The organism is Catenulispora pinisilvae (genome assembly GCF_015356865.1).
GTDB lineage: Bacteria > Actinomycetota > Actinomycetes > Streptomycetales > Catenulisporaceae > Catenulispora > Catenulispora pinisilvae.
This window is the reverse complement of record NZ_JAAFZA010000046.1, coordinates 1-55,818: the sequence shown is the minus strand read 5'-3', so window position 1 is coordinate 55,818 and position 55,818 is coordinate 1. Positions and strand designations below refer to the sequence as shown.

The following is a 55,818-nucleotide window of genomic DNA, read 5'->3' as shown; positions in this document are numbered from 1 at the left end:
TCCGGAGACTGCGTAACCATGTCAAGAAGATCATCGGTAAGCCGTGTGCGGGAGAACCGCACGCACGGATTGAAAGGGGACAGAGGAAACGGGCTCTCACGAGCACCGCGCCTCTAACTACCAATGGAACTACGCCAGCTCGAGTACTTCGTCGCCGTGGCCGAGGAGCTGCACTTCGGCCGCGCCGCCGACCGCCTGCACATCGGCCAGCCGGCGGTCAGCCAGCAGCTGCGGCGGCTGGAGCGGGAGCTGGCGGCGGAGCTGTTCGACCGCTCGCCGCGCCACGTGCGGCTCACCCCGGCCGGCGAGGCGCTGCTGCCGCAGGCGCGCGACGTGCTGGCGGCGGTGGCGCGGGCCCGGGCGGCGGTGGCCGACGCGGCGGGTGCGCGGCCGGCGCCGCTGCGCATCGGCACCAGTTCCGGGCTGGGGGAGCGGCTGGAGCTGGTCCTGGACGAGTTGCTGCGGCTGGCCCCGGAGCTGCCCGTGGAGCTGGTGATGACCGGCCCCACCCACGAGCGGCTGGACCGGGTCGCCGACGGCGCCCTGGACGCCGCCTTCGTCCGTGGCCCCATAGCCGACCAGGGCCGGGGCCTGCGCACGGTGCAGCTGTGGCGGGACGAGCTCGTGGCCGCCGTGCCGGCCCGGCACCCGATCGCCCAGGAGCGGTACGCCACCTTCGCCGCCCTGGCCCCGCTGGGCCTGCGCCTGACCGCCCGCCGCAACAACCCGGCCCTGGTCGACCTGATCGTCGGCGCCTTCCACGCGGCCGGCCGCGAACCAGCGTCATCGAGCCCTTACACCCGCCTGGCCGACACCCTCGCGGCGATCGGGACCGACGGCGCCAGCTACACCGTCATGTACGCCGCGCACGCCGAGCAGATCCGCAACCGCCGCGTCGCCTTCCTGCCGTTCGAGCCTCCGGGCCTGGGGCTGATGACGCACCTGGTGGTCAGCCGGGCCCGGCCCACGCCGCATTTCAGCATCCTGATGCAGGCCTGCGATCCGGTGGTCGATGACGGCCCGGCAGCCGAAGACCGCCCGGCAGCCGATGACGGCCCGGTGCCCGTCGAAGGCCCGGGATCCGCCGACGATCAGGAATCGTGATCGCAGCCAGTCCCGGTCGCGTCTGGTTCGCGGCCCCGACCTGCGATGAACTTGATCTCGCAAGGGGAAAGCACAGCGAACCGAAGGAGCTCACCATGCCGAACATCACCATCCACCAGATGCCCAAGACCGTCGAGCAGAAGCGCGAGATGGCCGCCCGCATCACCGACGCGATGGTCGACGTCTACAAGGCCCCGGCCGAGACCGTCCACGTCTGGTTCCAGGAGGTCACCACCGAGGACTACGCCGCCGCCGGCCAGCTCCTCGCCGACAAGCTCGCGCAAAAGTAGTACCGCTGCTACAACGGTCCTTATGCGGATCTTCATCAGCGCGGACATGGAGGGGATCACCGGGCTCGTGGACGCCGAAGACGTCCAGCCCGGTGGCCGGGACTACGAGCGCGGACGGCTGGCGATGACCGAGGACGTCAACGCCGCCGTCCGCGGCGCGGTCCGGGCCGGCGCCACCGAGATCGTGGTGAACGACGCCCACGGCCCGATGCGCAACCTGCGCACCGAGATCCTGGACCCGGCCGCCCGCCTCATCCGCGGCAAGCCCAAGGCGATGGGCATGATCGAGGGCCTCACCGCCGACTTCGACGCCCTCATCTGCGTCGGCTACCACTCCCGCGCCGGCGCCCACGGCGTCCTGAGCCACAGCTTCATGGGCCACGAGATCGAGGACATGTGGCTCGATGACCGGCCGACCGGCGAGATCGGGCTGGTCCAGGCCAGCGCCGCGGCGCTCGGCGTGCCGCTGGTCGCGCTCACCGGCGACGACGCCGCGTGCCAGGAGGCCGCGGACTGGGCACCCGGCGTCGCGACCGTCCCGGTGAAGTACGTGCGCGGACGCTTCGCCGCCGAACTGCGCCCGGAGAACGAAGCGCACGCGGCCATCGAGGAGACCGTCACTACTTCCCTTGCCGCACCGCGAACCGCCAGCGCGCCCAGCGAGGAAACCGCGACCCTGGCCGTCCGCTGGCAGTCCTCGACCGTCGCCCACACCCTGCTCGGCATCCCGAACGTGACGGCGGTCGATCCCCGAACGGTCAAGGCGGTCAGCACGCCCCCGGATCTCTTCCGCCAGTTCGGCGTGTGGATGAGGGTCGCCTCCTCGCTGACTAATCAGGCCCCTTACTGCTGAGCGCCGTACTCCGCATCAGTGACGTGCTCGGCCCACGCGGTCTCGTCGCCCTCCCACAACGCCAGGTGCACCATGAACCGGTCCGGCGCGGCCCCGTGCCAGTGCTGCTCACCCGGCGGCGTGTACACCACATCACCCGGATGGGCTTGCACGATGTCCCCGCCCCGGGCCTGGATCAGCGCGACGCCCTCGACGATGTAGAGGGTCTGACCCAGGCTGTGCGTGTGCCACGCCGTACGCGCGCCCGGGGAGAACCGCACCGCGTTCAATCGCGCCCGCGACTCGTTCTCGCCCCGGTACAGCACGTCGGTCCACACGTCGCCGGTGAACCACTCGGCCGGCAGCTTCACCGTCCCGGACGGCTTCAAGATCTCCATGGTCGGTCTCTCCGATGTGATGGCTGTGATGGCTGTTGTGATGGCTGTGGTGGCTTCTCGCTTTGACGCTTCCATGCAACCCCGACTGTCACCGCCGGGGGAGATCCCGGCGTGACAGGTACTGCCAGGACCTGTCACACCGCACCTCTCAGGCCTAGCCTGGAGATCATGGACGGCCGAGACGAGTTCCGCGACTTCCTCACCTCCCGGCGGGCCCGGATCACTCCGGACCAGGCCGGGCTGCCCGCGTACGGCGGCAGCAACCGGCGGGTCCCGGGACTGCGGCGCGAGGAAGTGGCGCTGCTGGCCGGGGTGAGCGTGGAGTACTACACGCGGCTGGAACGCGGGAACGCGCGCGGGGTCTCGGAGAGCGTGCTCGACAACCTGGCCCGGGCCTTGCAGTTGGACGAAGCCGAGCGCGCGCACCTGTTCGACCTGGCGCGGGCCGCCAGCAGCAGCGGCTCCCGGACCCGTCGGCCGGCCAAGCAGCAGGTGCGGCCGATCGTGCAGCGGATCCTGGACGGGATGGAAGGCGTCCCGGCGCACGTGCGCAACGGTCGGTTCGAGTCACTGGCGGTCAACCGCTTGGGGCGCGCGCTGCTGGCGCCGGTGTACGAGGGACGCGAGTTGCCGGTGAGTCACGCGCGGTTCGCGTTCCTGGACCCACGGGCGCACGAGTTCTACGGCGACTGGGAGCGGACGGCCAACGACATAGTGGCCGCGCTGCGCTCGGAAGCCGGGCGCAACCCGTATGACAAGGCTCTGACAGACCTGATCGGCGAACTGTCCACGCGCAGCGAGTTCTTCCGGACCCGGTGGGCCGCGCACAATGTGCGGTTCCACAACACCGGCGTCAAGGTCTTCCACCACCCGGTGGTGGGGGAGCTGCGGATGGAGTACGAGTCGCTGGAGCTGACCGACGGGAGCGGCTTGGCGATGAGCGTCTACAGCCCCGAGCCCGGTTCGCCGTCCGAGGACGCCATGGCGCTGCTGGCCAGTTGGGCCGCGACGATGGATCGCGAGCAGGAGGACGCGCGGCAGGCCGATGCGCGGCAGGCGGATACGCGGCAGGGCTGATCGGCAGGGTTGGCAGCCAAGTCACAAGTCCTGATAACGTCACCACCGCAGCGACTACCTCTCGCGGGCATATCCCGCGAGCGGCCGGGCGGTTCCTGGGTTCGCAGACAGACGAGTTCTGTCGCACACGGGAACCTGTAGGGGTAGTCGTGCAATCTCATCTCATAGCGGCCGAAGTAGACGCGATCGTCGAGCGGGCCGTTGTCGAACACCGACTTGTCGGCGTCAGCGTTGTGGTCGGCGTGGGCGGCCGTGTCGTCTACCGGCGCAGCGCCGGGTCGGCGGATCGAAACACCGGACGGCCGCTTCGCGATGACGCGATCTTCCTGCTGGCCTCGGTCACCAAGCCGTTCGTGTCGGTGCTGGCCATGCAGCTCGCCGAGGCCGGACACCTCGATCTGGCGGCACCCGTCAGCCGATACCTACCGGACTTCCGCCCGGCGCTGCCCGACGGAAGCCGCCCCGATATCAGCGTCCTGCAACTGCTCACGCACACAGCCGGGCTGCCCTACGGGATGTCTCCCGGTGACTACACGGCTTTCCACGCCGCGGGAGCGAGCAATGGAATGGACGTACCGGGGCTGAGCTCCGCCGAAGCGGCGCACCGGCTGGCCGGGGTGCCGCTGCTGTTCGCTCCGGGTACCGACTGGGAGTACTCGACCGGAATGGACGTGGTGGGCTGGGTCATCGAAGCCGTGACCGGCCGCCGGCTGGGCGAGTCCGTCGCCGAACGGATCACGGGTCCGCTCGGCATCGCCGACACGGGTTTCACCGTGTCCGACGCGGCGCGGCTGGTGAGCTGCTACTCCGATGCCGCACCGGTACCACGGGCGGTGGGCGAGCAATCCGTGATCGTCACCGGCCCGAACCGGACCACCGTCACGCCGGGTCGCGTCCTGGACCCGGCGTCGTACCACTCCGGCGGCGCGGGCATGGTCGGCACCGCGTCGGGGGTGTGGACCTTCCTCGAAGCGGTCCGGACCGGCCGCCTGCTCACCGCCGAATCCCGCACCCGCATGCTGACCGGGCAAGCGGGGATGGACAAGATTCCCACCGGTCCCGGCGTCGGCTTCGGCATCGGGTGGGCGGTGCTCGATGACCCGGCGCGGAACGGGAGCCCGCAATCGAAGGGCACTCTCAACTGGGCGGGCACCTATGGACACAACTGGTTCATCGATCCCGTTCGGGAGATCACTGTGGTGTCGCTGAGCAACACCACGCCGGCGGGGATGTTCAGTGACTACACGTTGCAGCTGCGCGATGCTGTCTACCGCCGTTTGTAGTGGGCCCCGTGTCGTGAGCCGTGGCCTGTCGTGAGCCGCGTGTCGTCAGCCCCGTGCTTGGCATCGCGGGGCGGACGGCGGGCCGAAGCCTGAATGAACATCGCGGCCGAATGGGACATGGATCTTGATCATCTCGCCGGTGGCGGTCGAGGCTGTCGATGCTGCTACGTGGTGTAGCAGCGAGCCGCTGTGCTGACTGAATTCTTTCCGGGAGCCCCCACATGTCCTCTTCCGCATCGCGCCGTGCGCGACTCAGTGTTCTGGCCCTGACCGGCGCTGTGTCGGCTTTGGTGCCCGCGGTCTCGGCGCAGGCCGCGACGTCGGCCGCGGTTCCTGCCGCCGCCTCGACCGCCTCGGCCGCCTCCGCTGTAGCGCATCTGAAGCTGTTCGCCGCGGCCCCGGCCGGTCTGACCAACCCCGACGACATCACCCGCCTGGGCAATCTGGTCTTCGTCACCTACCAGAACAACGCAGGCCCGACCGGCACGCCGGCCGGCAGTAAGAGCGACGTCATCGCCTTCGATCTGGGTACCGGCCGCGTCGAGGGGCACTGGACCATCGCCGGCCGGGTCGACGGCCTCACCGGCGACCCGCGGCACCACCGGGTGATCGCCACTGTCAACGAGGACCTGAACTCGACCCTTTACACGATCACGCCGGGCCAGGGCGACAGCGGCCTCAAGCACTACACCTACTTCCCGAACCCGGCCCAGACCGGTTCGGACGGCACCAACGGCGGCACCGACTCGGTGGCGATCAGCCGCGACGGCACCATGTATGTCGCGCACTCCAACCCCGACGTCTCCCTGTCCGGCGCCGACAACGCCCCGGCGGTTTACACGATCAAGCTCAGCGGCACCGCCGCACAGCTGACCCCGGTGTTCGGCGTCGACGACCCGGCCACGGTCATCAATCCGGCCGCCGGCGCCCCGAAGAGCGCGCCGATGGGCCTGACCGACCCGGACTCCAACAAGTGGGTCCCCGGCCCCGACGGCGGCACGCTGATCCAGGACTCGCAGGCCGACAGCAAGCTGATATTCGCCTCCGACCTGGACGCCGCGCACCCGAGGCTGCGCGAGCTGAACCTCACCAACGCCACCGGCCCGGCCTCCGTCACGCCGCAGCTCGACGACATCACGCCGACCGGCGCCGCGGGCCGGCTGTTCATCGTCGACCAGCAGAGCGGGTCGATCTACACGCTGGACACCCGGGGCTTCGCCGGCGGCGAGCTGTTCGCCGCGCAGCCCGCGCCCGGCGACGGCGATCTGGCGAACACGCCGGGGCTGAAGCTGATCAACGAGAAGACCGGGGTCGCGACGCCGGTGGTGACGGACGTGAAGTTGGGGAGCCCGAAGGGGTTGTTGTTCGTGCACGGGCACGAGGGTCGGGGCGGCGGCGAGGGTTGGGGCGGCGGCTGGGGCCACGCGCCCGGCATCTCGTAGCGCCGCGTCCCTCCGATACCGTGCGGCCATGGCGAATTTCGTACTGGTCGCGGGCGCGCGGCTCGGGGCGTGGGCATGGGACGACGTCCTGCCCGAGCTGCGCGCGGCGGGCCACGGCGCGTACCCGCTGAGCCTGTCCGGCCTGGCCGAGAAACAGGGCGTGCCGGCCGGACAGCAGACGCACGTCCAGGACATCGTCGAGGAGATCGAGGGCCGGGACCTGCGCGACGTCATCCTGGTCGGCCACAGCTACTCGGGCATCCCGGTCGGCCAGGCCGCCGAGCGCATCGGCGAGCGGCTGACCCGCGCGGTCTTCGTCGACTCCGCGCTCCCGGTCGACGGCGAGGCGTTCATCTCCCTCATGCCGGACGGCGGCGCGAAGGTGAAGGAGTCGATCGCCGAGAACGCGGGATTCTGGCCGCCCGTCCCGGCGTCCCACTTCGCGGGCCACGGCCTGACGGACGATCAGATCGCCCGCATCATCTCCGTCTCGACGCCCCACCCCGGCGCCACACTCACCGAACCCGCCATTCTGAAGCGCCCCCTGGCCGAACTCCCGGCGACCTACATCAGCTGCTCCCTGGACGGAGCCGCACTCGACGCCGACCTCGCCGAGCTGATGACCAGCGACCACTGGCGCCTGGCCGAACTGACCACCGGCCACTGGCCGATGTTCTCCCGACCCCGCGAACTCGCGCGGATCCTGCTCGACGCGGCCGGACCGATCAGTGACGCCGCCGCCACAACAGATACCGAACGGCGTCGAACACCAGAAAGATCCCACTGAACCACGCGACCGACAGCGCACCGGCCACGATCAGCGGCCGGTGCTGTTTTTGCAACGCGTCGAGCGCCATCCCCAGTGCGCCGGACCCGACGACCCACACCACGCCGAATCGCAGGAACCGGCCCAGCGGCCGGTCCCACAGCCATCCCAGCGGCTTGAAGGGTTCCACGAGGTCAGCATCCTGAGAAGCCGCGCGGGCGTCAATGGCGGGTGCGGCGCGAGGAGAGCGGGGCACCGCGGCATGACCGCAAGCATCACCGCAGGGCCGTGCCGGATAACTCCAGCGCGCCGCCGCATCCTGCGCCGGCGCGGCACTGTGGCATCACGCCGCCGCATCCCCAAGTGTCAGCCCAACTGCCAGCGCCGGCGGCCGTCCTACTCAGCCACCAACCAAACCGCCACATCCACCCCCAACACCGCCCCTTCAACCGCCTCCGACCCGATCAGCACCCGATACCCCGCCGGCAGCGCCACCGGCGCCTCCGACAAGTTCGCGTAGTAGAGCACTTCCCCGCGCCGGAACGCCAGCACCCCGCTCGGCGCCGCGAGCCACTCCAGCGGCGTCCCGTCTCCGAGCCCGCGCCGCAGCCACTCGCGGCGGATGCGCAGCAGTGCGCGGTAGTGCGACAGTGTCGAGTGCGGGTCCTGCTCCTCCGCGGCGGCGGTGCGGTTCTTCCACTCCGCGGGCTGCGGGAGCCACGGTGCGGCGGTCGCCCCCGCCGGCGAGAAGCCGAACGGCGCCGCGTCCCCCGACCACGGCAGTGGCACGCGGCAGCCGTCGCGGACCGGGCCGTCGTGGCCGCCGTGGTGGCGGCTCGGGTCCTGCCACGCCTCCGGCGGCAGGTCCTCCACCTCCGGCAGTCCCAGCTCCTCGCCCTGGTACACGTACGTCCCGCCGGGCAGGGCGTTGATCAGCTGCATCGCCGCCCGCGCGCGGCGCTCGCCGAGGGCGTGGTCCACCGGCGTCCCGTACAGGCGGCGTGCGTCGGCCAGCGAGGTCTGTGCGCGGCCGTAGCGGGTCGCGTGCCGGAGCACGTCGTGGTTCGACAGCACCCACGTGGCCGGTGCCCCGACCGCCGCCAGCACCCCCAGCGTCGCCTCGATCTCGGTACGCAGCGCCGTCGCGTCCCACGGGCAGCTCAGCAAGCCGAAGTTGAACGCCGTGTGCAGCCGGGTCGGGGTCAGATACCGCGCCACCCGCGAGGCGTCCGCCACCCAGGCCTCGGCCACGAACACCCGCTCGCCCTCGTAGGAGTCCGCGACCCGCCGCCAGCCCTCGTAGATCGCCAGCGTCTCGTCGCGGTCGAAGTACGGGTGGTCCGCCGCCACACCGTCCAGCATCCCCGTGGAAGTAGACGCGACATCAGGGAACGCAGGGTCCTTCGTCAGCCCGTGCGCGACGTCGATCCGGAACCCGTCGACCCCCAGGTCCAGCCAGAACCGCAAGATGCTCTCGAACTCGGCCCGCACCTCGGGGTTCGTCCAGTTCAAGTCCGGCTGCTCCGGCGCGAACAGGTGCAGGAACCAGTCCCCGGGCTTCCCGTCGGCCTCGACGGTGCGGGTCCAGGCCGGCCCGCCGAAGATCGACGGCCAGTCCGTCGGCGGCTCCGAACCGTCCACGCCGCGCCCCGGCCGGAAGTGGTACCGCGACCGGGCGGGCGAACCCGGCGCGGCGGTCAGCGCCTCCTGGAACCAAGGATGCTGATCCGACGTGTGGTTCGGCACGATGTCCAGGATCAACCGCAACCCGTGCGCATGCGCGTCGGCTATCAGCGCCTTGGCATCCTCCAGCGTCCCGAACAGCGGATCCAGCCGCCGGTAGTCGCTCACGTCGTACCCGGCATCCACCTGCGGCGAGGCGTACCAGGGGTTCAACCACAACGCGTCCACCCCGAGCGCCGCCAGATACGGCAGCCGCGACCGCAGCCCGGCGACGTCGCCGACCCCGTCCCCGTTCCCGTCGGCGAAGCTGCGGATGTAGACCTGGTAAATGACGGCGTCACGCCACCAGCTGCTCATGTATTTCACTCCGAGACTTGATATAGGGGGAGAAGCCGTATAGGGGAGATGGCTCAGCCGCATAGAGGAGATGGCTCAGCCGCGCTCGACGCGCCACACGTGGAAGGCCGGACCGTCCGAGGGCAAGGGGGCTCCGGGGACCAGATCCGACCCGCCGAGCAAGTGCGAAGCGGCGAACGGCGCGGCCACCGGCTCGTGCGCGGCCCGGCTCACCTGAACCACCACCGTCTCCTCCGGCAGCGCGCGCTCGAACAGTACGAAGTCCTCACCCGCGTGCAGCCACCGCAACCCGCCGGATCGCAGCGCGCCATGCGAACGCCGCAGCGCGATCAGCGAGCGGTACACCTCGTACGTACCCTGATCCCACGCGCCCTCATCCCACGGGAACGGCCGGCGCCCGTCCTCCGTGTGCAGCGCCCCGGCCACCCCGACCTCGTCCCCGGCGAACACCATCGGCAGCCCCGGCAACGTCATCAACAATGCCACCCCGAGCGCCTGCCGTTCCGCGCCGACCACGGACCGGAAACGCGGCATGTCATGCGAATCCAGCAGGGTCATGTTGTGCGTGACCGCGCGCCACGGGATCAGCGCCGCGAACTGGCGCATCACCGCGGCCATCTCGCCGCCGCCGTGGACCGGCGGCCGCCCCGGCACGCCCCACAACTCCGGCGTGCCCGAACCCCCGAGCCAGCCCAGCACCGGCCGCGTGAACCCGGCGTAGGCCATCGTCCCGTGCCAGCCGTCGCCCCGCAGCGTCGCCGAGGCGTCGAACTGGTGCTCCGCCAGCAACAACGTCTCCGGCGCCACCGCCCGCAACGTCTCCCGCACCGACCGCGCCATCCGGGCATTGAGATCGATCGCCCCGTACCGCCCCGCCGACTGCGCGACATCCACGCGCCAGCCGTCCAACCCGAACTCGGCGGGATACCGCGCGATCACCGAATCCGGGCCCTCATACAGCCGCCGCCGCAGTTCCTCGGACCGGTGGTCCAGCTTGGGCAGCGACGGCACGCCGAAGAACGACGCGTACTGATCGCGATCCGCCCCGAAGTAGTAGAACCCTGCTTCGGCGCTCGCCGGGTCGGCCTGCCCGCGCCGGAACCAGGGATGCATGTCCCCGGTGTGGTTCAACGTGATGTCGCCGATGACCTTGATTCCGCGCAGGTGCGCCTGTGCGGTCAGCTCCTTGAGCGCTTCATCGCCGCCGAGCAGGGGGTCGACGAAGTCGAACGACGAGGCGTCGTATCGGTGGTTGGAGCGCGAAGGGAAGAACGGCGTCAGATACAACGCGTCGATCCCAAGCCTGCGAAGATAGTCCAGCTTCTCCGCGACACCCCACAAAGTTCCGCGATAGACCTGCTTCGTCCCGGCCGGCGTCCCGTATGCAACAGGATCATCCCATTCAGCCGGAACAGCCCAATCCGGCAAGGCGCCCACCGGATGCGCCGCCGACCGCGCGAACCGGTCGGGGAAGATCTCGTAGACCACCGCGCCCTCGGCCCACGCCGGTGGCGGGTCGTAGGTGGGCAGCTTGAAGTCGGCCGTGTCCGTGACGTCGACGTCGTGCAGCCCGGTGCCGTTCAGCCAGCGCCGCCGCCCCGGCGTCCCGGTCTCGATCAGGAACCGGTACCCGAGCTCGGCGTTCACCACCGGCACGCTCGCGCGCCACCAGAGCTCGTCGCCGGCTTCCCGGTCCACCAGCGCCTCGGTGTAGGCGGGCTCGCCGTCCGGCGTGCTGCGCACGTGCACACCGCGCGCCGCCATCGCCTTCGACGTCCGCACGAACACATCGACCTTCTGTCCGACCCGGGGCGCGGGATCGCTCACGTACAAAGGCGATCCGTCGTGGTGGGCCGAGGGGCCGAGGACGGGGGGATTCACGGGCATGGGCACGGCTCTCCAGTGGACACGGCATTGGCACGACCCGGCAGACGCTAGGCAAACGGATCGTGATCCGTAAGGGGTTGCCGATGTTTGCCGCTGTGTTTCACTCTTCTGCTTCCATGTTTCGCAACGAAACACCTATAGTGCGGCGCATGTCTTCTCGACTCGACGACATAGCCCGCCAGGCCGGGGTCAGCAAGGCCACGGTCTCCCGCGTGCTCAACGAACGCCCCGGCGTCAGCCCGCAACTGCGCAAAGCGGTGCTCACGGCGCTGGACGTCCTGGGCTACGAACGTCCGTCCCGGCTGCGGCCCCGCAGCGCCGGCCTGGTCGGCCTGCTGCTGCCGGAGCTGGAGAGCCCGATCTATCCGTTGTGTGCCCAGGTGATCGAGACCAACCTTTCGCGTCAGGGGTTCACCCCGGTGCTGTGTTCCCAGACGCCGGAGGGCGCCGGGGAGGACGAGTACGTCGGCATGCTGCTGGACCGCGGGGTCTCCGGCGTCATCTTCGTCTCCGGGATGCACGCCGACACCGGCCAGGACCACTCCCGCTACCGCGATCTGGTGGCGCAGCGGCTGCCGTTGGTGTTCGTCAACGGGTTCATCCCGAACCTGGAGGCGCCGTTCATCTCCTGCGACGACCGGGCCGCCGGGGAGTTGGCGGTGGCGCACCTGGCCGAACTCGGGCACCGCCGGATCGGGCTGCTGCTGTCCTCCGACCGGCACGTCCCGGCCCGCCGGCAGCTGTCCGGCTACCGCACCGCGATGGAGACCCGGTTCGGGGCCGGCGGCTACGAACCGGACCTGGTGGACATCTCGTTCCCCGGGGTCGAGGGCGGGTACGCCGGGGCTTCCAGGCTGTTGCAGCGCAACGTCACGGCCATCGTCTGCGGCTCGGACATGATGGCGCTCGGTGCGATCCGGGCTCTGAAGCAACATCACAAGCGGGTCCCCGAGGACGTTTCCGTGATCGGTTACGACGATTCGGTCCTCATGGGCTACACCGATCCACCGCTGACCACGGTGCGCCAGCCGGTGCTCTCGATGGGCGTCGCCGCAGCCCGGACGCTGATCGACCAGATCCGCGGGGTGACCATCCGCAAGACCGAGTCGCTGTTCTTCCCCGAGTTGGTCGTGCGGGCCTCCACCGGGCCTCTTGCAGAAACGTAGAAACAGAAGTGCACGGATCTGAAACAGCGACGCAAGAAGCTGCAACGGATTGTCCGGTCCGAGTTTCCAGTTAGGGTCTGCGGTGTTAACGGCGAGTCACGGCCGGACCCCGCCGACATCAACGCTCTGACCTGTCTTCTTCAGGTCGCACGCAGAGCGAAACTCCTTTCTCCCGACAACTGACCAAAGGGGTCATGGTGAGATACCGTCCCTCCTTGACGACCGCCGCTGTCGCGGTCGTAGCGGCAGCTCTTTCCCTGACCGGCTGCTCCAGCTCGTCCTCGAAGTCCGCTGCGGGCTCGTCCTCCTCGACGAGTTCGGCCTCCTCGCCATCGGCGTCCGGCTCATCGGCCGCTGCCGCGGCCTCGACAGCTTCTTCCTCGGCCAGCGCGCCGCCGGTCCGCGACCCCAACACCGACCTGGTGATCTGGGCCGACGCCCAGCGGGCCCCGGTGTTGCAGCAGTTCGCCCAGAGCTTCGCCACCGCGAACGGCATCTCGGTGAGCGTGCAGCCGGTGTCCACCGACCTTCAGTCGGCGTACGTCACCGCCACCGCGGCCGGCAAGGGCCCGGACATCGTGGTCGGCGCCACCGACTGGATCGGCAACATGGTGCAGAACGGCGCCATCTCGCCGCTGCCGCTGACCGCGGCCCAGAAGGGCGCCTTCGAGACCACCGCGCTGAACGCCGTCACCTACAACGGCCAGGTCTACGGCATCCCCTACGCGACCGAGAACCTGGCGCTGATCACCAACACCGGTGAGGCGGCGGCGAACCCGGCCACGTTCGAGGCCATGGTGGCCAACGGCCAGGCCGCGGTGAAGTCCGGCAAGGCCTCCGAGGCGCTGGCGATGCAGATCGGCCAGCAGGGCGACCCCTACACCGCGCAGCCGCTGCTCGGCTCGGCCGGCGGCGACATCTTCGGTACCAAGCCCGACGGCAGCTACGACCCCTCGCAGGTCGGCGTGGACAACGCCGGATCCAAGGCGTTCGCCGCGCAGCTGGCCAAGTACGGCGAGAAGGGCCAGAACGTCTTCAAGCGCTCCATCGACGCCGACAACGCGGTGTCGCTGTTCACCTCCGGCAAGACCCCGTACCTGATCTCCGGCCCGTGGTCGCTGGAGCAGATCCGCAAGTCGGGCCTGAAGTACGCGATCAGCCCGGTCCCCGGCTTCGCCGGCCTGGGCCCGGCCCAGCCGTTCGTCGGCGTGCAGGCGTTCTACGTCTCGGCGAAGGCCAAGAACACCGCGCTGGCGCAGGAGTTCACGCTGAACTACCTGACCCGCAAGGACGTCGAGGAGGCGCTGTACAAGGTCGACCCGCGGGCCCCGGCCCTGACCGAGGCGTACAACGACGTGTCCAAGACCGACCCGGACATCACCGCCTTCCAGGCCGCGGCCGCGCACGGCGTCGTGCTCCCGCAGATCCCGGCGATGTCCGCGGTGTGGGGCCCGCTCGGGATCGCCGAGGCGGCGATCGTCGGCGGCGCCGACCCGAACACCTCGATGACGAACGCCGCCAACCAGATCCGCGCGGCGATCGCCAAGGGTTAGCCGGCCAACCGTTGGCAGACCACCATCTCTTCCGTCCTTGAAACCGCAAGCCTCCGCACGGTGCGGCGACTCGAATTGCCCCCGGGCCGTCGCACCGTACGGAGCCGAAAGAAAGCAGGGGAGCGGCCGTGACCGCCTTGCCCTCTGAGCGTCTGGCACGCTTGTCGTGGCCACGGGTCGTCTTCGTCGGCCTGGTCGTCCTCTTCGCGGTGCTCACCGTCCCGACGCTGGTCGACAAGCACTCGTGGACCGGCGTGACGGTCACCGTCGCGGTGACGGCGATCCTCGCCTACGTCTACCTGACCCCGAAGCGGATCGCGGCTCGGTTCCTGGTCCCCGGCACGATCCTGCTGCTGGCTTTCCAGGTCTACCCGATCGGCTACACGATCGACACCGCGTTCACCAACTACGGCGACGGGCACCGGCTCAGCCAGTCCCAGGCCGTGGCGCAGATCGAGGCCGACTCCGTGCTGGAGCAGCCCGGCGCGCAGCGCTACGAGTTGTCGGTGGCGACCAAGACCGCCGACATCTCCGGTGCGTTCGTGTTCTTCCTCACCGACCCGAACGGGAAGGTCGAGCGCGGCGACGCCGCCGGGCTCACGCCGGTCCCGGACTCCGAGGTGACCAAGGACCAGTTCACCGGCAAGGTGATCACCGCGGCCGGCTGGCACATCCTGACCGGGATCCAGGTCAACGGCCTGGGCCAGCGGCTGGCCGCGTTCGAGGTGCCGACCGGCGGCGGCTTCATCAAGTCGGTGGGCCTGTCCGAGGCGTACGTCGGCCAGTTCACGATGAAGTACGACGCCGCCGCGAAGACCATGACCGACACCCGGACCGGCACCGTGTACAAGGCCTCTGATGGTGAGTTCAAGGCCGTCGACGGCTCCGGCAAGACGCTGCCGATCGGCTGGAAGGTCGGCGTCGGGTTCAAGAACTTCACCTCGGTGCTCACCAACGCCGCCATCCGCGGCCCGTTCCTGCGGGTCCTGGTCTGGACGATCGCGTTCGCCGTCCTGTCGGTGCTGAGCACGTTCGGCCTGGGCCTGCTGCTCGCGGTGGTCATGGACCATCCCCGGATGCGTGGCCGAAGGCTTTACAGCTCCCTGCTACTCCTGCCCTACGCGATGCCCGCGTTCATCTCGACCCTCGTCTGGGCGAGCATGTACAACAAGGACTTCGGCCTGCTGAACAAGCTCTTCGGCACCCACATCGACTGGCTCGGCAGCCCCTGGTCGGCGCGCGGGTCGGTGTTGCTGACGAACCTGTGGCTCGGCTTCCCCTACATGTTCCTGGTCTGCGCGGGCCTGTTGCAGGCGGTGCCGCAGGAGCTGAAGGAGGTCGCGAGGGTCGACGGCGCCTCGCCGTTCCGGGTGTTCCGCTCGGTGACGATGCCCACGGTGCTGATCGGCGCGATGCCGCTGCTGATCGCCTCGTTCGGCTACAACTTCAACAACTTCAACGTGATCCGGCTGCTGACCGACGGTGCCCCGTACCCCTCCGGCAGCTCCACGGCCGGTGACACGGACATCCTGATCAGCTACACCTACCGTCTGTCGTTCGGCGGCCAGGGCGCGCAGTACGGCCTGGCCTCGGCGATCTCGTTCCTGCTCTTCGTGTTGGTCGGCCTGATCTCCTACGCCGGCTTCCGGCAGACCCGACAGCTGGAGGAGGTGTACGCCCGATGAAGGACCGTCTGTGGTGGCGCCACCTGATAGGCATCGCCTCCCTGGTGTTCGCGCTCGTCCCGATCCTCTTCCTGGTCTCGGCCGCGCTGAACCCGGTCGGCACGCTGTCCACGACCTCGCTGATCCCGAGCGGTGCGAGTTTCGCCAACTTCAGCAAGCTGTTCCACGACCCGAACTCGCCATATGTCCGCTGGTACGTCAATACCCTGGTGATCTGCGGCGTCTCGTCGGTTCTCAACGTTCTGATCGGCGTCAGCGGGGCGTACGCCTTCTCCCGGCTGCGCTTCCGCGGCCGGCGGCCCGGGCTCACCGGCATCCTGCTGGTGCAGATGTTCCCGAACTTCTTGGCGCTGACCGCGCTGTACCTGCTGTTCATCAACATCGGCAGCGTCCTGCCGGCGTTCGGCCTGAACACCTCGCTCGGCCTGATCGTCGTCTACCTCGGCGGCGCGATGGGCGTGAACACCTGGCTGCTCAAGGGCTACCTGGACACCATCCCGGTGGAGCTGGACGAGTCGGCGCGGATCGACGGCGCCACCGAGGCGCAGGTGTTCTTCCGCATCATCTTGCCGCTGGCCCGGCCGATGCTGGTGGTGGTCGGGCTGTTCTCGTTCGTGTCCTTCCTGAACGAGATCATCCTGGCCGGCGTGTTCCTGACCGGCAGCGCGCACAAGACGCTGGCGGTCGGCCTGTACGGCCTGGTCTCCGGCAACCACAACACCGACTACGGCGAGTTCGCCGCCGGCTCGCTGCTCGCCGGCATCCCGGTGGTCCTGATCTACCTCTACCTCCAGAAGTATCTCGTCAAGGGCTTGACGGCGGGCGCCGTCAAGGGCTGATCCGCATCATTCGTATAGGAGAGGCAACCATGCAACGACGCCGCAGACTCGCGTTGGCCGGCACGGCCGTGAGCCTGGCCGCGGCCACCGTGGTGACCGCCGCGGCGGCCCCCAGCTCGGCCGCCCCGGTCCGGTCCGCCAAAACCGCCGCCACCGCCACCGCCGCGGTGAGCTCCACCCCGGTCAGCACTGGCGACATGACCAACGACGTCATCTACCAACTGCTCACCGACCGCTTCTCCAACGGCGACACCAGCAACGACAACCCGTCGTCCGCGCCGAACCTGAACGACCCCACCCACAACAACTGGCAGGAGTACTGGGGCGGCGACTTCGCCGGGGTCACCGCCAAGATGCAGTACCTGTCCGACCTCGGCGTGGGCGCGATCTGGATCTCGCCGCCGGTGCAGAACGTCAACGTGCCGGTCCCCGACAGCAACGGCAACACCACCGCCGGCTATCACGGTTACTGGGGAATGGACTTCTACACCCCCGAGCCGCACTTCGGGCAGTGGGCGGACTTCGACGCCATGGTCGCCGCGGCGCATGCCAAGGGCATCAAGGTGATCATGGACTGGGCGGTCAACGACTCCAACCCCGAGGACACGAGCAACCCGAACTACGGCGCCGGCGGCGCGCTGAAGCAGAACGGGACCACGCTCGCGACCTACGATAACGACCCGAACGGCTACTTCCACCACAACGGCGGCGTCGCGGACTACAACAACCTGTACGACGTCGAGTACCAGAACCTGTTCAACCTGGCCGACCTCGCGCAGGAGAACCCGGCCGTCACGAACTACGTGGAAGGCGCGGTCAACACCTGGCTCGGGCACGGCGTGGACGGCATCCGCATGGACGCTGTGAAGCACATGCCCGGCGGCTGGCTCAAGAGCTACGTCGACAACATCGAGGGCTCGCACAGCGTCTTCATGTACGGCGAGTGGGCCGACCCGAGCAGCGCGCCGCTGTGGCCGAACGAGGTGAAGTTCGCCAACACCGACGGCCAGTCGCTGGAGAACTTCGACCTGAACACCGCGGTCCGCGACGTGTTCGCCAACAACGCGAACATGTCGGAGCTGGACTCGGAACTGAGCCGCCAGCAGAGCTCCTTCAACTGGTCCAACGACCTGGTGGACTTCGTCGACAGCCAGGACGAGAACCGCTTCTTGTCGGTCGACAACAACACCACGCTGCTGGACCAGGCGACCGTGGTGGACATGACGGTGCCTGGCATCCCGTCCATCTACTACGGCGACGAGCAGTACCTGCACAACGACACCACCAACTCCTTCGGCCAGGTCGGCGGCGACCCCTACAACCGGCCGATGATGAGTTCGTTCGCTGAGAACACCCGCAGCTTCGGCGACATCCAGAAGCTGGCCGCGTTGCGCAAGAGCAACCCCGCGCTGCGCTACGGCACCTCGACTCAGCGCTGGATCAACAACGACGTGTACGTCTACGAGCGCAAGTTCTACAACGACACGGTCCTGGTCGCGGTGAACAAGAGCACGTCGGCCGGCTACCCGCTGACCAGCCTGAACACCGCCCTGCCCGCCGGCAGCTACAACGACGTGCTCGGCGGCGCCCTGGGCGGCGGCACGCTGACCGTCGGCGCCGGCACCGGCGGCAACAACCCCGTCGGCTCCTACACCCTGAACCCGGGCCAGGCCGCGGTGTGGTCCTACGTCGCCCCGACGCAGTCCGCCCCGCAGGTCGGCAACATCGGCCCGACCATCGGCCACAGCGGCGACGTGGTCGCCGTGACCGGCACCGACTTCGGCTCCGCCGCCGGCACCGCCACGGTCGGCGGCGTCCCGGCGACCGTCGACTCCTGGTCCAACGGCGAGGCGGACATCACCATCCCCTCGGGCGTCACCCCGGGCCTGGCCTCGGTGGTGCTGAAGTCCTCCGGCGGCGTGGCGGGCAACGCCATCTCCTACCACGTGGAGACCGGGACTCAGGTCCCGGTGACGTTCAACGTCACCGGCACATCGACCCAGCCGGGCGACGAGCTCTATCTGGCCGGCGACCAGGACGAACTCGGCAACTGGAGCACCGACACCTCGGTCGCGATCGGCCCGATGCTCGACCCGAACTATCCGACGTGGTTCAGCCTGGCCAGCGTCCCGGCCGGGGCGAACATCCAGTTCAAGTTCTTCATCAAGCACTCGGACGGGACGGTCACGTGGGAGAGCGGTTCGAACCACACGTACACCGTGCCGACATCCGGGACGGGAAACGTGACCGTCGCCTGGTGAGGTGTATCTGATTCCTGATGAACAGGCGGCGACCGGGTTGAGGGGCCCGGTCGCCGCCGGCCGTCAGAGGACCGAAGGGCGCTTCAGGCTCGACCAGAGCGGATGGTCCTGCTCGGCGAAGCGTCGTGCCAACTCGCCCCGGGCGTTCTCGTCGCCGATGGTGTTGTTCACGCAGAAGCGGCCCTCGGCGACGGTCAGCAGCTTCACATTGACCAGGCCGATGGGTGACAGTGGGCCGGGTACGGAGGCGGGTACCTCCGCGTCGGTCAGCCCGAGCATCACCACCGGCGCATCGTCGTCATCGAGATAGTCGCCGGCGGCGTCGGGAAGTTCCAAGCCGGGCAAGGCGAGGGTGATCAGACCGTAGGTGTCGAGCATCTGGGGCACCCGGAACCCGAAGTGCGCCACCTGATTCGACACCGCCTGCACCAGTTCGCCCAGCCAGGACACGGCGACATCAGTCGTGCCGAGCCCGACCGGGACATCGGGGGAGATGCCGTACACCTCGATCCCGAACCCGTTGGTCGGCTCCGCGTCGTCCCACGCGGTGGGGTCGGCCAGGCCGCTGCTGGCCACCAACAGGGCGTCGTCGCGGCGGGTGATCGTGTGGGCCTGGCGCAGGGCGGGCCACGCCGGTCCGCCTAGGAACGCCGGGTTGATCAGGTGGGCGATCACGTCGGAGTCGAGGCGCCCCCACGAGTTCCACGCCGAGGCGATGGCCTCGTAGGTCTCGCTGGTGAGTGATTCGTCGAGTTCTTCGGCTGGCATGGCGATCACCATACTGACCGACACCCGCAGACGTGCCGCCCGAGATCGAGTGGCACGCCTGCCGGCTGTCAGCTCACCGCGGCAGTCCGCGCGTCGTCGCCGACGGGTCGATCACGCCTCCGTCCATCGACGCCGGCAGCATCGCGCGCACCTCGTTCGTGGCCGCCGTCTTCGACGCGGTCGTCGTCACGGCCGGGATCGTCACGGTCGGGGCTGCCGTCGCGGCGGCCGTCGTCGGACTCCCGCGCCAGCCGGAGGTGTCCGTCCCGGTCGGTGCCTTCGAAGCGATGTAGGCCGCGTATACGCCGAACCACTGCGCGTCCGTGTACGGCGACCATCCGTGCTGCTTCTCGCGGCCGTAGGTGAACGTGGCGTCGGCCGGCGGCGTGGTCTGCGAGTCAAGGTTCTGCTGGAGCAGCTCCACGGCGTCGTTCAGGAAGTACGTGTCCGTGTCGCCGACGTACATGTGGATCTCGCCTTGCAGCTGTGGGCCGAGCGTGGACCACTGGGCGGCCAGCTTCGCGTCCAGGTCCTTCGGCTTCCACTGCGCGGCCACGGTGTGGTCGATCGCGCCGGTTCGCTTGTCCCAGACCAGCGCCGGGTAGCCGTCCTTGCCCTGCGGCCCGTACACCGCCTCCCAGATCGCCCACGCGCCGCCGCTGCGGTCGTGGTCGCCCAGGGCCAGTTCCCACAGGTTCTCCTGGGCCATGTCGTAGATGGTGTCGCCGGCGGTGTTGCGGTCGTCGGGGCGCTGCGTCGGATAGTCGAACTGGCGCAGGGTGTTGTAGGCGTTGGCGTCGTCGTAGATGTCGACGATCTGGTGCCGGTGGAAGTCCACCGGGTCGGGGTAGCCGGCGAAGGTGCCGCCGAACACGTCCGGGTTGAACACCAGCGAGGCCAGCGCTTCCCAGCCGCCTGTCGAGCCGCCGGCCGTGACGCGGGCCCAGGGTGCGGCGATCGTCCGGAACTGCGCGTCCAGCGCCGGGATCAGCTCCTTGGTGGTGGCGGTGCCGTAGGGGCCGACGTTGGGGGAGTCGACCACGTAGGAGGAGTCATAGAACGGGTTCTCCTCGCGGACCTCCACGCTGATGAACTTCGGCGAACTCGGATTCAGCCAGAACTGGGAGAAGGAGTTGCTGCCGTCCTCCTTGAAACCGTGTGGCGCGGCCTCCGTGAAGTGCGCGAAGTGGTATTCGACCGGGTAGTGCACGTTGGCGTTCTTCGGGTCGTCGTAGCCCTGCGGCAGCAGGACGTTGGCACCGATGTAGATCGGAGTGCCCCAGAACTTGGTCAGCGCCGGGCTCAGGATCTTGATGTGCTTCACGTGCTGGCTGTCGGCCGGGTTCCCCTGCTGGCAGGTGCCGCCGGCCGGGATCGGGTCGGCCGGCGTGATGACGTGGTCCAGCGCCAGCTTGACCGGCCGGTCCTGGTCGCCGGTGATGGTGATCCACTGCGGGGTGCTGTACATGTTCCGCGGCGAGTTGAACATGTCCTGGCCGTCGCCGCAGGGCATGTGCATCTGGACGGTCGAGCCGTCGCCGCGGTGGAAGGTGTCGTAGACGGTGAAGAACGCCTGGACGTAGTACCGGCCTGGCGGCAGCTGGTTCAGTGTGGACAGCGGGTAGCCGTAGGTCGAGGCACCGGAATCCAGGGTCACCGAGCGCCCGGGCTTGAGCCCGTTCACGTCCTTCCCCCAGTACGGCGCGCCGTTGATGATGTTGATCTGCTCGCGCGGATCGGAGTCCGCGTTGGTGGACACGATCACGAACGCCCGGCCGTCGGCGGGCGTGGCGCGGGTGGCGGCGGGGAACGAGACGTCGAACTTCAGCTCGTGCCGCGGCCGGGCGGCGGCAGCGGTGGCGCCCACCAACGCCAACACCAGGGTGAGCAACACGGCGGTACGTTTCCGCAAAGACAACCGACGAGACATGCGGCACCTCCAGGGCGCGCTGTCGGGGGAAAAGGGACGGTGCGATCCTTACCCGGCGCTCACCAGTCAGAATCCTGATCGCAGCTGAACACCGGTCGACGCCGAACCGTCCGCCGCCGCCTCCAGCGCTGCCTGCTCGACACCCCAGGCCAGCTCCTCGGCCACCTCCGACGCGATGGCGTAAGTGTCAAAGTGCACTGACACGGCGAGCGCACCGTCGGCGTCGTCTATCGTCACCGACAGCGGTTCGGCCTGGTCCGGCCGGCGGTCCAGCCAGCCGAACGTCGACGTCGACCCGCCGCGCGTCCGCCGCGGTTCGCGCGGACGCGGCGCGGCCGTCGTGGTGTAGTCGACCCCCGATTCGGTGGCGTGCCGGTCGTTGAAGAACATCTCGACCCCCGGCCCGCGACCGTGGTCGGCGGCGAACCGGTCGAGCATCGCCGTCAGCGCCTCGGGAGCGAAGTAGGCGTTCTTCACCGCGGCCATCGACGCGCCGCGCGCCCGGTCCAATGCCTCATCGAAGGTGGTGTCGCCCAGCTCCAGCACCAGCAGTCCGCTCTGGGCCGCGAAGCAGACCACGTCGGCCAGCGCCGACCGGAAGCGGTTGCCGACCCGGGGCCGGATCAGCACGCGGTCGGTGTCGGCCAACCGGGTGAAGGCGATCGCCGTTACCGCGGTGAGTACGGCCGATTCGTCCACCGCGCGCCGGGCGGCGATCGTCGCGACCGCGTCGGCGAGCGCGGGGGAGACCAGGCGTCCGGACCAGTGCCGCGGCCGGTCCGGGCCGGGACGCAGTGCCGGCGGCGGTCCGGCGGCCAGCCGGTCCAACGACTTCGCGAAGTACCGCAGTGTTCTGTCTTGGTGCCGCAGCCCGGCTTCTGACGCCTGCCAGCGCGCCTGTTCCAACGGCTGCATGCCTGTGGGCTCCCGGCCTTCGCGGGCGGCGACCTCGCGGATCATCACTGCCGCACCACCGGCATCGAGGGCCAAGTGGTGCATGAGGACGACCAGATGCCGGCACACTCCGCCGCTTCGGACTACCGCCATCCGGACCGGCCACTCGCTGCGCAGGTCGTACGGGCGGCGCCGGTAGACGGCTTCCACGCGCGCGGCGAGTGCGTCAGGGTCCTGACCGGGTGGGGTGTCGTAGACGTCGAGGAAGGTCGCACCGGCCGAGGCCACCGACTGGCGGACCTTGCTGCCCGACGCGTGATAGTGGACGGGGTCATCATGGACCGGGTCATCGTGGACGCCGTCGAACACGAGCCGGGTCCGCATGGACTGGTAGCGGCTGTGCAGATATGCCAGCTCCGCCGCGACATCTTCGACGCGCGTCCCGGGAGCCAGCGGCCGACGCCCGCCCTGCGGCAGCCAGTTCCGCTGTCGGATCATGGTGGCCCAGATATCACGCTGGCCCCAGGTCAGGGCGGCACGGCCGGACTCGGCCCCGGCGAACGTCACCCGAATCCGTTGGGAGGGCAACGGCTCCGGCCTCGACCCCGGCCCGAGCCCCGGCAGCCAGGCCCCGGCCAGGAAGTCACGGTGCCGCTGCCGGGTCGCTTCGACGTCGAGGCGTCCGCCGAAGTCCCGGACCAGCCACTCGTCGGCGACCACCCGGACCTCGTCGGTGACCACCCGGACCTCGGCCGCCGACACCACGGCGCGGACGACTTCGTCCCACGCGGCGTTCGGATCGGCATCGGCCCGCAGCGTGAGCAGGAGGTCGCAGCGCTCGCCCCTGATCGGCACGGCTATACAGACGGCGATGTCGGGGAAGGCGGCCAGCACGGCGGACTCCACGGCCGTGCCTTCTGCCACGTCGTCGCCGGTCCGCACCTGGCCCCCCCCGTCGTACTTCGGCGAAAGGGCCAGGATAGGGATATACGGGTTCTGTGATCCACCACCCGCGATCCGGCTACCGGGCCGCGTCCTCCAGATCGGCCGCCGCCCCCAGCACGATCGGCGTCCCGGCCGACTCGATCACGGCCCAGTCGTAGTGCATCGGCACCAGCCGCGCGGCGTACCACTCGTCGGTCTGCTCCGGCACCACCCAGCCGCTGGCCTCCCAGTCGCCGAGGTCGAAGACGTAGCGGGCGACCGAGCCGGAGCTGGCGGTGGTGGTCTCGATGCCGTGCAGGCCGGCGGCGCGCACGGTCTCGTTGTCGCCGGGGACCGGGCGTCCGGCCACCGCCGGGACGCCGGGGAGCAGCGCGGTGAAGCGGCACTGGTGCAGGCGGCCCCAGGTCCAGTCCGCCAGGTCCGGGCCGATCTCCTCCGTCAGCCGTTCGGCCGCCCGGTCCAGCGCCTGGCCGACCGCGTCCGACCAGGCCCCGAACATGGACTCGTCGCCGGCGCGGGCTCCGGCCAGCAGCGCCTGGAACGACAGCCACAGCGTGCCGGTGCGCTGCTGGGGCGACAGGAGTCGGGCGTGCGAGGCGTCGGATCCGGGCAGCGGCACGGTGGTCAGCAGCTCGCGGCGGGCCTCGGTGTAGACGGTGGCGGCGACCGAGCCCAGGCCCATCGTGCCGTCCCAGCCCCGCAGCAACTCAAGGAGCTGTGAAACTCGGCTGCCTTCCGCCGCCTTCACGTGCTCTAGCGAGGCCACGAACTCCCGCGCCGTCAGCGACGACACGTCCGCGTGGATCCGCTCCATCGCCGCCCGGTCCAGGGCCTGCGGCGCCGCCACGCCCTCGCGCAGCAGCTGCAAGATCCGCGTGGCCCGCGCCGGTCCGGCGAAGTCGTGCGCCACATACGGCGTGGGGTCGGCGCTCGGCCGGTTGTTCGCCGAGACCAGCAGCCCCTCTTCGGGGTCGCGGGCCGCCGGCATCTGGTCGAACGGCACCCAGCCCCGCCAGGCGTACGCCGGGTCCCAGCCCGGTACCGCGGCCCACGAATTCGCCTGGTCCCGGCTCGGGACCCGGCCGCGCAGCCGGTAGCCGATCGCGCCGTGCACGTCGGCCATCATCAGGTGGTCCACCGGCACCGACCAGCCGCGCATCACGTCGTCGAGCTCTGCGACCGAGGCGGTCTTGAGCATCGGCAGCAGGCAGTCCAGGGTGCGGTCCGGCTCGGCGGTGCCGGTCCAGCGCAGCGCCAGCCCGGTGTTCGCGGTGTCGTCCTGGACCACCACGCCGCCGCGCGCGCTGGTGTGCACGGTGATCCGCACCGGCTCGGCGTCCCGGACCGTGATCAGCTCGGTGCGGGTGTCCAGCCGGTCCAGGTTCTCCACGAACAGGTCCTGGTCGTCGGCCATCCCGTGGGTGATGCCCCAGGCCACGTGCGCGTTGTGGCCGAAGTGCGGGAAGCCCGGGACGCCGGGGAACGACAGGCCGATGGCGTCGAAGGCGTCGCAGGACACGTGGTTCTGCCAGTACGGGCCCGGCGTCTCGAACGGCCGGTGCGGGTCCCCGGCCAGCAGCGGACGACCCGAGGCGGTGTGCGCGCCGGAGACCACCCAGTTGTTGCTCCCGGCCGCCGGGTCCGCCGAGGCGGCCACGGTCTCGACCTCCGCGAGCCCGTTGAGCCAGCCGCGTACCTTCTCGCCGTGCCCCGGCGGCGGCCCCGCGGTGTCGACCCGTGCCACGGCCCCGGTCGGCAGCACCATCAGCTCCTCCCGGGCGTTGGAGCGCACCCGCCAGACCACGTCGGCCGGGGCCACCGGTAATAACGCGGTACGGAACAGCTTGTGCGCCATGCTTCCCATACCGACGTGCCGGCCGAGGTAGACCGCGACACTGTGCCAGGGCTCCCACTTGCGCGGCGGCTCCGGCAGGTCGCACCCGGCCAGACTCCCGCCCAGCGCGTCGTTCACCCCTTCGGCGTACGCGGTGAACACCGCCTTCGTCTCGTCCGCCAGCCCTTCATACGAACGGCGGGCCGCCGCCGCGAGGCCGACCCGCCGGGAGAACATGTCGTCGGTGAGCGCCCGCGATCCGACGACCTCCGCCCACGTTCCCAGGGCTTTGCGACGGACGTACTCCATTTGCAGGCCCCGGTCCAAGGCCGCGAGGTGGCCCTGGGCGCGGAACGCCGCCTCGACGGACGCCGCGCGGGCGTGGGGGATGCCGTGCTGATCGCGATAAGCCTGCATGGTCAGCCATTGTGCATGGCCGTCCTGGCGATCGGCAGCAGGGCCTACTCCCAGAGCACAGTCAGACCGTCCCGTCGCCCGACCCGCTCCAGCGTCCGGGTCAACGCCTCTTGCAGGGCCCTGAGCTGCTCCTCGTCGGCGGCGTCGGCGCGCAGTATGAGCTCGGTCGGACCCGCGGTCAGCTCGCACCGGGCGGTGCCCAGGGTGATACGGCCGGTGGTGTCGGACGTGGCCTCGGCACCCGGGCCGGCGTGGCCGCGGCCCGGCCGCAGGCCATGGCCGGGGCCGTGGCGCAGACGCGAGGCGTGGGAGCAGAGCTGTCGCAGATAGCGGACGGCGCGGTCGGTGGTGACGTGGGCTTCGGCGGTGGGCATGGTCAGGACTCCTCTTGATCGCGGGTGCAGGTGGCCAGCCATGCGGCGACGCCGTCGGGGGCCAGGTTCGACAGGCATCTCGCCTCGCGGATCCCGTCCACGGTCCAGCCGTCGGCGAACGCCTCGCGGAGATCGGCGCGCGAGACTTGGTGTGGCGGGTTCGGCGGGCCCACGTGCAGGTCGCTATAGCCGAGGACGTGTAGCCGTCCTCCTGGCCGTAGTACCGAACGCAGCCCCGCGACGTACTCCTTGCGCGCCGGGCCCTTGAAAGCGTGGAACACCAGCGAATCCAGGACGGTGTCGAAGGTCTCGCCGAGTTCGGCCAGGTTCCGGACGTCGAACCGGATGAACCTCGTTCGGCCGTCCAGCGATCGCTCCCGCGACAGCCGCGTGGCCCGCTGTAATCCCTCGTCGTCGTGATCGAGGCCTGTCACATGCAGCCCCGAGGCCGCTATGAGCAGCGCGTTCTCCCCGTAGCCGCACCCCACGTCCAACACCCGGCCGGCGAACTCTGCGGCCTCGACCAGCGCTCGAACCGCGGGCTGCGGTTCGCCGACGTCCCAAGGCGAGTGAGAATTCATGTCTTCAGTTTTTCGATACAGACTGTCTCTGTCAATACAGACTGTCGCCGGAAATGGCACTATGTCTCGATCATCGACAGAGTGGATAGCATGGATACCGTGCCGAAGATCTGGAGCGACACCCTCGCCGACCACCGCGACGCCGTCCGCGAGGCGATCCTGGACGCCACCGCCGCCCAGGTCGGCGAGCACGGCCTGACCGGCGTCACGATGTCCGGTATCGCCCAGGCCAGCGGCATCGGCCGCGCGACGCTCTACAAGTACTTCCCGGACGTCGCGTCGATCCTGGCCGCCTGGCACGACCGGCAGGTCGTCACACACCTGGCGGAGCTGATGGAGGCGGCGGCCATGGCCTCGGACGCGGACCGGCTGGCGGTCGTGCTTCGTTCCTATGCGCAGCGGAACCGCCGCGGCCGGGGCGACCACCACAGCCCGGACCTCGCGGCTTCCCTGCACGGTTCAGCCGGAGTCGAGCAGGCGCACCGGCACTTGGAACACTTCGTCAGTGAACTGATCGCCCAGGCCGCTGCTCGCGGCGAAGTGCGTACCGACGTGCCGCCGCCCGAACTAGCGGTGTACTGCGTGAACGCGCTGAACGGTGCCGGCAGCCTGCCGTCGAAGGCGGCGGTGGACCGGTTGGTGGCCGTCACACTGGCCGGGCTGCGGCCGTGAAGTCCAAGTTCAGGCGCCCGTTTCGCGCATCAGCTCGACGTAGCTCCACAACCGCGAAGCACCCTCCAACAACGCTGCCGAGCGCTGGTTGAGCGAGAACCGACGATCGGCCAACGCCTCCTGCAAGGCCTCCGAGCCGCCGGTGCGCCGCAGGCCGTCGATGATCGGTTGGATGCGGTCGAAGAGGTAGTGGCTCTGGCGCAGCGTGTGGACGATGCGGGCGTCGCGGACGTCTCGCGCGCTGTAAACGCGGTATCCGGTAACGGGTTCGCGGGCCGGGGCGAGCAATCCCGCCGCCTCCCACACCCGCAGCGCGGAGGTGCGCACGCCGAGCAGCCGGGCCAACGCGCTCACTCGAAGCCCGTCCGGCGCGTCGGCCGCGGGCTCTTGTGCGACAGCCGCCGCCAATGTGCGCTCGATCTCCACCAGCGAAGCCCGACCGTGATGCAACGCCGCGTGCGCCGCGTCCAACAGCTGTGTGGCATCGCTGACCCGCAGCTCGCCGACCGCCGCCACAATCGCCCGCGCGTCCGGGGCGCCGACTCCCGGTGCGAGAGCGGTGTAGGCAAGCAGCGCGGCCAGATGCCGTTCGTTGTAACGCCGGTACCCCGACACACTCCGCTCCGCCGCCGGGAGCGCGCCGGCCGCCTCCAAGTTGCGTACTTGCTGGGTCGACACGCCTGCGGCGCGGGCCAAGTCCACCGGACGCACAGCGGAACACTCCTTTCGGTCGTGGCCTTGTAGTAGCGGCTTTAACCCGGGAGTTTAAGCTTTTGCCTTCACCTGCGCGGTACCAACCACAAAAGTCTCTACATCCACTTCAAAGATAAACTTTAATCATGCGAAACGTGACGGAATGGATCGAGGTCCGAGGAGCCCGAGAACACAATCTGCGGGCCGTCGACGTGGCGGTCCCGAAGCGCGCCCTGACCGCCGTGACCGGGGTGTCCGGTTCGGGCAAGTCCTCGCTGGTGTTCGACACCATCGCGGTCGAGGCCAGGCGCCAACTCAACGAGACGCTGCCGGCGTTCGTCCGCGGCTTCCTGCCGGCGCTGTCCCGCCCGGCCGTGGACACCGTGGAACACCTCCCGGCGGTCATCATGGTCGACCAGCGGCGGCTGCGCGGCGGCGCGCGCTCCACGGTCGGCACCATCACCGACATCGCGCCGTTGCTGCGCCTGCTGTTCAGCCGCGCCGGGGAACCCTTGGTACCGCACGCGGACGCCTTCTCGTTCAACATGCCGGCCGGGATGTGCCCGGCGTGCGAAGGGCTCGGCGAGGCGACGGTCGTGGACCTGGACGTGTTCCTCGACCGCTCCCGCTCGCTCGACGACGGAGCGCTGCTCTGCGAGGTCTTCGCCGTCGGCAGCCGGAACTGGCAGATCCTCGTCGGCTCGGGGCGGTTGGACTCCGCGCGGCCGGTCGCCGAGTACTCCGACACCGAACTGCACGATCTGCTCTACGCCGACGACGGGGTCGTGGCCATGGAGTTCCAGGGCCAGGCCTACAACGCCTCGTATGAAGGAGCGGTCACCAAGTTCCGGCGGCTGTATCTGGACCAGGACCCTGAGACTCGCGGCGGCCGCACCCGCAAACTGATCGCGGCGTTCACGACCACCGCCCGCTGCCCGGACTGCGACGGCACGCGCCTGTCGCCGCTGGCTCTGTCCAGCCGGGTCGCCGGCCACACGATCGCGGATCTGTCGGCCATGGCCGCCTCGGAACTGGTGACCGTGCTGGAGCGGATCTCGAAACCCACGATCGAGCCGTTGCTGAACGCACTGTGGGGACGGCTGGAGGACCTGGTCGGCATCGGTCTGGGATACCTGAGCCTGGACCGGCGCACCGCGAGCCTGTCCGGCGGCGAGGCGCAGCGGGTGAAGCTGGTGCGGCAGCTCGCGTCGAGTCTCAATGACCTGTTGTACGTGTTCGACGAACCGAGCATCGGGATGCACCCGCGCGACGTGTCCCGCATGACCGACCTGCTGCGGGCCTTGCGGGACAAGGGGAACAGCGTGCTTGTGGTGGAGCACGACCGGGACGTCATCATCGCCGCGGATCACGTCATCGACCTCGGGCCCGGCGCCGGGACCGCCGGCGGCGAGATCGGCTACACCGGCGACGTCACCGGCCTGCGCGGGTCCGGGACGCTGACCGGCCGGTTCCTCGACGAGCCGGTCCGATTGAAACCGGACCACGCACTACGCGAACCCACCGGGAAGCTGCCGGTCGTCAACGCCAGAGCGCACAACCTGACCGGGTTCGACATCGACTTCCCGACCGGTGTGCTGACCGTCGTCACCGGCGTGGCCGGCTCTGGCAAGTCCTCGCTGGCCCACGCCGTGCTGCGGGTCCAGCACCCGCAGGTGATCGCGGTCGACCAGTCGGCGCCCGGGGCGAACCGGCGCTCGACCGTCGCCACTTACACCAGTGTGCAGGACCGGATCCGCAAGGCTTTCGCCGCCGCGAACGGCGTCGATCCGGCGTTGTTCAGCGCGAACTCGGCCGGGGCGTGCCCGGAGTGCGCCGGGCTCGGCGTGATCGAGCAGGACCTGGCGTATCTGGACACGGTCACGTCGACGTGTGTGGCCTGCCACGGCCGCCGCTTCACGGAAGACGTGCTGCGATACCGGCTGCGCGGGCTGTCGATCGGAGACGTGCTGGAATCGACGGTGTCCGAGGCCGCCGAGTTCTTCGCCGCCGATCGCAAGGTGGCCTCGATCCTCGGCGCGCTGGCCACCGTCGGGCTGGACTACCTGCGCCTGGGCCAGCCGCTGACCACGCTGTCCGGTGGGGAGAGCCAGCGGCTGAAGCTGGCCGGGCACCTGTCGGAGCCGGGCGGTGTCTACGTCCTCGACGAACCCACCACCGGGCTGCACATGAGCGATGTGCACCGGCTGCTGGCGGCCCTGGACCGGCTGATCGACGAACACGGCGCCACGGTGATCGTGATCGAGCACAACCTGGACCTGGTCGGGCACGCCGACTGGCTGATCGACCTCGGGCCGGAGGCGGGGGCCGACGGCGGATACGTGCTGTACGAAGGGAATCCGGCCGGGTTGCTGACTACGGAGGGATCACACACGGGGGAGTACCTGCGGCGCGCGGTCGGTGGGGCGGAAGCCTCGGGCGTTCCGGTCCTGGAGGAGGCCGCACGGTGACTCCCGAATTCCTCACCGCGGTCGCGGAATCCGCCGGCCGCGTCGCCGACACCTTCCAGTCGCTGCCCTTCCGCGCCGACCGTCCTTACGATCCGCGCCCGGTTGCGACCGTGGCGGCCGAGGAGTTGGCTGTGTTGTGTGACGTCGTGGCGGCGCTCGACCGGCCGTTGGTGGTCGACGCGGACGTGCCGACCAGGACCGAGCCGTTGGGTGTCGACCTCGCGGGCTTGATGAGCTTCTTGCAGCTGGTCGCGGTGCTCTATCACGGGCTGGAGACCGTGCCCCCGGTGCTGACCGTGAGTGCGGGACGAAATCTGTCGGCGACGCAGCTGATCGCGCGGCGCGTGCGGGACCGGGCGCGCAAGGAGGCGATCCGGGCCTGAACGGGACCATAGACTTACGTTCTCGTCCGGGCACTCCGGGCGGTTAAGGAGGACTGAGATGGCTAAGCGCGGTAACAAGAGGCGAGGTCGTAAGAAGAAGGGCGCGAACCACGGCAAGCGTCCCAACGCCTGATCGACCCTTCAGGTCCCGCTCCGAGCTGCTGCTCAGAGTGGGACCTTGTGGTTTCCGGGGAATCCTCGGCCGATCTCCGACCTCCGTAATTGATACGTATCTCATAACTTCTAGCTCTCATGTATTATGAGTCTCGTATCAATGACGACGGAGGCTTGCCATGAGTACCGACCCCGGCACCAGTACCGGCACCGCCGGCCGATCGACCGGCCGCATCGACTTCACCTTGATGTACGTCACCCACGACGCCTTCCGCCGCGATCTGGCGCGGCTGCGCCGGGCCGCCGCCGAGGGCCGCACCGACAGCGTCGGCGTCCGCCTCGGGTGGGCCAACTTCAAACAGCAGCTGCATGTCCACCACACTGCCGAGGACGAGGCGCTGTGGCCTCGGGTCGAAGCGGCCTGCGTCGGCCGTCCCGACGCCGCCGAGATCCTGGCCGCTGAGATCTTGGCCGCCATGGCCGCCGAACACGCGCGCCTGGACCCGTTGCTCGAAGCCGTGGACGCCGCTTTGGAACAGCGCTCTGCGGATCTCGCGGATCATGCGGATCTCGCTGGTCGCGCCGATCTCGCCGGGCCCGCCGATCTCGCCGGTCTCGTCGGGGATCTCCAAGCGGCGCTCGGCGGCCATATGAAGCATGAGGAAGACGCCGCGTTGCCGTTGATCCAGGAGGTCCTGAGCCCGGACGACTGGGCCGCTTTCGGCAAGACGATCGCCCGTAAGCAGAAGCTGTCGGGCGCCGCCGCCTACGTCCCATGGGTCGTCGACGGCGCTGACGAGGCCCAACAGGCGGCGTTCTTCCACGCTATGCCCGCCCCCGTCAAGGTACTGAATCGCCTGTTCTGGGGCCCGCGTCACCGCCGGCGTCACCCCTGGGTCTGAGGGGGAGTGTGGGGCGACGGTGATCGACATCTCTTTGACGGGTGCCCCTGGCGGCCCTACGCTGCCCAAGCAAGGTACTGGGACAGGAAGCCGGTGAGATTCCGGCACGGTCGCGCCACTGTGAGCCCTCCCCTCGTCGGGCAGACGAGGTGACGGGTGAGTCAGACCCTCCCCGGTCGACCCGCTCCATCGAACAGGGACGCTGGATCCCGAAGGAGGGCTCATCGTGAGCACCATGCCCGTTTCCCCTGCCCCGACATCTGTTCCCACCCCGCTGGTGGTCTCCGCCACCAAGGCCAGGCTGTGGATCGGCGGCGCGCTGCTGTTCGGGCTGCTGGCGTACTACTTCATCGGCGTGGACCAGGGCGCGGTGTCGGTGTTCGGCAGCGACATGCACATCCACGAGTTCGTGCACGACTCCCGCCACCTGCTCGGCTTCCCCTGCCACTGAGCGCGGGGAATCAGAGCCCTCATGGAAAAGCAAATCATCACGCGCGGCCTGCTGGCCGGCGCGCTGGCCGGCCTGGTCGCGTTCTGCTTCGCCCGGATCTTCGCCGAGCCGGTGATCGACAAGGCGATCGCCTACGAGAACGGCCGCGACGCCGCCCAGGCGGTCCTGGACAAGGCCGCCGGCCTGCCGATCGACCCAGGCGGCCCGGACATCTTCAGCCGCACGGTGCAGAGCAACATCGGCATCGGCGTCGGCCTGATCGGCTTCGGCGCGGCCATGGGCGCCCTGTACTCGGTGGTCTACCTGCTGTGTCTGGGCCGCGTCGGCCGGATCCAGCCCAAGGTACTGGCCCTGCTGGTGGCCGGCGCCGGCCTGGCCGGCATCTACCTGGTCCCCTACCTGAAGTACCCGGCCAACCCGCCGGCCATCGGCCACGCCGAAACCATCAAACCGCGCGCGGCCCTGTACCTGACGATGGTCGTCTGCTCCCTGGCCTTCATCCTGGCCGCCACCTGGCTGGGCCGCCGCCTGGCCCCCCGCTTCGGCAACTGGAACGCCACCCTGCTCTCAGCGCTCGCCTTCGCGGCCGCGATCGGCATCGTGATGGCGATCCTGCCCAGCCTCGGCGAACTCTCGGCGAACGTCCACGCCTACGGACACCACGCCACCGAGACGCCACTACCCCTGACGGACCCGAAGGGCAACATCGTCTACCCGGGCTTCCCAGCAGACGTGCTGTTCTCGTTCCGCTTCTACTCGATCTGCAACCAGGTCATCCTGTGGGGCACGCTCGCCCTGATCTTCGGCCCACTGGCCGAGCGCGTCCTGCGCCCGGTGATGCAGCGCGCCGAGGCGACGGGTGCCGCGGGGTCGGGCTCGGGTTCGGGCGTCACCGCGGCGGCGGTGTGACGGCTGCCGACGACAGCTTGACGGCCCCGGCGCGAGTGAGCGAAGAGCTCGCCGCGCTGGGGCCTTATTTCGGGGTGGAGTTTCACGGCGGGGTCGGTGGCGGCGCGGCGGAACCACAAACGGGCCCGGGCTCGGCTGCGGCGCTGGAGCTTGTTGGTGGTGATCAGGCTGGGCTTGCGGGCGGCGGCGCGTCGGAAGTATCGGTGTCTTCGGTCTCGGCTGCGGCGCCGTGGCGGCCGATGCGCGAGCTGGTCGACCATCCTGATGCGCTGGCGGAGCGGGTTGCGGGGGTTCGTGCCTTCTTGGCTGCCGGGACTGGGCAGAAGGCGGCGGGGGTGGAGCTGCGGGTCGCGGCGTCGGTCGTGCATCTGGGGCTGGTGGCGCGGGTGGTCTCGCCTTTGCTCGCGCTGGCGGTGCTTCATCAGCGGTGCGGCCGTGTTCGGGCGGCAGATCTCTGGTGGCAGCCGACACTCGGCAGCCTCTTCCCGCTGTCGCTGCGCGAGGCCGCGCTCGACTCCGGCGCCACGTTTTCCGATGGCGTGCTGGGCGGCGTGGTCGGCGAGTTCGGTATGGCGATCGCTGGCTTCGGCCTCAGCGAGCGCATCGTGCGCGGCAACGTGGCCTCCGCTCTGGTCGGCGCGGGCAAGATCCTCTCCGCGGCGCGTCCCGAGGTCAGTGCCCTGATGCGCGATCTGCTGTCCAGCCCCTACCTCGCCGGCTCCGGCGCCTTCGAGCCCGACGGCAAGTTCCGCCGGCGCAGCTGCTGCCTCATCTACCGCGCGGCTCCCGACCGCGATGGCGCGCTGTGTGGCGACTGCGTCCTGGGCGCGGCGCGTGGTGCAATGGACACCTAGATCGAAACAGGACGGAGCGGGACCATGCGCATCGCGGTGTCGGCGGATGAGGTGGCCGGGGTGGCGGCGGAGATCGGGCCGGAGTTGGAACGGCGCGGGCACACGGTGCAGCTCTTCGGTGCGCTGGTCCCGGGCGAGCGCGCGGATTGGGCGTGGTGCTCGGAGGCGGCGGCGCGGGCCGTTGCCCAGGGGCGTGCTGATCAGGCGGTGGTGGCGTGCTGGACCGGCGCCGGGGCGTCGATCGCGGCGAACAAGGTGGCCGGCGTGCGGGCCGCACTGTGTACGGACGCTGTGATGGCCGACGGCGCGCGAAAGTGGGCCGATGCCAACGCGCTGGCCCTCAGCCTGCGCCTCACCTCCCAGCCGCTGCTGGTCGAGATGCTGGACGCGTGGTTCGCCGGCGAGCCGAGCGCCGATCCGGTGGATCAGGCGAACGTCGAGCATGTCGAGCAGATCTGAAGGTTCGTACCCGCAGGAGCAGATCGCGTTGGCGCACGCGACGAAGGCGTTCTTCGCCGCGTAGCGCGCCTCGTCTCCTTCGCGGCCTAATCCCGGGGAGTCACCTTGCGGACCGCTGTCGGTGCCCCGGGCCGACCGGCCGGCTTGGAGGTGTTGCCGGGCACCCCGACGCAGGTGAACAGCAGGGCATCCGGGGCCTCGGGATCGCCGAGCAGCGCCGGGATCTCGGTGTCCAGGAACGTCATGCCGGTCGCGCTGGCGTCCTGAGCGTAGGCGGCCAGGTGCAGCCGGCCCTCGACGATGCCCGCGGCGAGTTGGGCTTCGCGGTACTCGCGGTCCGACAGCTTGGCGACGTCGGTGCCGGCGATGACGACGAACGCGGCGTCGCGGCCCAGGGCCTGGCCCAGGCAGACGCGGTGGAGCTCGGCGCGCATCGCGTCCTGGTGTTCCGGACGGACCGGATTTCCCAGCTCCGGCCAGCGATACAGCCCAGACGGCAGGCCGGTCACGTCGTGGACGGCGATCCAGTGCGGGACGTCGATCCCGCGCAGCGCGACGCTCATGCAGGTGCGCAGGGTCTCCAGCGACAGGCCGAGGCTCGGGTCCATGCGGCGCTGGGATCCGCGCTTGACGATGACCGCGTCGAGCGTCGGGGAGTCCTCGGTCGGCACCGTGGGGGTGTCGAAGTTCCAGGGCTCGCCGAGCTGCTCCAGGTCGCCGGCGTGCTGCGCGGCGGTGACGAGCGGGAACTCGGCGGGCTCCGGGTCGGTGACCCCGGCGACCGCCGGTTCGGCCGCCGTGATCGACGGCGCTCCGGCGCCGAGGGTCACCAGGGCGATCGGCCACTCGTGGACGCCGTCGGCTCCTACGAGCTCTGATACCGCCGTATCGGGGAACCGGGTGAACAGGCGCGGAGCGCGGCCGCCGGAGTCGGCGAGCGCGAGGAGCTGCGAGAGCATGGTGCCGCAGTCCCAGTAGATGTGCCGGAAACCGCGCTCGGCGTAGCGCCAGCCGGTGCGCCAGGGGACGCCGGTCACGATGATCGTCGGCGCGCCGGAATCTGAGTCTGAGTCGGAGCTGGTGCTGGTGCCCGAGTCAGATCCGGTGCCGGTGCCGGAGTCGGAGTCGGCGGGCGGCGGTCCGATGCGCACGAGGGCGTGGTCCACCGGGTCGTACCAATGCACGCCGGCAGGCAGGTCGGAGCCCGGGAGCTCGGGGATCGCGACGTACAGTTCGAGCGGGAAGCGGTTGCCGGCCGAACCCGCGGCGCGGAAGAGCACGGTTCCGAAGTCTTCCCGCCGGCTGCGCACGACGCCCGCCGACAGGAACAGCACCCGGCTCAGCGCGGCCAAGTCCAGCGGCGCGCTGCCACCCTCGCCGTCCGACGCCGACTCGGCCCCGGCTGACGTCGTCCCGCCGAGCACCGCGAGCGCCGACTTGCGCCCTACCGGCAGATCCCGGGGCAGCGCGGTCCGGGGCAGTGTGTCCGGGTACGACTTCACCGGCGGTGTGCGCCGCTTCTCGTCGTTGGATTCGATGTCGTGCCGGATCCGCGGGTCGTCCGCGCGCTTGTTCCACTCCCAATCAGGGGTCAGGCGTGTCAGCCGGTGCAGCGCCCCGGTAGCCGATTCGATCTGGTTGTCTTCCACAGCATTCACTACTTGCTCCCCGCCAGTACTTCCCTTAGCTGCGGCGACACCGCATCAGACTGTGCCAACGCCCAGATATGGTCGTGCCCCGCCAGCTCGATCACCTCGAATCCTAGGCCGCGCAGCTCCGGTTCGCCGGTGTGATTGTTGCCTGGATTACTACGGAACAGTATTATCCGATTCCGTGAAGACCGGATCCGTATCACCCGAGGAATCAGCCCTTCTCGCCCTCCAGCGCGCCACGCACGCCACACTGCACACGCTGGCCACAGAACTGGTCGACCTGGACCTCACGCCGTCGGAGGTCAACGCGCTGGCGAACCTCGCCGACGGCCGCGGCCGCACCGTCTCCGAACTCGGCGCCGCGATCGGGACCAAGCCGACCACGCTGACCGGGGTCCTGGACCGGCTGGAGCGGCGCGGGCACATCACCCGCGGGACGCTCGCGGGCGACCGGCGCTCGGTGCTGATCGAGCTGACACCGTCCGGGCGGACGGCCGCGGACGCGATCCGGCAGACGATCGACACGTTCGAGCGGCGCGCGCTGGCATCGCTGGGCACTGAGAAGGTCGCCGCGTTCCACGAGGTGCTGCGGGCACTGACCGAGGAGTCGAGATGAGCTTCCAGGCGTTGTACGACGAAGTCATGGCCGGCTCCGAGCGCTTCGGACACCGGCAGCACGTCCACGTGACGTGGTTGGCGGTCCGGCGTTTCGGTACCGCCGAGGCGATCACTGTGGTGAGCGACGGGATACAGGAGACCGCGCGGTACGCCGGAGCGCCGCAGAAGTACCACGCCACCGTCAGCCGGGCGTGGGTCGAGGTGGTCGGGTACCACGCCGCTGAGCATCGGGCCGACGGCTTCGACGGCTTCGACGTCTTCGACGACTTCGCCGCGTCGAATCCGGCCTTGCTGGACAAGCGATTGCTGTCCCGCTTCTACTCCTCGGCGCTGCTCGCGTCCGCCGGGGCCCGTGCTGGTTGGGTGGAGCCGGACCGCGAGCCGTTCCCGTGGACGGTGAACAGGTAGGTTTTCTCTGGGAACGCAACACGGGGGAAGCCGCGATGACCGAACAAGTGATGACCAGACCGACACCATCGGCAACCCGTACTGGCAGGTCATCCGGAACCTGCCGACGCAGATCTGGGACGGCAGCGCCGGTCCGACGACCATGTGGCTGCATGCCGACGCCGAGATCCGGGACCGGGTGCGGGCCGCCGGTCTGGACCGGGACGGGCTGTCCCGCCGGTACAGCTGGTCGATCCCCAGTCCGGGGGACATCGCGTGGATCGCGGCGACGGCCGGCGGGCGCGGGGTCGTCGAGATCGGCGCCGGTGGCGGCTACTGGGCCGCTCTGATGCGCGCCGCGGGTATCGACACGCTCGCCTACGATCCGTTCGCGGCGTCGGAGCTCAACGGGTATGCGAACCGCGCCTACACCGCAGTCGAGCCCGGTGACGACAGCGTCGCGGCCCATCACAGCGACCGGGCACTGTTCCTGTGCTGGCCCAACAACAACGACGCCTGGGCGGCTCGCGCACTCACCGCCTATCGCGGCGATCTGCTGATCTACGCGGGCCAGGAGGCCGGTGGCTGTACTGCCGACGACCGGTTCTTCGAGATCCTCGAAGGCGGCTGGGAACGGGCCGGCGCCAGTGCGGATCACGTCACCTACGTCGGCGTCCCCTGCCGCCTGACCGCCTGGCGTCGATAGTGTCGACTGAGAATCTGACTCAGAACCCTGTTACTGCGGCGGCGTCAGCCGTCGGGTGATCCGGCCGAACAATTCCTCCAGCGGCTCGCCGAGTTCCCGCCCGAAATCGGTGAGCCCGTAGGTCACCCGGGGCGGGGTTGTCGGCTCGACCTTGCGCCAGACCAGTCCGTCCTCGACCAGCGCCCGCAGCGACTGGGAGAGCATCTTCTCGCTGACGCCCTGGATCCGGTCGCGGAGCTCGTAGAAGCGGAGATCGCCCTGCCGCAACGAGATCAGGACCCAGATTCCCCAGCGGCTGGTGACGTGGTCGACCACATCGCGCGCGGGGCAGTCGGTGTGAAACACGTCATACCGGGGTGCGGTCACGGGGTCGGTGAGCTGTGTGCCTCCTGTCATGGGAGGAGCTTACCCCGAGGTATGTCCTTACCAAGGGTTAGCCCAGTCTCCTAACGTCGTCAGCACGCAACAACGTTGGCACGAAGGAGCAGTTCATGATTGTGGTGACCGGTGCTACCGGAAACATCGGCCGGCCGTTGACGCAGGCGCTCGCCGCGGCGGGGCAGCAGGTCACGGCGGTCTCGCGGCACACCGCCGCGGTGCCGCAGGGGGTGCGGCACGTGGTCGCCGACCTGGCCGACCCGGCCGGCCTGGAGCCGGTGCTGGACGGCGCGAAGGCGTTGTTCCTGCTGCTGTCCGGCGGTCTGCACGCGGCCGACGCGGACCCGGCCGCCATCGTCGGTGCGGCCGCGGCCGCCGGGGTGCGCCGCATCGTTCTGCTGTCGACGCAAGGGGTGTCGACGCGGCCGTTCGGCGCGACCCGGATCATGATGCGCGAGCTGGAGGACACGGTGCGGGAGTCCGGCATGGAGTGGGCGATCCTGCGGCCGGGCGGCTTCGCCTCCAACGCGCTGTGGTGGGCCGAGTCCGTCCGCACCCGGCAGCTGGTCGCGGCCCCGTTCGGCGACACCGGCGTGCCGGTCATCGACCCGGCGGACATCGGCGAGGTGGCGGCGGCGACCCTGACGGACGAACGGTTCCTGGGCGGCGTCTACACGCTCACCGGCCCGGCGGTGATCACGCCGCGCGGGCAGAGCGCGGACATCGCCGCGGCACTGGGGTCGCCGGTCCGCTTTCACGAGCTGACGCGCGCGGAGGCGAAGGCGGGGATGGAGCAGCAGGGGATTCCGGGCGAACTCGCCGACGACACGCTGGACATCATCAGCGCGCCGAATGCGGAGGAGGTGCAGATCAGCCCGGATGTGGAGCGGGTGCTGGGCCGGGCTCCGCGGTCCTTCGCGCAGTGGGCCGGGCGGAACATCGCGGCTTTCCGCTGAGGCGCGGAATCCCGCGACCGCACCACAGAATCTCGCGACGCAGAGTTCGGCGACTCGTGACACAAAGCCCTGCGATCTTAAACGCAAGGCCCTGCGACCGGAACACCGTGTCCTGGGCCCTGGCCCTGAGCCCTGAGCCCTGAGCCCTGAGTCCCGTGTCCCGAAACCCAAAGTCCCGCCGCCGACAACCCTCGTCGGCGGCGGGACCCGATCGTGCGGGACGTGACCCGGTGTCCCGGATCCGGCCGGTGTTAGATGTAGCCCAGCGAGCTCAGCGCCGACTTGATGACCGGGCCCGCCGCCTGGTAGCCCATGCCGCCGTTGAGGACCAGCGCGCAGAAGGCGATGTCGTGCGTCTTGTCGAAGACGATCATCCAGCTGTCGGTGGTGGGGGTGTCGGAGGCCTCGGCGGAGCCGGTCTTGGCGCCGATGCCCATGTTGTGCGGGAAGACCGTGGAAGCGGTGCCCTCCGGGGAGTTGACCACGCCCTGCATCAGGGAGACGAGCTGGCTGTCCACCGCCGGCGGGAGCGGGGTGGCGGGGATCTGCGGTGTGCCGGGGACCAGGATCGGCTGCTTGAACGTGCCGGTGGACACCGTGGCGGCGACCGAGGCCATGGTCAGTGGGGACATCGTGATCTTGCCCTGGCCGAAGGCCTCGCGGGCGAACAGGCCCTGGCCGTCGGCCGGCGGGACCTGCTGGTCGCCGGGCGTGCCGTAGGTGGCCGGGCCCATGCCCAGGTCCCACTTCTGGTTCATGCCGAAGTAGGTCTTGGCCTCGTTGGTCAGCGCGCTGTAGTCGCTGCCGAGCTTGCCGTCCAGCGCCAGGTGCACGTATGCGGTGTTGCAGGAGACCAGGAAGGCGTCCTTGAGGGTGGCGGGCGACAGACCGCCCCGCAGGCTGGCGTCGTTGTTGATCGTCTGGCCCTCGACGGTGGCGTTGGGGCTACAGTTCACCGTGTCGGTGGTCTTCAGGCCCTGGGTGAGCGCCAGCGCGGTGGTGACCACCTTGAACGTGGAGCCCGGCGCCCGGGTGCCCTGGTACTCCAGGGCCGTGAAGCCCGGGTCGTTGCTGGCCATGCCCAGGATGTCGCCGGTGGACGGCTGGAGCGCGACGACGCCGGAGTTCTTCCAGTTCTTCAGCGCGGTCTCCAGCGCCGACTGGACCTTGGGGTCGATCGTCGTCTTGAGGATGGGGGTGGTCCCGTTGGACGTGCCCAGCGGCCAGTCCTGCGAGTTCGGGATCTGGTTGTTGGTCTTGGGGTCGACGAACTGGATGGTCAGCTGCGTCGGGTTGGCCGAGACCGGGGCGTGGTTGGCCAGCGTGTTCATCGCCGGGGCCAGCGTCGGGTGGGCGGTGAGGTCGATCGGGTTGCCGGTGCTGTCCGTGACGGTCTGCTTCGGTGCCACCGCCTTCAGCAGCGCGGTGCCGCCGAGTTGCGGGTTGATGACCGAGGAGGACCAGTGCACGACCGGGGTGTCGGACGGGCCCTGGACCACGTCCAGGGACGACGGGTAGGCCCAGACCAGGTTGCCGGCGAAGGTGTCGTTCACGTTGAAGCCGAAGCGGGCCAGCGGCCCCGCGCCGGAGGACGAACCGCCGGACGGGGTGGCGGCCGAGCCGGAGGTCGAGGAGCCCGAGGTGGACCCGGACGGCGTCGACCCGCTGCTGCTGGCCTGGACGTTCTCCTGGGAACCCAGGGTCAGCTGGACCTTCTGGGCGTTCAGGGAACCGGCGATCGCCTTCAACCGGTTCGTGGCGTTCGTGCTGTCGTCGGTGAGCGCACCGGCCCCGGCGTAGTCGCCGCTGGACCAGGCCGCCAGGAACGCCTGCGCCACGCTCTGCGGCGTGGCCGCGGGCGAGGAACTGGTGGTCGCGCCGCCCGCCCCGCCCTTGGCGTCGGCCGACGCCTTCGACTTACCGCTGCTGCCGCCGCACGCGCTGGTGGCCAGCAGGGCCGCCGCCGTCAGGCCGCAGGCCGCAGTCCGCAACGTCGTTATTCGCCGCCCCGTCATTCTGTCATCTCCCCAAGTGCTTTCGGCTGTCCCGCACGAAGGCGGTAGCGGCCAAACTACACTGTCAAGCCTTTCGGCCGGGCTTCAGGGCTGTTTCTTTGTTCGATTTGTCAACCATCGAAGGGTCCGGCGGCGGATGGGTCGCCGCCGCCGGAACCTGGCGAACCTCAATGCGGTCAATGCGTCCGGATGACGTCCATGAACGCGCTCACCGAGAACTCGGCGTTACCGGCGCCGGGACGGCCGTAGCCGGGCGGTACCGGCAGGTTGTACTTCTCGAAGGTGTCGCGCCAGGCGCGCAGCAGCTTCACGAAGTACTCCAGCGACGGGCCCTTCTGCCGGCCCAGGTTGCTGGTCGGCTCCGGGCACCAGGTGGTGAACCGGGGCATCACGCCGTGGCTCATGAAGAAGTCCAGGCCCTCGGTCGTGGAGGCGATCGCCTGGTCGACGTCGGTGAACCCGTGCGGCTCGGCCATCTCCACGCCGCCGACGAAGTTCGGGATGACGTTGGTCGGGCCGAAGATCTCGGCGGAGTCCAGGATCCGCTTCATCCACTCGTCGTGGCCGACATAGCGGTCCTTACCCGGGCAGATCCAGCTGAACAGGTCCTTGTCCCACACCTCGTAGTTCGGGTGGTAGACCCGGTACCCGGCGTCGAAGAGCATCTGGACCTCGTCCACCGGCAGCGCCTGCACCACGGCCTTGGGGATCCAGCGGCCGGCGAACCGGGACTCGATGGCCTCGGCGAAGCGCGCGTAGAACTCGCCCTCGCGCATGCCGTCCAGCTTCTTGGTGATCGAGCCGCCGGTGACGGTGTAGGCCTTGGTGACGGTGTCGTACTGGTTGATCAGCGTCATCGCCTCGACGATGTCGTCGATCTCCTTGACCGCCGTGTACTCCCGGCCGGCCGCCCGCTGCTGCCGGAAGTTCTCGTTGAGGTCGCAGAAGCGGCACTCCTCGTCCCGGCCCCAGTACTGGCACAGCCGGTAGACCGTGAGGTACACCAGGTAGCCCCACTCGATCGCCGGGGCGATCTGGCTGATCTTCTTGCCGGAGGACAGGGAGTGCTCGTAGTAGGCCGGGATCGGCGGGAACTCCAGGTCGGACAGGTACACGCCCTCGCAGTTGAGCGCGAGCTTGCCGTCACGCAACTCCACGACGTACGGGCTGTCCGGCGCGACCCGCGTGGACACCACGGTGCGCCGCAGGTCGTAGGGCCCGCCGGTCATCCGGATCTCCTCCGGGGCCCGGAACTGCGCGTGCTCGGCCATCTCCGCGACCGGCACCAGGTCGAAGGTGAAGATGAAGTAGTCCTTGGGCTTGTACCCGCTGGCCACCCGCAGCGCGTCCGGGCTGAACGCCAGGCCCTGCCGCAGGATGTCCTGCTTGATGACGGCCTCGACCGGCAGGTCTGGGAACTCCGCCATCATGCGTTCCAGCTCGCGTGTCGTCGCCCCGTCCGCTGTGAGTTCAGCGACCATCGTGGACCTCGCTTCCGGCTAATCGGGTCAGGTCTTGAATATCTCATGCGGGCCCGGTGCCGGACGCGTGCGGTGCCTTCAGCGGGAGCATCAGGTAGCGGAAGTCGTCGCGGGCCGGGACGTCGAGGGACTGGCGAGGCATGAGGACGGTCGGCTTGCCGGGGGCGGTGAACGACAGTTGCGCGTACGGCGTGTCGATCACCTGGAGCCCGTCGAGCAGGAAGGCGGGGTTGAACGAGGCGGTGGTGTCCTCGCCGGCCAGCACGGCTTCGACAGACTCAGAGGCCTGCGCTTCGTCCCCGGCGCCGGCCTTCAAGGAGACCGCGCCTTCGGTGAAGGCCAGGCGGATCGGCGAAGTACGTTCGGCCACCAGCGACACGCGCTTGGCGGCGGCCAGGAACGGGGCGGTCTCGACGGTCGCGGTGGTGGCGTAAACGGACGCGAACAAGGAGCGGTACTTCACGAACTCGCCGGACAGCAGGCGCGAGGTCATCCGCCGCGAGCCCCTGGGGTGGTCCTCCGAGGCGAAGCCGATCAGGCCCGCGCCGCTCTGCCCGCCGTCCAGCGCCAGCGTGACCCGGTCGCGTCCGGCCAGCGCGCGGGCGGCGGCGGCCATGACTTTGGCGGGCAGGAGCGCGGTCGCGGCTTGTCCGGGTTCGCCGGGCTGCCAGGAGAGTTCGCGGTACGCCAGCCGGAAGCGGTCGGTGGACACCAGGGTGAGGGTGTCGCCGTCGATCTCGATCCGGATCCCGGTGAGCATCGGGACGGTGTCGTCCCGCGCGGCCGCGACGGCCACCTGCGCGACGGCGGCGGCCAGGTCCGAACCGGCCACGGTGCCGGTGGCGCTGGGCATGCCCGGCAGCTCGGGGTAGTCGGCGACGGGCAGGGTCTGCAACGCGAACTGGGAGGAGCCGCAGGACAGCAGGACCTTCGAACCCTCAGAGGCGATCCGCACCGGCCGGTTCGGCAACGACTTGGCGATGTCGGCGAGCAGCTTGCCGTGGACCAGCAGGCGCCCGGGCTCGCCGACCTCGGCGGCGATCCCGGCCTGCGCGCAGGTGTCGTAGTCGAACCCGGACACGCTGACCGAGCCCGGGTCCGAGGCCTCGAAGAGCAGGCCGGCGAGCACGGGCGCGGCGGGGCGGCCCGGCAGGGATCGCGCGGTCCACGCGACCGCCTCGGCGAAGATGTCTCGCTCGGCCTCGAACTTCATGGGCACCGCCTTCTGATCGCGACGAAGGATCCTGATGCGGATCGGGCGGCATCTTGCCGGGCGGCACCCACGGGCGGCGGTTTTCCCGGCGCGGCGGCGATCCGGGCGATCCGGGCGATCTGATGGGGAGAGCTTCGCTCGGGCGATCGCAGACCCGGTCGCCGGGCAGGCGGGCCGCCCACGAGGCGTGCTGCTCGGGAGGCATGCAGCCCGCGAGACGTGCTCTCCGGCGGTGTGGTGCTGCCTGCGAGGCGTGCTGCTCGGGAGGCATTCAGCCCGCGAGACGTGCTCTCGGGCGGTGTGGTGCTGCCTGCGAGGCGTGCTGCTCGGGCGGCGTGCCGCAGACGGCCGCCTCCGACAGGCGACCCCGCCTGGGCCTGGGCATACTGGACCCGTGTCCAGCACGGACTGGGTGCTGCACGTCGACCTCGACCAGTTCATCGCGGCTGTCGAGGTGGCGCGGCGGCCGGAGCTGCGGGGCCGGCCGGTCGTGGTCGGCGGTCAGGGCGATCCGACGCGCCGGGGCGTGGTCGCGACCGCTTCGTACGAGGCGCGCGAGTTCGGCGTCCACTCCGGGATGCCGATGCGAACCGCCGCCAAGAAGTGCCCGGACTGCGTCTTCCTGCCCGCCGATCGCGCCGCGTACGAAAGGGCGTCCGAGCGCGTGATGACCACGCTGCGGGAGTTCCCGGTCGTGGTCGAGGTGATGGGCTGGGACGAGGCGTTCCTCGGCGCCCGCACCGACGACCCCGAGGCGCTGGCCACCGACGTCCGCGAAGCCGTCCTCGGCGAGACCGGCCTGTCCTGCTCCGTCGGCATCGGCGACAACAAGCTGCGGGCCAAGACCGCGACCGGGTTCGCCAAACCGGCCGGCGTCTACCGGCTCACCCACGAGAACTGGGCCGCCGTGATGGCCGCCCGACCGACCGAAGCGCTGTGGGGCATCGGCTCGCGCACCGCCAAGAAGCTCGCTGAACTGGGCCTGCACACCGTCGCCGACCTGGGTCGGGCCGACCGCGCCGTACTGGCCGACCGGTTCGGGCCGAAGATGGGCCCCTACTTCTGGCTGCTGGCCCAGGGCGCCGGGGACGCCGAGGTGACCGGCACGCCGCACGTGGCCAAGGGCCGCAGCCGCGAGACCACCTTCCAGCAGAACATCTCCGACCCGGCCGAACTGGCCGAGCAGGTGCGGCTGCTGGCCCGGCACGTGGCCCGCGACGTCGCCGACGAGGGCCGGCCGGCGGCGCGCGTCGGGCTGAAGATCAGATACGCGCCGTTCCTGACGAAGACCCGGAGCATCACGTTGCCGACGCCCACCGCCGACGCCGAGGCGATCGAACGCGCCGCGCTGGAGGTGTTCACGCTGCTGGAGCTGGACCGGCCGGTGCGGCTGCTCGGCGTGCGCGTCGAGTTGGTCGAGACAGAAGCTGAAACCGTTGAGAACGCTGGGAAATAGTCACGAAGTGCCAGCCGGATCCGTGTCCTGATCCGCGTCCCGGTGCGGATCCGCGTCCCGGTCCGGATCCATGCCCTAGTCCGGATCCGTGCCCGGATCCGCATCCTGATGTTTGGCCCGGCTCGGCGCCACCCGCGGCGGCTCGTTCGGCTGCTTCGGATACACCGGCGGCCACGGCGCGTCCATCAGCCCGTTCGCCATGTCCCGGCGCGACATCTCCAGCAGCGGCTCCAGCGACTGCGGCCGCGCGTTGTACTCCGCCCACGGATCCCCGCGCTCGGCGACCCGGGCCGGGACCGTGGCGATCGTCAGCTCGTCGGGGACGACCGTCATCAGCTCGTCCCAGAAGATCGGCGTGGACACCTGCGCACCGACTCGCGGCCGGACGCACCACGCCCCGAACACCGTCTTGTGCGGCGCGTTCTGATTGAAGTCCACAAACACCCGTGCACCCCGCTCCTCCTTCCACCATTGCGCAGTGATCTGCTCCGGATACCGGCGTTCCATCTCCCGGGCCAACGCGACCGCGGACGCCCGGACCTCGTAGCCGTCCCAGCGATGCAGGAGGCTGACATAGATGTGCAGCCCCCGGGATCCGGAGGTCTTCACGTAAGCCTCGATGCCCAGCTCGGCCAACAGCTCCCGGGTCAGCACCGCGGCGTGCCGGACCTCCGGGTAGCCGACGCCGGGGGAGGGGTCCAAGTCGATGCGCAGCTCATCGGTGATGTCAGGGTTCGCGGCGCGGATCGGCCAGACGTGGAAGCCCAGGCAGCCCAGGTTCACGCCCCACACGATGTGCGCCATGTTCGCGGCGACCAGCGCGTCGCTGGTGGTGCCGTTCGGCGTCGACACCTCCATGGTGGTCAGCCACGGCGGCGCTGTCTTCGGCACCCGCTTCTGGAACCAGGACTTGCCGCCCGCGCCGTTCGGATAGCGCTCCATCAGCAGCGGACGGTCCTTCAGGGTGTTCATGATCGGCCCGGCGACCGCCAGGTAGTAGCGGACGAGATCCATCTTGGTCTCGCCGCGCTTGCTGAAGTAGACCTTGTCCGGGTGGGACAGCGCGACCTCGGTGTCGTCGATGTCGAGGATGGTCTCCTCGGTCATTTCTCCCCCTCCGCACCGAACACCTCGGCCAGCTCGGCCGGCGGCACCTGTTCGAGCTGGGCGTAGGTGCACGACTCCGGCGTCCGGTCCGGCCGGAAGCGGACCAGGCGGCCGCCGTGCCGGAACCGGCCGGACAACAGGTGCTCGTACCGGACCTCGGCGACCAGCTCCGGCCGCAGCGGCTCCCAGGACAGGTCCTTGTCGGCGGCCCACCGGCTGCGCGCGCCGGGCATCCGCTGGCCGGCCTGCTCCTGCGCCTCGGCCCAGTCGCGCCAGGGATGCCCGTCGAGGGCGTTCTCCCGAAGCGGCGCCAGCTCGCCGACCAGCTCCCGGCGCCGGGCCGCGGTGAAGCTGCTGGCCACGCCGACGTGGTGCAGGACGCCCTCGTCGTCGAACAGGCCGAGCAGCAGGGAACCGACGCCCTCGCCGTCCTTGTGCCGGCGGAAGCCCGCCACGACGCAGTCCGCGGTGCGCTCGTGCTTCACCTTGAGCATGACCCGCTTGTTCTGCTCGTAGGGCAGGTCCAAGGGCTTGGCCATCACGCCGTCGAAGCCCGCGCCCTCGAACCGGGTGAACCAGTCCTGCGCCACGTCCGGATCCTCGGTCAGCGGGGTGAGGATGATCCGCTCGCTGCCGGCGTTCAGCGCACCGGCCAGCAACCGGCGGCGCTCGCTGAACGGCTCGCCGGTCAGGTCCCGGTCGCCGAGCGCCAGCAGGTCGAAGGCGACGAAGCTGGCCGGGGTCTCGGCCGCCAGCTTCCGGACCCGGGAGGCGGCCGGGTGCAGCCGGTTCTGGAGCGTGTCGAAGTCCAGGCCGGCGCCGGTGACCACGACGATCTCGCCGTCCACCACGCACCGCGGCGGCAACGCGGCCAGCAGCAGGTCCACCAGCTCCGGGAAGTACCTCGTCAGCGGCCGGTCGTTGCGCGAGCCCAGCTCCACCTCGGCGCCGTCGCGGAAGACGACGCAGCGGAACCCGTCCCACTTCGGTTCGTAGGCCAGGCCCGCGCCGCGCGGCACGTCCCGCACAGCGGTGGCCAGCATCGGCCGCACCGGCGGCATGACCGGGAGATCCACGTTCCGACCGTAAGACGAAGATCCGGAGTCGGCACTCCGGCGCGGGCGAACGGGCGGCGGTCGCCTGCTGTGGCGCTTGCCCACTGCGGCGTCTGCCCAATGCGGTGGTTGCCGACTGCGGCGCCTGCCGACTGGCGGCGGTTGCCTACTATCGAGCGATGGACAAGGAGCAGCTGGACGCCTTCTACGCCGAGAGCGCGCGCCTCCGGCACGTCGCCGAGCGCGAGTTCCAGGAGCGGACCCACGGCTGGCACTTCGAGCTGGCCCCGGAGGCGGATCAGTGGGCTGAGTCGCACGCCGCCGGAGATCACTGGTCCGCCGGCGGATCGACGCTGGTCGAGCGGGCCGACGCGGCCGGGATGATCCGCAAGCCGGAGCCGGGCCGCATCAGCAGCGCCTACTCGCACCGCGACTCCAGGACCGAGGAGACGACGCACACCGGCTTCGGCTTCTGGCCCGACGCCGCCGAGGCGCTGATCGTGCACGCCGGCCGGGCGATCCCGCTGGACGCCCTCGAACCGCCGCCCGCCCGCGGCGACGGCGCGGCGGTCCTGACGACGCTGCGGCTGGTGGTCGAGACGTTCGCGACGGTGCAGCCGGTCAGCGGTCCGCCCGGCGCGGCCCGCCCTTGACCGGGGCCCGGACCCAGCGCGCCGCGCGTACCGGCCGCCACTTCACCCGCCAGGGTCGCGCCCGGGGCGGCCGAGGCGCCGCCGCACCCCTGATCATTCGCTCGATTAGGCAAATGAGCAATGATCGGATAGCCTGACTCCCGTCAAGAAGGCACCTCGTTAGGTGAGGCGTCTGCACCGGACACAAGCCACTGATCTCACGACGTCGAGAGACGCCCAAGGTCAGGACAGGTCTCCTCGGCTTAAGGGGTGACTCGAAGTGGCTACCGGCCAATCGGTCGGGCTACGCCGGGCAGTGCCAAAGCTCTTACGAGAGGGAGTGCTCCAGCTTTTCAGTTGGACTCAGCACGCGTTCCAGCGTGTGTACTCCCGTGAGGATTGCGGTGCAGGTGGATTCCTGCGGCCCTGTCGGGTGGAGGTGAGTGGCGTGGATAGTCCGAGTAGTAGCACTACACGGCAGCCGATCGCGGCTGGCCGACCGTGCTCCACGTTGCTCTTCGATCCGACCGACGCGCAGCAGCCCTGACTCTTTTCCCGTAACGGCCCCCGCCGGGGGCTCGACGTCTGCTGCCGTCTCCTGCATGCCCGCCAAGCGGGCCGGGAGGGGTGAACCATATGACCACCGCACTGCTCGACCACCCGACCACCGCAGTCCTCGACGACGCGCACGTCGGCGACATCAAGGGCGCTTTCGGCACCATCCAGCTGGGCGACCACGACGCCCGCCGCGGCCTGTCGGCGAAGCTGAAGACGCTGCTGGCGATCGTCGGCCCCGGGCTGATCGTGATGATCGGCGACAACGACGCCGGCGCCTTCGCCACCTACGGCCAGGCCGGCCACGACTACGGCACCAAGCTGCTGTGGACGCTCCTGCTGCTGGTCCCCGTTCTTTACGTCAACCAGGAGATGGTGCTGCGCCTCGGCGCGGTTACCGGGGTCGGCCACGCCCGGCTGATCTTCGAGCGCTTCGGCAAGTTCTGGGGCGCGTTCTCCGTCATCGACCTGTTCCTGCTCAACGCCCTGACCCTCGTGACCGAGTTCATCGGCATCACCTTGGCGACCGGCTACCTGGGCCTGCCCAAGGTGCCGTCGGTGGTCCTGGCCGCGCTGGTGATCGTCGCCGCGGCCTCGACCGGCTCCTTCCGCCGGTTCGAGCGGCTGGCGCTGGTGTTCTGCGTCGGCTCGCTGCTGCTGATCCCGATCTCGCTGATGGCGCACCCGGCGGTCGGCGGCATGGCGCACGACTTCGTCCGGCCCTCGTTCCCCGGCGGCGCCGGCGGCATGGCGCCGCTGATGCTGCTGATCATCGGGATCGTCGGCACCACCGTCGCGCCCTGGCAGCTGTTCTTCCAGCAGAGCTACGTCATCGACAAGCGGATCACCCCGCGCTTCATGAAGTACGAGAAGGCCGACCTGTGGATCGGCATCGTGGTCGTGGTGATCGGCGGGGCGGCGATCATGGGGCTGGGCGCGGTGGCCTTCGCCGCCAAGGGCGCCCCGGACTTCACCAACGCCGGCTCGCTGGCGACGGCGCTTCAGAACTACGGCGGCCGGGCGCTGGGCGACATGTTCGCAGTGGCGCTGCTGGACGCCTCGATCATCGGCGCGTTCGCGGTGTCGCTGTCCACCGCCTACGCCATCGGCGACGTCTTCAAGATCAACCACTCGCTGCACCGGGGCGTGAAGCAGGCCAAGGGCTTCTACGCCGTCTACGCCGGAGTCATCGCGCTGGCCGCGACGATCGTGCTGACCGCCTCGGACCACGTGCTCGGCGTGCTGACCACCGGCGTGCAGGCGCTGGCCGGCGTGCTGCTGCCCTCGGCCACCGTGTTCCTGCTGCTGCTGTGCGTCGACAAGGAAGTGCTCGGGCCCTGGGTCAACAGCAAGAAGACCACGTTGTTCACCTCGGCGGTGATCGGCGTCCTGATCGCGCTGTCGATGGTGCTGACCGCCTCGGTGATCTGGCCGGCCATCAGCACCGGGCAGATCGACCAGATCCTGGTCGGCTGCGCGGTCGGCGCTCTGGCCGCCGCCGGGTTCCTGGGAGTCAAGGCCCTGCGGGCCCGCCGCACCCCGGACTTCGTCGCCGAGTTCATCGACCGCTCCGGCCGGGACGAGTGGCGGATGCCGCCGCTGGCGCAGCTGGGTCAGCTGAAGTTCTCCAGGACCCGCCGCTACTCCATGGGTGCGCTGCGGCTGTACCTGCTGGTGTCGATGGTGATGTGCGTGTGGAAGCTGGTCGAGATGATGCTCGGGCACTGACCCCTCCCGTGACGCCGGCCGTCACCCACGCGCCCGGCGGACCGACCGAAGCCGGGGGCGCGTCGTTTGCCCGGCCGTCATCGAGCGGCCGACGAATCCTGATAGAGCTGTCCTTCGCGCCATAAGGAGGCGAACATGCAGAACCTGACCACTTGGGAGTTCATCGCGCGGCTGGCGGTCGGACTGGGCTGCGGCGCCGCGATCGGCGTGGAGCGGCAGATGCGGGCCCGGATGGCCGGCCTGCGGACCAACGCGCTGGTGGCGGTGGGCGCGACCCTGTTCGTGCTGTACTCGGACGTCAACGGCTCGGAGAACAGCACGCAGGTCGCCGCCTACGTGGTCTCCGGCATCGGCTTCCTCGGCGGCGGCGTGATCCTGCGCGACGGGTTCAACGTCCGCGGCCTGAACACCGCCGCGACCCTGTGGTGCTCGGCGGCGGTCGGCGTCATGGCGGCCTCCGGCCACCTGGCCTTCGCGATGATCGGCACCGTCACGGTGCTGCTGGTCCACCTCTTCGGCCGCCCGGCCGGCCGGTTGTTCGACCGGGACAACCCGGCCGAGGAGGACGAGGACCTTCAGCCCTACCGCCTGCACCTGACCTGCCGGCCCAAGTCCGAGTCGCACATCAGGGCCCTGCTGGTGGCTGACACCACCGGCGGCGACGTCTACCTGCGCGGCCTGGACACCACCCGCGCCGACACCCAGGACGCCACGAGCCTGACCGCGCATCTGCTGCTCGACGGCGAGGCGACCAGCCGGCTGGAGCAGTTGGTGGCCCGGCTGTCGCTGGAGCCGGGGATCCACACGGTGCACTGGCACAAGGACGATCCGGAGGTCGAGGCGCTGACGCACGCGCCGAAGACGGATTCGGACGATTGAGCTGTGGGGAAAACGGCCCGGGAGCTGAACAGCTCTCGGGCCGTACTTTTGCTGCTTCTCGATTTTTGCGGCTTCCCGGCTCTTGCTGCTTGCCGGCTCTTGCGGGCTTCCCGGCCCTTGCCGCTCGCCGACTCTTGCGGCTTCCTGGCGCTTGCGGCTTCCCGCCTCAGCCCTCGAAGCCGAGCTCGGCGAGCGCCTTGTCGATCCGGGCCCGGTGCGCGCGCTCCCACTCCTGCAGGGTCTCGGCCTCGTCCTTGGCCAGCTTGGCGCGCGCGGCCGTGAACACCTCGTCGCGGCGCGCCGCCGGCACCACCACGATGCCCTCCTCGTCGGCGACCACGATGTCGCCGGCCTGCACTGTCACGCCGCCGCAGCGCACCGGCACGTTGTGCGCGCCGATCGCCTTCTTGGCGCCGGGGATGGGGACGTTGCCGCGGGCGTAGACCGGGAAGCCGGCGTCGCGGGCCTCGGCCAGGTCCCGGATCACACCGTCCACGACCAGGCCGGCCACGCCGTGCCGTTGCGCCACCGCCATCACGTTGCCGCCGGCGACCGCGAAGTCGACGTCGCCGCCGGTGTCCACGACGATGACCGAGCCCGGCCCGGCCCGGTAGATGGCCGCGTGGACCATGAGGTTGTCCCCGGGCGGGCACCGGACGGTGAACGCCGGTCCCGCCAGCCGCGGGGAGGTCGTGGTCAGCGGCCGGATCCCGAGATCCATGATGTTCTCGCGGCTGAGCACGTCGGCCAGGGTGGTGGTGGGTACGTCGGCGAAGGTGTCCATGGTTCCGTGATCGTATTCCAGGCGGCGGGGTAGTGGGCCGCGGGCCAGCTGCGCGGCGAACTGGTCGGGCGAATAATCAAGCGATTGCGCAAGTGTTTGAGTGGGCCCGCGGCCGTCGGGCACAATGGACTCCTGGTGAACCGGGCCCCGACCCGGACGAAACGAGGAGGTGACATGCGCCGCAGACAGGAGTCCCGCACCGAGGACGACGCCGTTCCGGATGACGGGGCGCCCAGCCCACGGCTCCTGCAGGACGCGGCTGCCACCTTCGGCATGCTGGCGGCCACCACCCGGCTGCACATCGTGTGGCTGCTGGCCCGGGCCGAGCAGGACGTGACCGCGCTGGCCGAGGCGACCGGCGGCAACGTGGCGGCGGTCAGCCAGCACCTGGCCAAGCTGAAGCTGGCCGGTCTGGTCAGCTCCCGCCGTGAGGGCCGGCGCCAGGTCTACGTCGTCGACGACCCGCACGTCGTCGCGATCGTCCGGCAGATGCTGGACCACCACGCCGAACAGGCCGAGCAGGCGTTCCCGGTGATCGGGAGGCCAGCGAACACGGCCTAGTACAGCGCGCGGTCCGCCGCCGCACGACCGAAAACGAACCGCCATGACGCTGCTGTCCCCGTTCCGCGCTGCCATCCCGACCGCCGCTCTGACGGACCGCACCGCCGAGTTGACGGCGTGCGGCGGACAGCCGGTCCTGCAAGTGCTGCGCGGCCTGGACAGCGGACTGCGCGGCCTGACCGAGGCCGAGGCGGCCGCGCGCTTAGAGCGCGACGGCGAGAACGAGATCGCCCGGCGGCCGGACGGATTCCCCGCGCACGCCTTCGCCGCCGCGTTCCGGGCGCCGTTCCTGCTGGTGCTGACGGTCCTGGACGTGGTGCTCGCGCTCAGCGGGGACGTCGGCGGGGTGCTGGCGATCACCGCGATGATCGTGATCGCGGCCGGGATGCGGTACTGGCAGGAACGGCGGTCGCGGCGCACGGTCGACGCGCTCCGGGCGTTGGTGCTGACCACGGCCACGGTCGTGCGGCGGGCCGACGACGACAGCGCGCCGATGGCGCGGGAGCTGCCGTTCGACCAACTGGTGGTCGGGGACGTGGTGCGGCTGGCCGCCGGCGACCTGATCCCGGCCGATCTGCGGCTGCTGCGGTCCAAGGACCTGTTCCTGGACCAGAGCCTGCTGTCCGGTGAGGCGATGCCGGTCGGTAAGCACGCGGAGTTGTCCGGGCTGGGGACGGACAGCGGTCTGCCCGACGCCCATCCATCAGAGCACTCAGCCCTGTGCCTGGCCGGCACCCACGTCCTGTCCGGCACCGCGACCGCCGTCGTGATCGCCACCGGCGGCCGCACCTACCTGGCGGGCCTTGGCCGGGAACTGGACGGCGGCCGCCCCGCCACCGCCTTCGACCGGGGCGTCTCCTCGGTCAGCTGGATGCTGCTGCGCTTCATGCTGGTGCTCGCGCCGCTGGTCTTCGTGGTCAGCGGCATCGCCTCCGGCAGCTGGCACCGGGCCTTCCTGTTCGCGGTCGCGGTCGCCGTCGGCATCACCCCGGAGATGCTGCCGGTGGTCGTGACCACGACGCTGGCGCGCGGCGCGCTCGCGCTGGCCCGGCGCCGGGTGATCGTCAAGCGGCTGCCCGCGATCCAGGACCTCGGCGCGATGGACGTGCTGTGCGTCGACAAGACCGGGACCCTGACCGAGGGCCGGCCCACGCTCGACCGGTACACCGACGCCTGGGGCCGGCGCGACGAGACCGTGCTGGACTACGCCGCCCTCAACAGCCTCCTGCAGGCCGGCTGGCGCAACCCCCTCGACGAGGCCGTCGTCGCCCACGCCGAAGCCCTCGGCCTGGGCCCGGCTGCCGACCCGGACCCGGACGCGGACGCGGACCTGAACCCGGACCTGGCCGGACCGCAGTGGCAGAAGGTCGACGAGATCCCCTTCGACTTCAGCCGCCGCCGGATGAGCGTGGTGGTCACCGCACCCGGCGGGTTCGAACCCGACCACGTGATCATCACTAAGGGCTCCGTGGAGGAAGTTTTGGAGTGCTGTACGTCAGTACTCGACGAAGGCCGCGTCGTCCCGCTGGACGCCGAAATCAGGGCCCGTATCGACCAGGTCGCGACCGCCGATCGGGACGCCGGTCTGCGGCTGCTGGCGGTCGCGTCCCGCACGGTCCCCGCCTTCGGCGGCGCCGCGCGTCCCTACGGCGTCGCCGACGAGTCCGGCCTCACCCTGCTGGGCCTGCTGGGCTTCACCGACCCGGCCAAGGACTCGGCCGTCGCGGCGTTGGCGGAGCTGGCCGCGCGAGGCGTCGTGGTCAAGGTCGTCACCGGCGACGAAGCACCGGCCGCGGCCCGGGTCTGCCGCGAGGTAGGCCTGGATCCGGGCCGGGTGGTCGACGGCCGGACTGTGTCAGCCCTCGACGACGCCGGACTGACCGGCCTGGCCGCCCGCACCACGGTCTTCGCCAAGACCGACCCCGTGGCCAAAGCCCGCATCGTCCAGGCCCTGCGCCGCGGCGGCCACACCGTCGGCTACCTCGGCGACGGCGTCAACGACGCCCCGGCCCTGCACGCCGCCGACGTCGGCCTGACCGCCCCGGACGCCACCGACCTGGCGCGCGAGAGCGCGGACGTCATCCTGCTGGACAAGGATCTGCGGGTGCTGGCCGCCGGGGTCGAGGAAGGCCGCCGCACCTTCGCCAACTCGCTGAAGTACATCCGGGCCGCGACCAGCTCGAACTTCGGCAACGTGGTGTCGGTGACGATCGCGGCGGCGTTCCTGCCGTTCCTGCCGATGGCGCCGATCCAACTGCTGGTCCAGAACCTGCTCTACGACCTGTCGCAGCTCTCGCTGCCCTGGGACGCCGTCGATGAGGAGGAACTCGCCGAGCCCCGGCGCTGGGACAGCAGGGGCCTGCGACGCTTCGTCCTGCGCCTGGGGCCGCTGAGCTCGCTGTTCGACCTGGCGACGTGGGCGGTTCTGTGGTGGGTGCCGGCGGCCGGGGATTCCCGGGTGTCGCTGTTCCAGACCGGCTGGTTCGTCGAGGGCCTGTCGTCCCAGCTGCTCGCCGTCCACATCATCAGGACCCGAAGAATCCCATTCCTGTCGTCCCGCGCCGGCCGTCCGGTGCTGCTGGCGACCGGTGCGGCAATGGCGGTCGGCTTGTCGCTGCCATTGAGCATGCTGGCCGCGAATATGGGCATGACCTCGTTGCCGGCACTGTATTTCGGTTTCCTGGCGCTGATCCTGCTCGGCTATTGCGCGCTGTTGCAGATCGTCAAGGACTGAATGTAAGGGTTCACGCCGCCCCGGACCTTTCACCCGCCGAGTAAGTACCCTTATGCTCGGCCCTGTGACAATCGGGGACGATCTACTCCTACTAGCGATCAATCCGCGTGACGGCCGGGTCCAAGCCGCCGAGCACCTCGGCACGGCCTTACGGGGAGCCGAGGCACTGGATCTGAGCTTGGCCGGCCGGGTCTCGGTGGCCGACGGGCGCATCGCGATCGCCAATCCGCGGCCGATCGGCCACCCGCTGGCCGACCGGGCGCTGGCCACCCTGCACGCCGAGGGCGGCGCGCCGCGGCTGGACCTGTGGCTGGCCGAGCGCCCCACCGAACCGGATTCGCTCCACCAGTACGTGACGCTGCTCGCCGACCGGGGGGTGATCCGGATCGAGCGTCGGGGGGACGGCGGCCGGACCCGCACCCGGCTGGTGCCGGTGGACCTGGAGCGCTGCGCCTATGTGCGCACCCGGATCGAGAACATCTCCAGCGTCGGCGATCGCGCGCTCGGCACCGTCGTGCACGCCTGCGGGCTGGACGAGTTCCTGTATCCGGGCTTACGCGGCCGCTCGTCCCGGCGCCGGCTGTCCCGGCTGGCCGACGACGAGCAGGTGGCGCCGGCCCTGCGGGAGGCGATCGAGGCGGTCGGCGCGG

The 55,818-nt window shown here is 70.0% G+C and carries 51 protein-coding genes and 2 riboswitches; of the genes, 32 read left to right on the top strand and 19 right to left on the bottom strand.

Going from position 1 to position 55,818, the window contains the following annotated elements; all coding sequences use genetic code 11:
• Window positions 1–123: 123 nt before the first annotated feature.
• From IZR01_RS15430 to IZR01_RS15420, 3 genes are all read left to right on the top strand, one after another.
• A complete protein-coding gene (locus tag IZR01_RS15430; protein WP_228556048.1) occupies window positions 124–1,104 on the top strand; it encodes a LysR family transcriptional regulator in 981 nt (326 codons plus the stop codon).
• A 95-nt stretch (window positions 1,105–1,199) separates the two neighbouring features.
• Window positions 1,200–1,394 carry a tautomerase family protein gene (locus tag IZR01_RS15425; RefSeq protein ID WP_194899256.1) on the top strand — a complete coding sequence of 65 codons (195 nt, stop codon included), beginning with the start codon at window positions 1,200–1,202 and terminating at the stop codon, window positions 1,392–1,394.
• A 22-nt stretch (window positions 1,395–1,416) separates the two neighbouring features.
• Window positions 1,417–2,247, top strand: coding sequence for a M55 family metallopeptidase (locus IZR01_RS15420; RefSeq protein WP_194924261.1), 831 nt, complete (start codon window positions 1,417–1,419; stop codon window positions 2,245–2,247).
• Here the strand turns inward: IZR01_RS15420 and IZR01_RS15415 are convergent.
• The gene (locus IZR01_RS15415; RefSeq protein WP_194899258.1) at window positions 2,238–2,624 is read right to left on the bottom strand and encodes a (R)-mandelonitrile lyase; all 387 of its coding nucleotides are present in this window, start codon (window positions 2,622–2,624) and stop codon (window positions 2,238–2,240) included. The two genes, IZR01_RS15420 and IZR01_RS15415, sit on opposite strands and share 10 nt — an antisense overlap.
• 168 nt (window positions 2,625–2,792) lie before the next feature.
• On the opposite strand from IZR01_RS15415, the gene IZR01_RS15410 reads away from it, so the two are divergent.
• The 4 genes from IZR01_RS15410 (at window position 2,793) to IZR01_RS15395 (ending at window position 7,213) form a co-directional block, all read left to right on the top strand.
• On the top strand, window positions 2,793–3,701 hold the full coding sequence (locus tag IZR01_RS15410) for a helix-turn-helix transcriptional regulator (protein ID WP_194924260.1): 909 nt from the start codon (window positions 2,793–2,795) through the stop codon (window positions 3,699–3,701).
• Window positions 3,702–3,850: 149 nt separating this feature from the next.
• Window positions 3,851–4,984 carry a serine hydrolase domain-containing protein gene (locus tag IZR01_RS15405; RefSeq protein WP_194899260.1) on the top strand — a complete coding sequence of 378 codons (1,134 nt, stop codon included), beginning with the start codon at window positions 3,851–3,853 and terminating at the stop codon, window positions 4,982–4,984.
• A gap of 221 nt (window positions 4,985–5,205) precedes the next feature.
• A complete protein-coding gene (locus IZR01_RS15400; RefSeq protein ID WP_194924259.1) occupies window positions 5,206–6,426 on the top strand; it encodes a hypothetical protein in 1,221 nt (406 codons plus the stop codon).
• Between the two features lie 28 nt (window positions 6,427–6,454).
• Window positions 6,455–7,213, top strand: a complete 759-nt coding sequence (locus tag IZR01_RS15395; RefSeq protein ID WP_194924258.1) for an alpha/beta fold hydrolase — start codon at window positions 6,455–6,457, stop codon at window positions 7,211–7,213.
• Here IZR01_RS15395 and IZR01_RS15390 read toward each other — a convergent pair.
• The 3 genes from IZR01_RS15390 to IZR01_RS15380 all read right to left on the bottom strand — a co-directional run bounded on the left by IZR01_RS15390 (window position 7,152) and on the right by IZR01_RS15380 (window position 11,119).
• Window positions 7,152–7,382, bottom strand: a complete 231-nt coding sequence (locus IZR01_RS15390; protein WP_194893012.1) for a hypothetical protein — start codon at window positions 7,380–7,382, stop codon at window positions 7,152–7,154. The two genes, IZR01_RS15395 and IZR01_RS15390, sit on opposite strands and share 62 nt — an antisense overlap.
• Window positions 7,383–7,588: 206 nt before the next feature.
• Window positions 7,589–9,232 carry a glycoside hydrolase family 13 protein gene (locus IZR01_RS15385; RefSeq protein ID WP_194924257.1) on the bottom strand — a complete coding sequence of 548 codons (1,644 nt, stop codon included), beginning with the start codon at window positions 9,230–9,232 and terminating at the stop codon, window positions 7,589–7,591.
• A 75-nt stretch (window positions 9,233–9,307) separates the two neighbouring features.
• Entirely contained in the window at window positions 9,308–11,119 is a 1,812-nt protein-coding gene (locus tag IZR01_RS15380) for a glycoside hydrolase family 13 protein (protein WP_194924256.1), read from the bottom strand.
• Between the two features lie 149 nt (window positions 11,120–11,268).
• Here IZR01_RS15380 and IZR01_RS15375 point away from each other — a divergent pair, with 149 nt between their 5' ends.
• The 5 genes from IZR01_RS15375 to IZR01_RS15355 all read left to right on the top strand — a co-directional run bounded on the left by IZR01_RS15375 (window position 11,269) and on the right by IZR01_RS15355 (window position 18,623).
• Window positions 11,269–12,285: a LacI family DNA-binding transcriptional regulator gene (locus IZR01_RS15375; RefSeq protein WP_194893015.1), complete on the top strand. Its 1,017-nt coding sequence runs from the start codon at window positions 11,269–11,271 to the stop codon at window positions 12,283–12,285.
• A gap of 215 nt (window positions 12,286–12,500) precedes the next feature.
• On the top strand, window positions 12,501–13,838 hold the full coding sequence (locus tag IZR01_RS15370; protein ID WP_228554232.1) for a sugar ABC transporter substrate-binding protein: 1,338 nt from the start codon (window positions 12,501–12,503) through the stop codon (window positions 13,836–13,838).
• 128 nt (window positions 13,839–13,966) lie between these two features.
• Window positions 13,967–15,523, top strand: coding sequence for an ABC transporter permease subunit (locus tag IZR01_RS15365; RefSeq protein WP_194924255.1), 1,557 nt, complete (start codon window positions 13,967–13,969; stop codon window positions 15,521–15,523).
• Window positions 15,520–16,362, top strand: a complete 843-nt coding sequence (locus IZR01_RS15360; RefSeq protein ID WP_194924254.1) for a sugar ABC transporter permease — start codon at window positions 15,520–15,522, stop codon at window positions 16,360–16,362. Before IZR01_RS15365 ends, IZR01_RS15360 begins: the two co-directional genes overlap by 4 nt.
• A 29-nt stretch (window positions 16,363–16,391) precedes the next feature.
• Window positions 16,392–18,623, top strand: a complete 2,232-nt coding sequence (locus tag IZR01_RS15355) for an alpha-amylase family glycosyl hydrolase (protein WP_194924253.1) — start codon at window positions 16,392–16,394, stop codon at window positions 18,621–18,623.
• A 63-nt stretch (window positions 18,624–18,686) separates the two neighbouring features.
• Here IZR01_RS15355 and IZR01_RS15350 read toward each other — a convergent pair whose 3' ends face one another.
• The 6 genes from IZR01_RS15350 to IZR01_RS15325 form a co-directional block, all read right to left on the bottom strand.
• Entirely contained in the window at window positions 18,687–19,391 is a 705-nt protein-coding gene (locus IZR01_RS15350; RefSeq protein ID WP_194893020.1) for a hypothetical protein, read from the bottom strand.
• Between the two features lie 73 nt (window positions 19,392–19,464).
• Window positions 19,465–21,285, bottom strand: a complete 1,821-nt coding sequence (locus IZR01_RS15345; protein ID WP_194924252.1) for an alpha/beta hydrolase-fold protein — start codon at window positions 21,283–21,285, stop codon at window positions 19,465–19,467.
• Between the two features lie 102 nt (window positions 21,286–21,387).
• Window positions 21,388–23,139 carry an amino acid adenylation domain-containing protein gene (locus tag IZR01_RS15340; protein ID WP_194924251.1) on the bottom strand — a complete coding sequence of 584 codons (1,752 nt, stop codon included), beginning with the start codon at window positions 23,137–23,139 and terminating at the stop codon, window positions 21,388–21,390.
• Window positions 23,140–23,236: 97 nt separating this feature from the next.
• Window positions 23,237–25,411: a penicillin acylase family protein gene (locus IZR01_RS15335; protein WP_194924250.1), complete on the bottom strand. Its 2,175-nt coding sequence runs from the start codon at window positions 25,409–25,411 to the stop codon at window positions 23,237–23,239.
• A 44-nt stretch (window positions 25,412–25,455) separates the two neighbouring features.
• Complete coding sequence (locus tag IZR01_RS15330) at window positions 25,456–25,785, bottom strand: DUF2218 domain-containing protein (protein WP_194924249.1); 330 nt, start codon at window positions 25,783–25,785, stop codon at window positions 25,456–25,458.
• Between the two features lie 2 nt (window positions 25,786–25,787).
• On the bottom strand, window positions 25,788–26,366 hold the full coding sequence (locus IZR01_RS15325) for an SAM-dependent methyltransferase (RefSeq protein WP_194893025.1): 579 nt from the start codon (window positions 26,364–26,366) through the stop codon (window positions 25,788–25,790).
• Between the two features lie 90 nt (window positions 26,367–26,456).
• On the opposite strand from IZR01_RS15325, the gene IZR01_RS15320 reads away from it, so the two are divergent.
• The gene (locus IZR01_RS15320; RefSeq protein WP_228559537.1) at window positions 26,457–27,038 is read left to right on the top strand and encodes a TetR/AcrR family transcriptional regulator; all 582 of its coding nucleotides are present in this window, start codon (window positions 26,457–26,459) and stop codon (window positions 27,036–27,038) included.
• 9 nt (window positions 27,039–27,047) lie between these two features.
• On the opposite strand, the gene IZR01_RS15315 is transcribed toward IZR01_RS15320, so the two are convergent.
• Window positions 27,048–27,749 carry a MerR family transcriptional regulator gene (locus IZR01_RS15315; protein ID WP_194924248.1) on the bottom strand — a complete coding sequence of 234 codons (702 nt, stop codon included), beginning with the start codon at window positions 27,747–27,749 and terminating at the stop codon, window positions 27,048–27,050.
• Window positions 27,750–27,877: 128 nt separating this feature from the next.
• Between IZR01_RS15315 and IZR01_RS15310 the strand changes: the two genes are divergently transcribed.
• From IZR01_RS15310 to IZR01_RS15280, 8 genes are all read left to right on the top strand, one after another.
• The gene (locus tag IZR01_RS15310; RefSeq protein ID WP_194924247.1) at window positions 27,878–30,199 is read left to right on the top strand and encodes an ATP-binding cassette domain-containing protein; all 2,322 of its coding nucleotides are present in this window, start codon (window positions 27,878–27,880) and stop codon (window positions 30,197–30,199) included.
• Window positions 30,196–30,582, top strand: a complete 387-nt coding sequence (locus IZR01_RS15305) for a hypothetical protein (protein ID WP_194924246.1) — start codon at window positions 30,196–30,198, stop codon at window positions 30,580–30,582. Before IZR01_RS15310 ends, IZR01_RS15305 begins: the two co-directional genes overlap by 4 nt.
• A 58-nt stretch (window positions 30,583–30,640) precedes the next feature.
• Window positions 30,641–30,715, top strand: a complete 75-nt coding sequence (locus tag IZR01_RS54780; RefSeq protein WP_370343036.1) for a 50S ribosomal protein bL37 — start codon at window positions 30,641–30,643, stop codon at window positions 30,713–30,715.
• 160 nt (window positions 30,716–30,875) lie between these two features.
• Window positions 30,876–31,598 (top strand): hemerythrin domain-containing protein, encoded by a 723-nt coding sequence (locus IZR01_RS15300; protein WP_194924245.1) that lies wholly within the window; start codon window positions 30,876–30,878, stop codon window positions 31,596–31,598.
• A gap of 31 nt (window positions 31,599–31,629) precedes the next feature.
• Window positions 31,630–31,788: riboswitch (cobalamin riboswitch) on the top strand.
• A 45-nt stretch (window positions 31,789–31,833) separates the two neighbouring features.
• The gene (locus tag IZR01_RS15295) at window positions 31,834–32,049 is read left to right on the top strand and encodes a CbtB domain-containing protein (RefSeq protein ID WP_194893052.1); all 216 of its coding nucleotides are present in this window, start codon (window positions 31,834–31,836) and stop codon (window positions 32,047–32,049) included.
• Between the two features lie 21 nt (window positions 32,050–32,070).
• Window positions 32,071–32,958, top strand: a complete 888-nt coding sequence (locus IZR01_RS15290) for a CbtA family protein (RefSeq protein ID WP_194924244.1) — start codon at window positions 32,071–32,073, stop codon at window positions 32,956–32,958.
• A gap of 35 nt (window positions 32,959–32,993) precedes the next feature.
• Window positions 32,994–33,812, top strand: coding sequence for a (2Fe-2S)-binding protein (locus IZR01_RS53255; RefSeq protein ID WP_194924243.1), 819 nt, complete (start codon window positions 32,994–32,996; stop codon window positions 33,810–33,812).
• A gap of 24 nt (window positions 33,813–33,836) precedes the next feature.
• The gene (locus IZR01_RS15280; RefSeq protein WP_194924242.1) at window positions 33,837–34,271 is read left to right on the top strand and encodes an RpiB/LacA/LacB family sugar-phosphate isomerase; all 435 of its coding nucleotides are present in this window, start codon (window positions 33,837–33,839) and stop codon (window positions 34,269–34,271) included.
• An 86-nt stretch (window positions 34,272–34,357) separates the two neighbouring features.
• Here the strand turns inward: IZR01_RS15280 and IZR01_RS15275 are convergent, their stop codons facing one another.
• Window positions 34,358–35,929 (bottom strand): nitroreductase family protein, encoded by a 1,572-nt coding sequence (locus tag IZR01_RS15275; RefSeq protein WP_323747013.1) that lies wholly within the window; start codon window positions 35,927–35,929, stop codon window positions 34,358–34,360.
• 175 nt (window positions 35,930–36,104) lie between these two features.
• Here IZR01_RS15275 and IZR01_RS53250 point away from each other — a divergent pair, with 175 nt between their 5' ends.
• The 3 genes from IZR01_RS53250 (at window position 36,105) to IZR01_RS15260 (ending at window position 37,634) form a co-directional block, all read left to right on the top strand.
• A complete protein-coding gene (locus IZR01_RS53250; protein WP_194893033.1) occupies window positions 36,105–36,539 on the top strand; it encodes a MarR family winged helix-turn-helix transcriptional regulator in 435 nt (144 codons plus the stop codon).
• Complete coding sequence (locus IZR01_RS15265) at window positions 36,536–36,949, top strand: hypothetical protein (RefSeq protein WP_194893034.1); 414 nt, start codon at window positions 36,536–36,538, stop codon at window positions 36,947–36,949. Before IZR01_RS53250 ends, IZR01_RS15265 begins: the two co-directional genes overlap by 4 nt.
• Window positions 36,950–37,091: 142 nt before the next feature.
• Window positions 37,092–37,634, top strand: a complete 543-nt coding sequence (locus IZR01_RS15260) for a hypothetical protein (RefSeq protein ID WP_194893035.1) — start codon at window positions 37,092–37,094, stop codon at window positions 37,632–37,634.
• Window positions 37,635–37,664: 30 nt separating this feature from the next.
• Here the strand turns inward: IZR01_RS15260 and IZR01_RS15255 are convergent, their stop codons facing one another.
• Window positions 37,665–38,030, bottom strand: a complete 366-nt coding sequence (locus IZR01_RS15255; RefSeq protein WP_194893036.1) for a winged helix-turn-helix transcriptional regulator — start codon at window positions 38,028–38,030, stop codon at window positions 37,665–37,667.
• A 95-nt stretch (window positions 38,031–38,125) separates the two neighbouring features.
• On the opposite strand from IZR01_RS15255, the gene IZR01_RS15250 reads away from it, so the two are divergent.
• Entirely contained in the window at window positions 38,126–38,968 is an 843-nt protein-coding gene (locus tag IZR01_RS15250) for an NAD(P)H-binding protein (protein WP_194893037.1), read from the top strand.
• A gap of 251 nt (window positions 38,969–39,219) precedes the next feature.
• Here the strand turns inward: IZR01_RS15250 and IZR01_RS15245 are convergent, their stop codons facing one another.
• The 3 genes from IZR01_RS15245 to dnaN all read right to left on the bottom strand — a co-directional run bounded on the left by IZR01_RS15245 (window position 39,220) and on the right by dnaN (window position 43,677).
• Entirely contained in the window at window positions 39,220–40,983 is a 1,764-nt protein-coding gene (locus IZR01_RS15245) for a penicillin-binding transpeptidase domain-containing protein (RefSeq protein WP_194924241.1), read from the bottom strand.
• A 176-nt stretch (window positions 40,984–41,159) separates the two neighbouring features.
• Window positions 41,160–42,464 (bottom strand): radical SAM protein, encoded by a 1,305-nt coding sequence (locus IZR01_RS15240; RefSeq protein WP_194893039.1) that lies wholly within the window; start codon window positions 42,462–42,464, stop codon window positions 41,160–41,162.
• A 43-nt stretch (window positions 42,465–42,507) separates the two neighbouring features.
• A complete protein-coding gene (gene dnaN, locus IZR01_RS15235) occupies window positions 42,508–43,677 on the bottom strand; it encodes a DNA polymerase III subunit beta (RefSeq protein ID WP_194893040.1) in 1,170 nt (389 codons plus the stop codon).
• Window positions 43,678–44,071: 394 nt separating this feature from the next.
• Here dnaN and IZR01_RS15230 point away from each other — a divergent pair, with 394 nt between their 5' ends.
• The gene (locus IZR01_RS15230) at window positions 44,072–45,133 is read left to right on the top strand and encodes a DNA polymerase IV (RefSeq protein WP_194893041.1); all 1,062 of its coding nucleotides are present in this window, start codon (window positions 44,072–44,074) and stop codon (window positions 45,131–45,133) included.
• 75 nt (window positions 45,134–45,208) lie between these two features.
• On the opposite strand, the gene ligD is transcribed toward IZR01_RS15230, so the two are convergent.
• Together ligD and IZR01_RS15220 are read right to left on the bottom strand one after the other, a co-directional pair.
• Window positions 45,209–46,240, bottom strand: a complete 1,032-nt coding sequence (ligD, locus tag IZR01_RS15225; RefSeq protein WP_194924240.1) for a non-homologous end-joining DNA ligase — start codon at window positions 46,238–46,240, stop codon at window positions 45,209–45,211.
• Window positions 46,237–47,316, bottom strand: a complete 1,080-nt coding sequence (locus IZR01_RS15220; RefSeq protein WP_194893043.1) for an ATP-dependent DNA ligase — start codon at window positions 47,314–47,316, stop codon at window positions 46,237–46,239. Before IZR01_RS15220 ends, ligD begins: the two co-directional genes overlap by 4 nt.
• A 158-nt stretch (window positions 47,317–47,474) precedes the next feature.
• On the opposite strand from IZR01_RS15220, the gene IZR01_RS15215 reads away from it, so the two are divergent.
• The 3 genes from IZR01_RS15215 (at window position 47,475) to IZR01_RS15205 (ending at window position 51,089) form a co-directional block, all read left to right on the top strand.
• Complete coding sequence (locus IZR01_RS15215) at window positions 47,475–47,948, top strand: hypothetical protein (protein WP_194893044.1); 474 nt, start codon at window positions 47,475–47,477, stop codon at window positions 47,946–47,948.
• A gap of 148 nt (window positions 47,949–48,096) precedes the next feature.
• Window positions 48,097–48,274: riboswitch (M-box (ykoK) riboswitch) on the top strand.
• A 289-nt stretch (window positions 48,275–48,563) separates the two neighbouring features.
• Entirely contained in the window at window positions 48,564–50,210 is a 1,647-nt protein-coding gene (locus IZR01_RS15210; RefSeq protein ID WP_194924239.1) for an NRAMP family divalent metal transporter, read from the top strand.
• 135 nt (window positions 50,211–50,345) lie between these two features.
• Complete coding sequence (locus tag IZR01_RS15205; protein ID WP_194893046.1) at window positions 50,346–51,089, top strand: MgtC/SapB family protein; 744 nt, start codon at window positions 50,346–50,348, stop codon at window positions 51,087–51,089.
• 166 nt (window positions 51,090–51,255) lie between these two features.
• Here IZR01_RS15205 and IZR01_RS15200 read toward each other — a convergent pair whose 3' ends face one another.
• Complete coding sequence (locus IZR01_RS15200; RefSeq protein ID WP_194924238.1) at window positions 51,256–51,873, bottom strand: RraA family protein; 618 nt, start codon at window positions 51,871–51,873, stop codon at window positions 51,256–51,258.
• A gap of 174 nt (window positions 51,874–52,047) precedes the next feature.
• Here IZR01_RS15200 and IZR01_RS15195 point away from each other — a divergent pair, with 174 nt between their 5' ends.
• The 3 genes from IZR01_RS15195 to IZR01_RS15185 form a co-directional block, all read left to right on the top strand.
• Entirely contained in the window at window positions 52,048–52,434 is a 387-nt protein-coding gene (locus IZR01_RS15195) for an ArsR/SmtB family transcription factor (protein ID WP_194893048.1), read from the top strand.
• 43 nt (window positions 52,435–52,477) lie between these two features.
• Window positions 52,478–55,168 (top strand): magnesium-translocating P-type ATPase, encoded by a 2,691-nt coding sequence (mgtA, locus tag IZR01_RS15190; protein WP_194924237.1) that lies wholly within the window; start codon window positions 52,478–52,480, stop codon window positions 55,166–55,168.
• A gap of 64 nt (window positions 55,169–55,232) precedes the next feature.
• Window positions 55,233–55,818 (top strand): GOLPH3/VPS74 family protein (locus IZR01_RS15185; protein ID WP_194924236.1); only part of this gene is annotated, 586 nt, incomplete at its 3' end.

Coding starts and splice junctions, on each gene's coding strand:
- dnaN (WP_194893040.1), bottom strand. CDS start 43,677: ATGAAGTTCGAGGCCGAGCGAGACATCTTCGCCGAGGCGGTCGCGTGG.
- IZR01_RS15290 (WP_194924244.1), top strand. CDS start 32,071: ATGGAAAAGCAAATCATCACGCGCGGCCTGCTGGCCGGCGCGCTGGCC.
- IZR01_RS15415 (WP_194899258.1), bottom strand. CDS start 2,624: ATGGAGATCTTGAAGCCGTCCGGGACGGTGAAGCTGCCGGCCGAGTGG.
- IZR01_RS15205 (WP_194893046.1), top strand. CDS start 50,346: ATGCAGAACCTGACCACTTGGGAGTTCATCGCGCGGCTGGCGGTCGGA.
- IZR01_RS15255 (WP_194893036.1), bottom strand. CDS start 38,030: ATGACAGGAGGCACACAGCTCACCGACCCCGTGACCGCACCCCGGTAT.
- IZR01_RS15420 (WP_194924261.1), top strand. CDS start 1,417: ATGCGGATCTTCATCAGCGCGGACATGGAGGGGATCACCGGGCTCGTG.
- IZR01_RS15385 (WP_194924257.1), bottom strand. CDS start 9,232: ATGAGCAGCTGGTGGCGTGACGCCGTCATTTACCAGGTCTACATCCGC.
- IZR01_RS15325 (WP_194893025.1), bottom strand. CDS start 26,366: ATGAATTCTCACTCGCCTTGGGACGTCGGCGAACCGCAGCCCGCGGTT.
- IZR01_RS15330 (WP_194924249.1), bottom strand. CDS start 25,785: ATGCCCACCGCCGAAGCCCACGTCACCACCGACCGCGCCGTCCGCTAT.
- IZR01_RS15410 (WP_194924260.1), top strand. CDS start 2,793: ATGGACGGCCGAGACGAGTTCCGCGACTTCCTCACCTCCCGGCGGGCC.
- IZR01_RS15245 (WP_194924241.1), bottom strand. CDS start 40,983: ATGACGGGGCGGCGAATAACGACGTTGCGGACTGCGGCCTGCGGCCTG.
- mgtA (WP_194924237.1), top strand. CDS start 52,478: ATGACGCTGCTGTCCCCGTTCCGCGCTGCCATCCCGACCGCCGCTCTG.
- ligD (WP_194924240.1), bottom strand. CDS start 46,240: ATGACCGAGGAGACCATCCTCGACATCGACGACACCGAGGTCGCGCTG.
- IZR01_RS15195 (WP_194893048.1), top strand. CDS start 52,048: ATGCGCCGCAGACAGGAGTCCCGCACCGAGGACGACGCCGTTCCGGAT.
- IZR01_RS15375 (WP_194893015.1), top strand. CDS start 11,269: ATGTCTTCTCGACTCGACGACATAGCCCGCCAGGCCGGGGTCAGCAAG.
- IZR01_RS15395 (WP_194924258.1), top strand. CDS start 6,455: ATGGCGAATTTCGTACTGGTCGCGGGCGCGCGGCTCGGGGCGTGGGCA.
- IZR01_RS15265 (WP_194893034.1), top strand. CDS start 36,536: ATGAGCTTCCAGGCGTTGTACGACGAAGTCATGGCCGGCTCCGAGCGC.
- IZR01_RS15310 (WP_194924247.1), top strand. CDS start 27,878: ATGCGAAACGTGACGGAATGGATCGAGGTCCGAGGAGCCCGAGAACAC.
- IZR01_RS15215 (WP_194893044.1), top strand. CDS start 47,475: ATGGACAAGGAGCAGCTGGACGCCTTCTACGCCGAGAGCGCGCGCCTC.
- IZR01_RS15280 (WP_194924242.1), top strand. CDS start 33,837: ATGCGCATCGCGGTGTCGGCGGATGAGGTGGCCGGGGTGGCGGCGGAG.
- IZR01_RS15320 (WP_228559537.1), top strand. CDS start 26,457: ATGGATACCGTGCCGAAGATCTGGAGCGACACCCTCGCCGACCACCGC.
- IZR01_RS15425 (WP_194899256.1), top strand. CDS start 1,200: ATGCCGAACATCACCATCCACCAGATGCCCAAGACCGTCGAGCAGAAG.
- IZR01_RS15380 (WP_194924256.1), bottom strand. CDS start 11,119: ATGCCCGTGAATCCCCCCGTCCTCGGCCCCTCGGCCCACCACGACGGA.
- IZR01_RS15240 (WP_194893039.1), bottom strand. CDS start 42,464: ATGGTCGCTGAACTCACAGCGGACGGGGCGACGACACGCGAGCTGGAA.
- IZR01_RS15210 (WP_194924239.1), top strand. CDS start 48,564: ATGACCACCGCACTGCTCGACCACCCGACCACCGCAGTCCTCGACGAC.
- IZR01_RS15350 (WP_194893020.1), bottom strand. CDS start 19,391: ATGCCAGCCGAAGAACTCGACGAATCACTCACCAGCGAGACCTACGAG.
- IZR01_RS15430 (WP_228556048.1), top strand. CDS start 124: ATGGAACTACGCCAGCTCGAGTACTTCGTCGCCGTGGCCGAGGAGCTG.
- IZR01_RS15300 (WP_194924245.1), top strand. CDS start 30,876: ATGAGTACCGACCCCGGCACCAGTACCGGCACCGCCGGCCGATCGACC.
- IZR01_RS15250 (WP_194893037.1), top strand. CDS start 38,126: ATGATTGTGGTGACCGGTGCTACCGGAAACATCGGCCGGCCGTTGACG.
- IZR01_RS15360 (WP_194924254.1), top strand. CDS start 15,520: ATGAAGGACCGTCTGTGGTGGCGCCACCTGATAGGCATCGCCTCCCTG.
- IZR01_RS15355 (WP_194924253.1), top strand. CDS start 16,392: ATGCAACGACGCCGCAGACTCGCGTTGGCCGGCACGGCCGTGAGCCTG.
- IZR01_RS15260 (WP_194893035.1), top strand. CDS start 37,092: ATGTGGCTGCATGCCGACGCCGAGATCCGGGACCGGGTGCGGGCCGCC.
- IZR01_RS15295 (WP_194893052.1), top strand. CDS start 31,834: ATGCCCGTTTCCCCTGCCCCGACATCTGTTCCCACCCCGCTGGTGGTC.
- IZR01_RS15400 (WP_194924259.1), top strand. CDS start 5,206: ATGTCCTCTTCCGCATCGCGCCGTGCGCGACTCAGTGTTCTGGCCCTG.
- IZR01_RS15335 (WP_194924250.1), bottom strand. CDS start 25,411: ATGCAGGCTTATCGCGATCAGCACGGCATCCCCCACGCCCGCGCGGCG.
- IZR01_RS15200 (WP_194924238.1), bottom strand. CDS start 51,873: ATGGACACCTTCGCCGACGTACCCACCACCACCCTGGCCGACGTGCTC.